Annotated in this window: 61 protein-coding genes and 1 riboswitch (2 of these 62 running past the window's edge); of the genes, 25 read left to right on the top strand and 36 right to left on the bottom strand. The window is 64.5% G+C overall.

Translation table 11 applies throughout. From position 1 onward, the window contains the following. Positions 1-1,295, bottom strand: partial view of a DNA polymerase III subunit alpha gene (locus tag ACFVYC_RS03845; protein ID WP_387546747.1) — the 5' end (the start) only. The gene continues 2,194 nt to the left of window position 1, outside the view; the window shows 1,295 of its 3,489 coding nt (coding positions 1-1,295); it begins with the start codon at positions 1,293-1,295; its stop codon lies off the left edge, out of view. Further along, complete coding sequence (locus ACFVYC_RS03840) at positions 1,292-1,630, bottom strand: DUF6504 family protein (RefSeq protein WP_387546745.1); 339 nt, start codon at positions 1,628-1,630, stop codon at positions 1,292-1,294. Before ACFVYC_RS03840 ends, ACFVYC_RS03845 begins: the two co-directional genes overlap by 4 nt. 133 nt (positions 1,631-1,763) lie before the next feature. Between ACFVYC_RS03840 and ACFVYC_RS03835 the strand changes: the two genes are divergently transcribed. Continuing rightward, positions 1,764-2,153 (top strand): hypothetical protein, encoded by a 390-nt coding sequence (locus ACFVYC_RS03835; protein ID WP_387546744.1) that lies wholly within the window; start codon positions 1,764-1,766, stop codon positions 2,151-2,153. A 16-nt stretch (positions 2,154-2,169) separates the two neighbouring features. Here ACFVYC_RS03835 and ACFVYC_RS03830 read toward each other — a convergent pair whose 3' ends face one another. Further along, the gene (locus tag ACFVYC_RS03830) at positions 2,170-2,490 is read right to left on the bottom strand and encodes a chorismate mutase (protein ID WP_307094919.1); all 321 of its coding nucleotides are present in this window, start codon (positions 2,488-2,490) and stop codon (positions 2,170-2,172) included. A 19-nt stretch (positions 2,491-2,509) separates the two neighbouring features. Here ACFVYC_RS03830 and ACFVYC_RS03825 point away from each other — a divergent pair, with 19 nt between their 5' ends. After that, positions 2,510-2,932 carry a VOC family protein gene (locus tag ACFVYC_RS03825; protein ID WP_387546742.1) on the top strand — a complete coding sequence of 141 codons (423 nt, stop codon included), beginning with the start codon at positions 2,510-2,512 and terminating at the stop codon, positions 2,930-2,932. Between the two features lie 39 nt (positions 2,933-2,971). Here ACFVYC_RS03825 and ACFVYC_RS03820 read toward each other — a convergent pair whose 3' ends face one another. Beyond that, the gene (locus ACFVYC_RS03820) at positions 2,972-3,733 is read right to left on the bottom strand and encodes an SOS response-associated peptidase (protein WP_387546739.1); all 762 of its coding nucleotides are present in this window, start codon (positions 3,731-3,733) and stop codon (positions 2,972-2,974) included. A 130-nt stretch (positions 3,734-3,863) separates the two neighbouring features. Here ACFVYC_RS03820 and ACFVYC_RS03815 point away from each other — a divergent pair, with 130 nt between their 5' ends. Then, a complete protein-coding gene (locus tag ACFVYC_RS03815; protein WP_387546736.1) occupies positions 3,864-4,121 on the top strand; it encodes a mycoredoxin in 258 nt (85 codons plus the stop codon). 107 nt (positions 4,122-4,228) lie between these two features. Here the strand turns inward: ACFVYC_RS03815 and ACFVYC_RS03810 are convergent, their stop codons facing one another. Continuing rightward, complete coding sequence (locus ACFVYC_RS03810) at positions 4,229-4,999, bottom strand: biotin/lipoate A/B protein ligase family protein (RefSeq protein ID WP_387546734.1); 771 nt, start codon at positions 4,997-4,999, stop codon at positions 4,229-4,231. Here ACFVYC_RS03810 and ACFVYC_RS03805 point away from each other — a divergent pair. Next, positions 4,992-5,384, top strand: coding sequence for a DUF2177 family protein (locus ACFVYC_RS03805; protein WP_387546731.1), 393 nt, complete (start codon positions 4,992-4,994; stop codon positions 5,382-5,384). The genes ACFVYC_RS03810 and ACFVYC_RS03805 overlap by 8 nt on opposite strands. A gap of 29 nt (positions 5,385-5,413) precedes the next feature. Here the strand turns inward: ACFVYC_RS03805 and ACFVYC_RS03800 are convergent, their stop codons facing one another. Further along, positions 5,414-6,217, bottom strand: coding sequence for a thioesterase family protein (locus ACFVYC_RS03800; protein WP_387546728.1), 804 nt, complete (start codon positions 6,215-6,217; stop codon positions 5,414-5,416). A gap of 169 nt (positions 6,218-6,386) precedes the next feature. Here ACFVYC_RS03800 and ACFVYC_RS03795 point away from each other — a divergent pair, with 169 nt between their 5' ends. Beyond that, a complete protein-coding gene (locus ACFVYC_RS03795; RefSeq protein ID WP_387546726.1) occupies positions 6,387-7,064 on the top strand; it encodes an endonuclease/exonuclease/phosphatase family protein in 678 nt (225 codons plus the stop codon). A gap of 12 nt (positions 7,065-7,076) precedes the next feature. Here the strand turns inward: ACFVYC_RS03795 and ACFVYC_RS03790 are convergent, their stop codons facing one another. Both ACFVYC_RS03790 and ACFVYC_RS03785 read right to left on the bottom strand, forming a co-directional pair. Beyond that, positions 7,077-7,586, bottom strand: a complete 510-nt coding sequence (locus ACFVYC_RS03790; RefSeq protein ID WP_387546723.1) for an NUDIX domain-containing protein — start codon at positions 7,584-7,586, stop codon at positions 7,077-7,079. Between the two features lie 42 nt (positions 7,587-7,628). After that, complete coding sequence (locus ACFVYC_RS03785; RefSeq protein ID WP_050054882.1) at positions 7,629-7,820, bottom strand: DUF1918 domain-containing protein; 192 nt, start codon at positions 7,818-7,820, stop codon at positions 7,629-7,631. 102 nt (positions 7,821-7,922) lie between these two features. Between ACFVYC_RS03785 and ACFVYC_RS03780 the strand changes: the two genes are divergently transcribed. Further along, positions 7,923-8,450 carry a metallophosphoesterase family protein gene (locus ACFVYC_RS03780; RefSeq protein WP_387546721.1) on the top strand — a complete coding sequence of 176 codons (528 nt, stop codon included), beginning with the start codon at positions 7,923-7,925 and terminating at the stop codon, positions 8,448-8,450. 95 nt (positions 8,451-8,545) lie between these two features. Beyond that, complete coding sequence (locus ACFVYC_RS03775) at positions 8,546-9,439, top strand: glucose 1-dehydrogenase (protein WP_387546719.1); 894 nt, start codon at positions 8,546-8,548, stop codon at positions 9,437-9,439. A gap of 85 nt (positions 9,440-9,524) precedes the next feature. Here the strand turns inward: ACFVYC_RS03775 and ACFVYC_RS03770 are convergent, their stop codons facing one another. From ACFVYC_RS03770 to ACFVYC_RS03755, 4 genes are all read right to left on the bottom strand, one after another. Then, complete coding sequence (locus tag ACFVYC_RS03770; RefSeq protein ID WP_387546717.1) at positions 9,525-9,968, bottom strand: DUF1810 domain-containing protein; 444 nt, start codon at positions 9,966-9,968, stop codon at positions 9,525-9,527. Continuing rightward, positions 9,952-10,521, bottom strand: a complete 570-nt coding sequence (locus ACFVYC_RS03765) for a DNA alkylation repair protein (RefSeq protein WP_387547138.1) — start codon at positions 10,519-10,521, stop codon at positions 9,952-9,954. Before ACFVYC_RS03765 ends, ACFVYC_RS03770 begins: the two co-directional genes overlap by 17 nt. Next, positions 10,518-10,874, bottom strand: coding sequence for a TraR/DksA family transcriptional regulator (locus ACFVYC_RS03760; RefSeq protein ID WP_387546714.1), 357 nt, complete (start codon positions 10,872-10,874; stop codon positions 10,518-10,520). Before ACFVYC_RS03760 ends, ACFVYC_RS03765 begins: the two co-directional genes overlap by 4 nt. 66 nt (positions 10,875-10,940) lie before the next feature. Next, positions 10,941-11,915 carry a dienelactone hydrolase family protein gene (locus ACFVYC_RS03755; protein WP_387546712.1) on the bottom strand — a complete coding sequence of 325 codons (975 nt, stop codon included), beginning with the start codon at positions 11,913-11,915 and terminating at the stop codon, positions 10,941-10,943. A gap of 266 nt (positions 11,916-12,181) precedes the next feature. Then, a riboswitch (cyclic di-AMP (ydaO/yuaA leader) is annotated at positions 12,182-12,384 on the top strand. A gap of 3 nt (positions 12,385-12,387) precedes the next feature. Here ACFVYC_RS03755 and ACFVYC_RS03750 point away from each other — a divergent pair. Next, on the top strand, positions 12,388-13,236 hold the full coding sequence (locus ACFVYC_RS03750; RefSeq protein WP_387546710.1) for a LysM peptidoglycan-binding domain-containing protein: 849 nt from the start codon (positions 12,388-12,390) through the stop codon (positions 13,234-13,236). Positions 13,237-13,317: 81 nt separating this feature from the next. Here ACFVYC_RS03750 and ACFVYC_RS03745 read toward each other — a convergent pair whose 3' ends face one another. The 6 genes from ACFVYC_RS03745 to ACFVYC_RS03720 all read right to left on the bottom strand — a co-directional run bounded on the left by ACFVYC_RS03745 (position 13,318) and on the right by ACFVYC_RS03720 (position 18,403). Beyond that, the gene (locus ACFVYC_RS03745; protein ID WP_387546707.1) at positions 13,318-14,793 is read right to left on the bottom strand and encodes a YdiU family protein; all 1,476 of its coding nucleotides are present in this window, start codon (positions 14,791-14,793) and stop codon (positions 13,318-13,320) included. Then, entirely contained in the window at positions 14,790-16,232 is a 1,443-nt protein-coding gene (locus ACFVYC_RS03740) for an APC family permease (RefSeq protein WP_387546705.1), read from the bottom strand. The genes ACFVYC_RS03745 and ACFVYC_RS03740 overlap by 4 nt, the downstream gene beginning before the upstream one ends. A gap of 88 nt (positions 16,233-16,320) precedes the next feature. Next, positions 16,321-17,250: a ribonuclease Z gene (locus ACFVYC_RS03735; protein ID WP_387546702.1), complete on the bottom strand. Its 930-nt coding sequence runs from the start codon at positions 17,248-17,250 to the stop codon at positions 16,321-16,323. Between the two features lie 68 nt (positions 17,251-17,318). After that, a complete protein-coding gene (locus ACFVYC_RS03730) occupies positions 17,319-17,501 on the bottom strand; it encodes a hypothetical protein (protein ID WP_387546700.1) in 183 nt (60 codons plus the stop codon). Positions 17,502-17,616: 115 nt separating this feature from the next. After that, on the bottom strand, positions 17,617-18,045 hold the full coding sequence (locus tag ACFVYC_RS03725) for a hypothetical protein (protein WP_387546697.1): 429 nt from the start codon (positions 18,043-18,045) through the stop codon (positions 17,617-17,619). 145 nt (positions 18,046-18,190) lie between these two features. Beyond that, a complete protein-coding gene (locus ACFVYC_RS03720) occupies positions 18,191-18,403 on the bottom strand; it encodes a hypothetical protein (protein ID WP_387546694.1) in 213 nt (70 codons plus the stop codon). A gap of 355 nt (positions 18,404-18,758) precedes the next feature. Between ACFVYC_RS03720 and ACFVYC_RS03715 the strand changes: the two genes are divergently transcribed. The 3 genes from ACFVYC_RS03715 to ACFVYC_RS03705 all read left to right on the top strand — a co-directional run bounded on the left by ACFVYC_RS03715 (position 18,759) and on the right by ACFVYC_RS03705 (position 22,143). Then, positions 18,759-19,631 carry a universal stress protein gene (locus ACFVYC_RS03715; RefSeq protein ID WP_387546693.1) on the top strand — a complete coding sequence of 291 codons (873 nt, stop codon included), beginning with the start codon at positions 18,759-18,761 and terminating at the stop codon, positions 19,629-19,631. A 58-nt stretch (positions 19,632-19,689) separates the two neighbouring features. Next, positions 19,690-21,249, top strand: a complete 1,560-nt coding sequence (locus ACFVYC_RS03710) for a DUF4389 domain-containing protein (protein WP_387546690.1) — start codon at positions 19,690-19,692, stop codon at positions 21,247-21,249. A gap of 246 nt (positions 21,250-21,495) precedes the next feature. Beyond that, positions 21,496-22,143, top strand: a complete 648-nt coding sequence (locus ACFVYC_RS03705; RefSeq protein WP_387546687.1) for a response regulator — start codon at positions 21,496-21,498, stop codon at positions 22,141-22,143. A gap of 21 nt (positions 22,144-22,164) precedes the next feature. Here the strand turns inward: ACFVYC_RS03705 and ACFVYC_RS03700 are convergent, their stop codons facing one another. Then, positions 22,165-23,844 (bottom strand): GAF domain-containing protein, encoded by a 1,680-nt coding sequence (locus ACFVYC_RS03700; protein WP_387546684.1) that lies wholly within the window; start codon positions 23,842-23,844, stop codon positions 22,165-22,167. Between the two features lie 524 nt (positions 23,845-24,368). Here ACFVYC_RS03700 and ACFVYC_RS03695 point away from each other — a divergent pair. The 7 genes from ACFVYC_RS03695 (at position 24,369) to ACFVYC_RS03665 (ending at position 29,050) form a co-directional block, all read left to right on the top strand. Further along, positions 24,369-25,028: a DUF4386 family protein gene (locus tag ACFVYC_RS03695; protein WP_387546682.1), complete on the top strand. Its 660-nt coding sequence runs from the start codon at positions 24,369-24,371 to the stop codon at positions 25,026-25,028. A 51-nt stretch (positions 25,029-25,079) separates the two neighbouring features. After that, positions 25,080-25,940, top strand: a complete 861-nt coding sequence (locus tag ACFVYC_RS03690) for a universal stress protein (RefSeq protein WP_387546680.1) — start codon at positions 25,080-25,082, stop codon at positions 25,938-25,940. A 90-nt stretch (positions 25,941-26,030) separates the two neighbouring features. After that, complete coding sequence (locus ACFVYC_RS03685) at positions 26,031-26,561, top strand: hypothetical protein (RefSeq protein WP_387546677.1); 531 nt, start codon at positions 26,031-26,033, stop codon at positions 26,559-26,561. Beyond that, positions 26,558-26,755 (top strand): hypothetical protein, encoded by a 198-nt coding sequence (locus ACFVYC_RS03680; RefSeq protein WP_387546673.1) that lies wholly within the window; start codon positions 26,558-26,560, stop codon positions 26,753-26,755. Before ACFVYC_RS03685 ends, ACFVYC_RS03680 begins: the two co-directional genes overlap by 4 nt. 53 nt (positions 26,756-26,808) lie before the next feature. Further along, positions 26,809-27,702: an HNH endonuclease gene (locus ACFVYC_RS03675; RefSeq protein WP_387546670.1), complete on the top strand. Its 894-nt coding sequence runs from the start codon at positions 26,809-26,811 to the stop codon at positions 27,700-27,702. 10 nt (positions 27,703-27,712) lie between these two features. Further along, the gene (locus ACFVYC_RS03670) at positions 27,713-28,225 is read left to right on the top strand and encodes a DUF2087 domain-containing protein (RefSeq protein WP_387546667.1); all 513 of its coding nucleotides are present in this window, start codon (positions 27,713-27,715) and stop codon (positions 28,223-28,225) included. Positions 28,226-28,291: 66 nt separating this feature from the next. Further along, positions 28,292-29,050, top strand: a complete 759-nt coding sequence (locus ACFVYC_RS03665; RefSeq protein WP_387546664.1) for an SDR family NAD(P)-dependent oxidoreductase — start codon at positions 28,292-28,294, stop codon at positions 29,048-29,050. 221 nt (positions 29,051-29,271) lie between these two features. Here the strand turns inward: ACFVYC_RS03665 and ACFVYC_RS03660 are convergent, their stop codons facing one another. From ACFVYC_RS03660 to ACFVYC_RS03620, 9 genes are read right to left on the bottom strand one after another with little or no spacing between them, the layout of a single operon-like run. Next, positions 29,272-29,583 carry a hypothetical protein gene (locus ACFVYC_RS03660; protein ID WP_387546661.1) on the bottom strand — a complete coding sequence of 104 codons (312 nt, stop codon included), beginning with the start codon at positions 29,581-29,583 and terminating at the stop codon, positions 29,272-29,274. Positions 29,584-29,604: 21 nt separating this feature from the next. Further along, positions 29,605-30,219 carry a transglycosylase domain-containing protein gene (locus ACFVYC_RS03655; RefSeq protein ID WP_387546658.1) on the bottom strand — a complete coding sequence of 205 codons (615 nt, stop codon included), beginning with the start codon at positions 30,217-30,219 and terminating at the stop codon, positions 29,605-29,607. Positions 30,220-30,231: 12 nt separating this feature from the next. Further along, positions 30,232-31,080 (bottom strand): sugar phosphate isomerase/epimerase family protein, encoded by an 849-nt coding sequence (locus tag ACFVYC_RS03650; protein ID WP_387546655.1) that lies wholly within the window; start codon positions 31,078-31,080, stop codon positions 30,232-30,234. 48 nt (positions 31,081-31,128) lie between these two features. Beyond that, a complete protein-coding gene (locus ACFVYC_RS03645; protein WP_387546652.1) occupies positions 31,129-32,355 on the bottom strand; it encodes a substrate-binding domain-containing protein in 1,227 nt (408 codons plus the stop codon). Continuing rightward, complete coding sequence (locus ACFVYC_RS03640; protein ID WP_387546650.1) at positions 32,355-33,467, bottom strand: ABC transporter permease; 1,113 nt, start codon at positions 33,465-33,467, stop codon at positions 32,355-32,357. The genes ACFVYC_RS03645 and ACFVYC_RS03640 overlap by 1 nt, the downstream gene beginning before the upstream one ends. Then, positions 33,464-34,501 carry an ABC transporter permease gene (locus tag ACFVYC_RS03635; RefSeq protein ID WP_387546647.1) on the bottom strand — a complete coding sequence of 346 codons (1,038 nt, stop codon included), beginning with the start codon at positions 34,499-34,501 and terminating at the stop codon, positions 33,464-33,466. The genes ACFVYC_RS03640 and ACFVYC_RS03635 overlap by 4 nt, the downstream gene beginning before the upstream one ends. Further along, complete coding sequence (locus ACFVYC_RS03630; protein WP_387546644.1) at positions 34,498-36,114, bottom strand: sugar ABC transporter ATP-binding protein; 1,617 nt, start codon at positions 36,112-36,114, stop codon at positions 34,498-34,500. The genes ACFVYC_RS03635 and ACFVYC_RS03630 overlap by 4 nt, the downstream gene beginning before the upstream one ends. A 43-nt stretch (positions 36,115-36,157) precedes the next feature. Then, positions 36,158-37,015: a hypothetical protein gene (locus ACFVYC_RS03625; RefSeq protein ID WP_387546642.1), complete on the bottom strand. Its 858-nt coding sequence runs from the start codon at positions 37,013-37,015 to the stop codon at positions 36,158-36,160. Then, on the bottom strand, positions 36,999-38,765 hold the full coding sequence (locus tag ACFVYC_RS03620; protein ID WP_387546639.1) for an FAD-dependent oxidoreductase: 1,767 nt from the start codon (positions 38,763-38,765) through the stop codon (positions 36,999-37,001). The genes ACFVYC_RS03625 and ACFVYC_RS03620 overlap by 17 nt, the downstream gene beginning before the upstream one ends. A 155-nt stretch (positions 38,766-38,920) precedes the next feature. Between ACFVYC_RS03620 and ACFVYC_RS03615 the strand changes: the two genes are divergently transcribed. From ACFVYC_RS03615 to ACFVYC_RS03595, 5 genes are all read left to right on the top strand, one after another. Continuing rightward, entirely contained in the window at positions 38,921-39,283 is a 363-nt protein-coding gene (locus ACFVYC_RS03615; RefSeq protein WP_387546636.1) for a UBP-type zinc finger domain-containing protein, read from the top strand. Positions 39,284-39,425: 142 nt separating this feature from the next. Continuing rightward, positions 39,426-40,592 (top strand): cytochrome P450, encoded by a 1,167-nt coding sequence (locus ACFVYC_RS03610; protein ID WP_387546633.1) that lies wholly within the window; start codon positions 39,426-39,428, stop codon positions 40,590-40,592. A 116-nt stretch (positions 40,593-40,708) separates the two neighbouring features. Next, positions 40,709-41,401 carry an MSMEG_4193 family putative phosphomutase gene (locus ACFVYC_RS03605; RefSeq protein WP_387546631.1) on the top strand — a complete coding sequence of 231 codons (693 nt, stop codon included), beginning with the start codon at positions 40,709-40,711 and terminating at the stop codon, positions 41,399-41,401. 24 nt (positions 41,402-41,425) lie between these two features. Next, complete coding sequence (locus ACFVYC_RS03600) at positions 41,426-41,977, top strand: DUF3090 domain-containing protein (RefSeq protein WP_387546629.1); 552 nt, start codon at positions 41,426-41,428, stop codon at positions 41,975-41,977. Beyond that, positions 41,977-42,744 (top strand): SCO1664 family protein, encoded by a 768-nt coding sequence (locus ACFVYC_RS03595; RefSeq protein ID WP_387546626.1) that lies wholly within the window; start codon positions 41,977-41,979, stop codon positions 42,742-42,744. Before ACFVYC_RS03600 ends, ACFVYC_RS03595 begins: the two co-directional genes overlap by 1 nt. Before the next feature lie 111 nt (positions 42,745-42,855). Here ACFVYC_RS03595 and nrdF read toward each other — a convergent pair whose 3' ends face one another. The 7 genes from nrdF to ACFVYC_RS03560 form a co-directional block, all read right to left on the bottom strand. Continuing rightward, positions 42,856-43,830 carry a class 1b ribonucleoside-diphosphate reductase subunit beta gene (gene nrdF / locus ACFVYC_RS03590; RefSeq protein WP_387546623.1) on the bottom strand — a complete coding sequence of 325 codons (975 nt, stop codon included), beginning with the start codon at positions 43,828-43,830 and terminating at the stop codon, positions 42,856-42,858. Between the two features lie 97 nt (positions 43,831-43,927). Next, positions 43,928-46,048, bottom strand: a complete 2,121-nt coding sequence (nrdE, locus tag ACFVYC_RS03585; RefSeq protein ID WP_387546621.1) for a class 1b ribonucleoside-diphosphate reductase subunit alpha — start codon at positions 46,046-46,048, stop codon at positions 43,928-43,930. Between the two features lie 20 nt (positions 46,049-46,068). Then, complete coding sequence (gene nrdI / locus ACFVYC_RS03580) at positions 46,069-46,521, bottom strand: class Ib ribonucleoside-diphosphate reductase assembly flavoprotein NrdI (RefSeq protein WP_387547135.1); 453 nt, start codon at positions 46,519-46,521, stop codon at positions 46,069-46,071. A gap of 119 nt (positions 46,522-46,640) precedes the next feature. Beyond that, complete coding sequence (nrdH, locus tag ACFVYC_RS03575) at positions 46,641-46,886, bottom strand: glutaredoxin-like protein NrdH (RefSeq protein ID WP_013601222.1); 246 nt, start codon at positions 46,884-46,886, stop codon at positions 46,641-46,643. Between the two features lie 345 nt (positions 46,887-47,231). Beyond that, positions 47,232-48,632, bottom strand: coding sequence for a class I SAM-dependent methyltransferase (locus ACFVYC_RS03570; protein WP_387546618.1), 1,401 nt, complete (start codon positions 48,630-48,632; stop codon positions 47,232-47,234). Next, positions 48,629-49,354, bottom strand: coding sequence for a DUF1365 domain-containing protein (locus tag ACFVYC_RS03565; protein ID WP_387546615.1), 726 nt, complete (start codon positions 49,352-49,354; stop codon positions 48,629-48,631). Before ACFVYC_RS03565 ends, ACFVYC_RS03570 begins: the two co-directional genes overlap by 4 nt. Next, complete coding sequence (locus tag ACFVYC_RS03560) at positions 49,351-50,748, bottom strand: NAD(P)/FAD-dependent oxidoreductase (RefSeq protein WP_387546613.1); 1,398 nt, start codon at positions 50,746-50,748, stop codon at positions 49,351-49,353. Before ACFVYC_RS03560 ends, ACFVYC_RS03565 begins: the two co-directional genes overlap by 4 nt. A gap of 145 nt (positions 50,749-50,893) precedes the next feature. Between ACFVYC_RS03560 and ACFVYC_RS03555 the strand changes: the two genes are divergently transcribed. After that, on the top strand, positions 50,894-51,817 hold the full coding sequence (locus tag ACFVYC_RS03555) for a LysR family transcriptional regulator (RefSeq protein WP_387546611.1): 924 nt from the start codon (positions 50,894-50,896) through the stop codon (positions 51,815-51,817). 39 nt (positions 51,818-51,856) lie between these two features. Continuing rightward, the gene (locus tag ACFVYC_RS03550) at positions 51,857-52,360 is read left to right on the top strand and encodes a DUF2004 domain-containing protein (RefSeq protein WP_387546609.1); all 504 of its coding nucleotides are present in this window, start codon (positions 51,857-51,859) and stop codon (positions 52,358-52,360) included. 55 nt (positions 52,361-52,415) lie between these two features. Here the strand turns inward: ACFVYC_RS03550 and metE are convergent, their stop codons facing one another. Next, positions 52,416-53,765 carry the 3' portion of a 5-methyltetrahydropteroyltriglutamate--homocysteine S-methyltransferase gene (gene metE / locus ACFVYC_RS03545; protein ID WP_387546607.1) on the bottom strand. Its footprint extends 981 nt past the window's final position, so the window shows 1,350 of its 2,331 coding nt (coding positions 982-2,331); its start codon lies beyond the right edge, outside the window; it ends in the stop codon at positions 52,416-52,418.

Genomic DNA, 53,765 nt, shown 5'->3' with positions numbered 1-53,765 from the left:
ATATCCGGCAGGGTGGCGCGGTCCCGGGAAAGGAAGCGCTCGAAGATCAGGTCGTGCTGCAGCGGATTAACCTGGCTGACGTCGATCAGGTAATTGACCAGGCTTGAGGCTCCCGATCCGCGGGCCGCTGCCCTGACTCCCATGTCCTGGATCATGCGTGAGACTTCGGCGACGGTGAGGAAGTAGGAAGAGAAACCCAGGTTCTGGATGATTCCCAGTTCGTGCTCGAGCCGGAGCCGCATTCCTTCTTCCCGGGTACCCGAAATCCCCGGGAACCGCCTTCCGATACCCGCCTGGCAACGTTGCACCAGTTCACTATGGGGATCCTGGCTGATCCCGATGACGGAAGCCTCCGGCACCACGGGCTGCTTCCAGCCCATATCGGTTTCGGGGTCGATCCTGCAGAGATCGGCGAGCGCCTCGGTTTGTGCCATGAGCTGTTTGAGGTCTGCTGTGCCATATCCGGCGGCGGAGATGATTTCCTTGCCCAGTTGCAGCATCTGGGCACCGGATTTCAGCCAGCCCTGGCCGTTGGGTTGCAGCATTGGTTCCTGGGCAAGCTCCGGCAGCGACTTCAGGGTCCGGGCTGAGTCCAGGACGTCCGCGGTGGCTGCCCCGTCCTCAGCGCAGTACCTCACCGCGTTGCTGAGGATTGCCGGTACATGGTGCTCTTCCGCGAGTTTGAGCATACGGACGGCGTGCGAGGTGCTCAACGGCGCTCCCGGGGCACTGAGCTGCGAAACGATCTCGGTGACCACTGTTCCGGCAGGCATGGCGTCGAGCCATTGCTTGAACAGTGTCCGCGGGCGCAGGTACCGGCGGCCGCCCATGGCACGGCCGACGTCAGAATCCGGCCCGATCAGGACCATAAGAACGGGTTTGAGGGTATGCGGGTCCAGGGTGCGGGAGGCAAGCTCCGCCCGGGTCACGGCCACCGGCACGGTCCCTCCGGACTTGCCCGAGGTGCGGGCATGGGCGTCTGACACCAGCCGGCACAGAGCACGGTACCCGGAGCCGCCGTTGTTGCCGCGGGCGAGCACCACCACGCGGCCCGCCAGTTGGGTGCGGTGATCGCCGTCGTCGTCATAGACCGCCAGGTCCACGCCAACCAGGGGATCAATGCCGGCGTCCATGCACGCCTTCAGGTGCTTGATGGTTCCGTACAGGCCGTCCCGGTCGGTGCAGGCGAGCGCTGTTGCGCCGTCGGCAGCAGCAGACTGCGCCAGTTCCTCAGGCCAGGACACACCATAGTGGGCGCTGAAGGCGGTGGAGACGTGGAGGTGCGTGAAGCTCATGCTGTTCGGGGGCGCAGGGCATCGTGGATCCGCAGGAGCCTCCAGCGCCCGCTGCGGATGTGGCGGGTCAGGTCAAAGGTGAGTGGTTCCGGCTGGTCCTTGAACGTGCCGGAGCCGGGAACGGAGGGAAGCACCTGAACCCGCCAGATCTCGTGGTCCACCAGTCCTGGACCGGTCCCCAGTGGTGCCCGGCTTTCTTCCGCCCACCACTGCCGGCGCTCGTACCACCGGACCGGCTCGGCGCACACTGAGTAGGACCGCCCCGCCCATTGAAGGCTTACCGGCCGGCCCTCCGGGTTGCAGGCAACGTCCACGGATTCGCTGAACATCCCCATGGGCACCTCCCGGACTGAACTCGAAAACCGAACATATTCGAATATGTGTTCGAATACTTCAAGTCTAAGCCAGGGTGGGCACAATTCCTAGGCGGGGGTGGACGGACCGATCGGCAGGGAGCAGGATTGTGCCATGAGCACCCATGACGCACTCCTCAAACAGGTCAGCATCAAAGCCCAGAACTCCACGCTCGTGGCCACCTTCGACATAGACGGCAACATCCCCGGTTCCGGCGCCTATGTGGTGGGGCTTGTGGCTGCCAGCCCGGACTATTCATCCCAGCGGAGGCTGGGCATTGAATTCATGAACGGGGAGGCGATCGCCTTCTTCTCGTTCAACCATGAACAGAGCGCCGAAGAGAACTACGATCTTTCAGGCGTCACCCACTCCGGCAATACGATCACCGGCAACTTCCCCCTCTCGGCCATTAACGGGCTCGGCAAAGGGCATGTGATGACCGGCTTCAGCGAAGCGGACGGCCGGGACTTCCAGTCCGGTGTTCCGGTGGAGGAAAACCTGTAAACAGCTGAGCTGAAGCTCAGCTGTTTTCTTTGTGGACCCGAAGTTCGAGTTCGATGAAGCCTGAGATCATGGCCCGGTAGGTGGACTCAACGATGTCCGGGTCAATGTCCTTCTTCACGGCCGCGGAGCGGACGTGCTCGATGATCCGCTCCACGCGGCCGGGGGCACGGACCTCGGCGTCGTCACCCTTGAGGGTTCCGGCGATCCGGATCAGCCGCTCACGGCGGGCGATGAGGGTGACAATTTGGTCATCCACCTCATCAACGGCAACCCGGACGGCAGCGAGCTGTTCCTTGTCGGCCAGGGCGTCCCGATCGTTTCCTTGAATTGTTGCCATCCTCTGACAGTATCGAACCATGCAGCCAAGAGTCGACTTCATTTCCCTGGGCGTCCGCAGCGTTCCGGCGTCCCGCTCCTTCTATGTTGACGGCCTCGGTTGGCCCGTCCACCGCGAATTTCCCGGAGACGTGGTGTTCATCCAGGTGAACCACGGCCTGGTGCTGTCCCTGTGGGACGTCCGCCAGATGCAGGCGGATGCCGGCGTCAGCGAGCCAGGCCCCGTCCCCTGCATCACCCTTAGCCACAACCTCCCCGGCACCGAGGACGTTGACCGGGTCATGGCCGAGGCTGCCGCAGCGGGAGCAACCATCATCGCCGAGCCCATCACACAGCCCTGGGGCGGCTACAGCGGCTACTTCGCAGACCCGGACGGTTTCCGCTGGGAGGTGGCGTACAACCCCACCTGGACAGTGGACGACGCCGGCTCTGTCACCGTTTAGCCTTCGGCGCGGCTGTGCACGGCTGCTGTTGATTGCGGCTTAGAAGAGGGCTTCCACCGGGCGGATCAGGTCCGGGCCGTTGTTGCGGACGTTGCCCACCTCTTTGCCCACCGAATCAACATGCCAGTCCGATGCCACGTCCTTGACTCCGGCCCGCACCAGGTCAACCAGCGCCGCGGCGTCATCGGCCTGTGGGTCGAGCCAGGCCTGCATGGTGGCCTTGTCCATCGGCAGCGGAACCCGGTCGTGCAGTGCGGTCAGCTTGCCGAAAACGGTCGATTCACTGCCGGGCGGCGGAGTGTCCGCTGTGAGGATGGACGTGGAAAGCATCCACCCGCCGGGCTCCCCCGCCGGCCAGGCCGGATCTTTCCACCACTCATAAAGCCCGGCGAAAACCAGGCCTCTGCCCTCTCCCGGATGCACGTAGTAGGGTTGCTTCGTTTTGCCGGAGCCCTGCTTCCACTCGTAGTATCCGTCCGCCGGGACGGCGCAGCGGCGTGACTGGACAGCCTTCCGGAAGGCCGGCTTCTCCAGAACCGACTCGCTCCGGGCGTTGATCATCCGCGGGCCGATGCCCGGGTCCTTGGCCCAGGACGGAACCAGGCCCCACCGCGCCGCGTGAAGCTGGCGCACCTGCCGGGGCTCCGGACCCTCATCGATCAGCCGCTCCAGGACGATGGGCACCTCGTCAGTCGGCGCAACATTCCACGACGGCGGGATGCTTACCTCATCCTCGAGCTCGGCGTCGAACTCTGCCAGGAGGTCCCCCACAGCACGTGCCATTACATAGCGTCCACACATGGCTCCAGCATGCCACCGGCGGCAGGAGCTGTCATCCAAGGACGCCAGTGGCGCCCCTGTAGCTGGGAATACGCGGCTGCACGCTACCGTTGACGGTAAGGAACCCCTGAACGATACATAGGAGAAACTTATGGACTTCACTCCCGAATCCGGCACGATCACCATGTTTTCCACCACCTGGTGCGGCTACTGCAACCGGCTGAAGAAGCAGCTGGACTCGCAGGGCATCGGCTACACCGAAATCAACATTGAGGAAGTGGAAGGAACCGCCGAACTCGTGGAGCAGCTGAACGGCGGCAACCGCACAGTGCCCACCGTCCTGTTCCCGGACGGCACCGCAGCCACCAACCCTTCCGCCGCCGAGGTCAAGACCCGCCTCGCAGCTTAGCGGGCAGGCCGGGCATCAAACCCGTCAGCCCAAGCCAGCCGTCAGTGGTCTATGACAGACAGAACGGGACCAGCACCGAAGTGCTGGTCCCGTTCTCGCGTTTTTGATCAGGCTCCGAGGGTGCTGAAGGCAGCGGTCTCCAGGCTGGCATGGGCGGCATAGGTGGCCAGCAGCGCGTCCTCCACCGCCGCCACGTCCGCGCCCGGCACCAGATCGTTAACGGCTCCCGCGGTGGCCGGATCCCACTCCAGTCCAAGGGCCGCGTAGCTGTCCGTGAGGACCCTGCGGATGGAGACGGAGTCCTCCACTACAATGACGGAGCTGAACAGCCAGCCGCCGGACACCACCCGCTGGGCCGTACCCACCAGCTTCACCCGCGGGCCGCCGGCCGGCACCGAACCGTGCACTGAGTATTCCCCGGGGCAGTACTCACCGGGGATCTCCCCCACGGCCGCCTGCACCCCCACGCTGCGAAGCGTGTCGGCGAACAACTCCCCGAAGTATCCAAACCTGCTTTTGGATCCTGCGATGGCGTCAGCGTCCGGTTCGATGTGGTCCACCACGAGGGTTCCCTGGTGGTAGGCAGCTGCCCGCCCTCCTGCCCGGCGGACCAGCGGCTCAAAGCCGTTCTCGCGGCAGGCCTGTGCGGCCGCTTCGAAACCCGGCAGCCGTGTGTCCCGCTGGCCGAACGCGACGGTGGGTGCGGGACGGTACAGCCGCAGGGTCGGGCCGATATCGCCTGCCCTTGCCCTGGCGAGCAGCTCCAGGCCAAACTCCAGGTCACGGGCCGCGCCGAGCGACACCTCCTGCCGCACCACTGTCAGCGTGCGGGGTTCGGGTCCGGCGTGCTTCATGTTGCTAAGCTCCCCTATGGTCATTTTGCAATTCCTCGTTGTCGCCGCCGCGTTCGCGGTGATTGACGCCATCTGGCTCAAGCTGATGAACCCGTTCTACCGGAGCCACATCGGCGACCTGCTGGCGGACAAGCCAAACCTAGGGTACGCCGTCGCCTTCTACCTCATTTACATCGCCGGGATTGTGTTCTTTGCGCTCCGTCCCGCGCTCGACGGCGGCAGCTGGCTCACAGCACTCGGCTACGGTGCGGCGCTGGGCGCCTTTGCGTATGCCACCTATGACCTCACCAACGCCGCCACCCTCAAGGTGTGGCCTTTGCAGCTGATCGTGGTGGACATGCTGTGGGGCGCCGCCCTGACAGGGCTGTCCACCCTCGCGGGCTGGCTCGTTTTCCAAAGCCGGGCTTAATCCGGCCAGGCCAGCCAACGGGCGCCGGATCAGGTCCTGCGTACGGTCAGGATCTGCTCTGCCCTCCCGAAGGGACCTTGGAGGTCATGCAGCACCGTTGACGTGAGACCGATGCCGTCCCGGCCGAAGGAGACCGCGTTGTCCAGCCCCAACCACTCCCCTTCCGGGCGGCGGTACATGTGGATCTGCAGGTCCAGGTTGGGAAACGCGTAGCTGTCCTTGCCCGGAGGCACCCTTGCTGCGATGCCGTTGGCCGTGTCCACCAGCCCCATCAGCCGGGCGGGGTCACCGCTGTCACCGGCGTCGGTCAGGGGGTGGTCGGTGCGCAGCCACACCTTGCCGGCCCCCGGCCGGTGTCCTTCCGCCACCCGCATCTCCAGGGAGCGGATATAGCCGCCCGGCCACACTGATGCGCCGTCATAGGGCTTGCATTCGTCAGGGCCGGGGATGGGAAGGTCTTCCACCGCGGCAACGTCAGCGGTGTCGCTGGTGATCATCCGCCAGGCGGTGGCACGGATGGCCGTCCGGCCGGCCGCCACCAGCTCGGCCTGCAGCAGTTCGATGGTCCGTCCCGGCCGCAGCGTGGTGGTCTTAATGTGGAATTCGCCGCCGGGGATCAGGCCCAGGATCTCGTAGCTGAGCCTCGCCATCCGCATGTCCGTCCGCGGCTGGTGCCGTTCGAGGCTGTCGGCCATCAACCCGGACGCCGGTGCCATGTGCTGCTCGTGGACGTTCCAGGCGCCCTGGGCATGGATGGTGGAACGGAAACGGCCCTCACCCAGGGACTGGTAATAGAAGTTTCCTTCGGCCAGTTCAGGCAGATCAGCGGACAACGGCGGCCCTTCCAGGAGATTTCAGTGAATTGGCAATAACTCTATCGTTTTGCCCCGGGGCCGCCGGCAGGGGCTGCCATTCGACGCGGCGAAATGTTGGGCCCCGGCGGCTATCCTCTGGGTAGACTCAGGAACTGGTCCTGTCAGCAACCCTCGGAAGAGGTGTTCCATGCGCGTCATCAGTTACAACCTCCGCGAGCATAAGGCGAGCGGTGAGCTCCTTGCCCTGGCACGGAATCACAACATTGATGCGCTCTGCCTCCAGGAGGTGGATGCCAGCGATCTCCCGGAGACCCTGGGCCCGCTTCACCTCGCGGACGCCACCAAGGCGAACCGGCTCGGGCTGGCCATCTATTACCGCACCAGCCGGTTCACGGCCCTGGACACGCAGTCCTTCGCGCTGAAGAAGTCGATGCATGACCGGGTGCTGGCGCCCGCGCACGAGCGGCTGATCGGGACCCGGGTGATGGACAACGAGACGCAGCACGAACTGGTGATCGGCTCCTTCCATGCCGCACCCCTGACGGCGTCCAACTCGCTGCGGCGGAAGCAGATCCATGCGGCCCACGCTGAACTCCTGAGCATGGGTAAGGGATTGATGACGCTGATGGTGGGCGATTTCAACTACCCGTTCTTCACCAAGAACCTGCACGTCCACATGAAGAATTCCGGTTACGCACTGTCGTTGAGCAACCGGCGCACGTACACCCGCTACAAGGTCTTTAAAGGCCACTTCGACTTCGCCACATCGCTGGGGCTGGACATCACCAGCGTGGAGACCCTTCCGCGCGGCAATTCGGACCACCTGCCCATCATGGTCACTGCCGAATACGGTCCGGACTACTGACCAGCGTCCGGGCTACGCGCCGGCGGCAAGCCGCTCCCGCAGGGCTGGCCAGGCGGCGGCAAAACCGGGATGCAGCTCCTGGCGGTCCACGTCAGCCAGCGGAATCCACAGCAGTTCGATGCTCTCGGGATCGCTGATCACGGGATCAAACGGCTCCGTTACCAGCACCACCACCGTGGTGTAGGACCAGTAGCCCAGGTCCAGCACCGAGGTGAAGAGCACGTCCACACTCTCCGGCGGCACGGCAGCCTCCTCAAAGGCCTCGCGCAACGCGCCCACCACAGCGTCCTCGCCCTCGTGGAGTGCCCCGCCGGGCAGTCCCCAAGTTCCGCCGTTGTGGCTCCAGACGGCCCGGTGCTGCAGGAGCACGCCCTTGGCGGGGTCGTAGGCAAGCACCCCGGCCGCGCCGAACCTGCCCCAGTACCGGCCGCGTTCCCCTTCCACCCAGGCATCACCGGGATCCCGGGGTCCGGTGCGGACAGGCGGCGTGGAGGACTGTGGTGAAGCCAGAGAGTGATCCATCGCTCCAGTCTGACAGGTGGAGCGGCGCATCACACCGCGGCGCTAATGCCCGTTGCCGCGTTCGACGGCGAAATCACCGCCGGGATACATGATGGTTTCGTGGCCGTCGTCAAAGCGGACCAGGTAGGGCGGCGTTCCGCCCTGGCCGCGGACTTCGAGAATCACGCCGTGCCGGTCCGTAGAACCAACGGTCCTTCCGTGAACGATGATCCTGTCGCCCTGTGCTGCCTCCATGGCTATCACCTCCAGCCCCCAGATTACGACTGTCAGCCATGCGGGAACAGGGCCAGCGGAAAGGGGCAACCGGAACGAAGGCGGCCATGGCAGGATTTCCCCATGCCGCTGAATCTTCTCCTGCTCGCCGATACCCATGTGCCCAAGCGTGCCAAGGCGCTTCCCGCGCAGGTGTGGACCGCCGTCGAAACGGCCGATGTGGTGTTCCATGCCGGCGACTGGGTGACAGTGGACCTGCTGGACCAGCTTGAGCGCCGGAGCCGCCGCCTGATAGGGGTTTACGGCAACAATGACGGCCCCGACCTGCGCGCCCGGCTGCCCGAAACGGCAACCGTGACGCTTGAGGGTGTCCGGTTCGCCATGGTGCACGAAACCGGACAGGCGAAAGGCCGGGAGGCGCGGTGCGGGATGCTTTATCCGGACGCGGACGTGCTGGTCTTCGGACACAGCCACATCCCGTGGGACACCTCCGCTCCGGGAGGGCTGAGGCTGCTGAATCCCGGCTCGCCCACGGACCGGCGCCGCCAGCCGGTGTGCACCTACATGACGGCGATGGTGGACTCCGGCGCCATCACCGAGGTCAGGCTCGTGGAGCTCCGGCGGGATGAAGCCCGGCTGAACCGGCAGTGAAACCGGGTTGGCAGGAGCAGCCCTGATTGCCTAGGCTGGAACGGTAAGCATGCTTAGCTTTTTGTGTTCCACCCCGATGCAACAGGAGGACCACCATGACAGACCAGTACACCTTCCGCAATCCGGTCACCGCCTACGAGAAGATTTCACCGCCGAAGCAGGACCAGCCCGAGCCCGGCCTGGACGCACAGCTGGAACCCAAGGCCGACCTCGGCGAGGACACCTACCGCGGGACCGGCCGGCTGGAGGGCCGGAAGGCCATCGTGACGGGCGCGGACTCCGGGATTGGTGCGGCTACCGCCATCGCCTTCGCCCGCGAGGGGGCCGACGTCGTCCTGTCCTACCTGCCGGAGGAGGAAGAGGATGCGGCGCGCATCGCCGGACTCATCGAGGCCGCCGGCCGGAAGGCCGTCAAGGTACCTGGGGACCTGAAGGACCCTGTTGCCTGCCGCGAGGTTGTCGACACCGCCGTTGCCGTGCTCGGTGGGGTGGACATCCTGGTCAACAATGCCGGCAAGCAGGTTGCCCAGGAGGCGCTGGCCGACATCACCGATGAGCAGTTCGACCACACCCTGAAGACAAATGTGTACGCGATGTTCTGGCTGACGAAAGCTGCCCTCCCGCACCTGCCCGCCGGGTCCACCATCATCAACACCACCTCCATCCAGGCCTACAACCCGTCCCCCACGCTGGTGGACTATGCCACCACGAAGGCCAGCATCAATAACTTCACCAAGGGTCTGGCCCAGCAGCTGGCGCCGAAGGGCATCCGCGTCAACGCCGTGGCACCAGGGCCCATCTGGACGCCGCTGCAGGTCAGCAGTGGCCAGCCCAAGGAGGAACTGCCGGAGTTCGGCCAGTCCACTCCCCTGGGCCGCGCAGGGCAGCCGGCCGAGCTCGCCCCGGCGTACGTCTTCCTGGCATCGCCGGAGTCAAGCTATGTGGTGGGGGAAACGCTGAACGTTAACGGCGGCAACCCCACGCCGTAGCGCCAGGCTTCTCTCAAGTAGTCCGACGGCGGTTCCTGGCGCAGGGTGCGCGAGGAACCGCCGTCGGCCGTTTATCCTGAGCCCTTTATTTGCCGTCCTGGTCGGCCAGAAGGTCGTCGGTGGCGGCGTCAGGCTGTCCGTCGAAAAACCGGGCCAGGACGGTCTTGAAGACGGTTTCGCCGGGAGCTGCGCGCAGGAACAGTGTCATGGATGACTGCAGCTTGCGGGCATCGATGCTGCCCAGGATGTCCTCCGCGGCACCACCGGCGTGGTTGGTGACGGCCAGGGCGCATTCGAGCAGCCGCGGGCCCAGCACCGCATGGTCCAGGTAATCCCGGGCTTCAGCGAGGGAGCTGATGGCGTAGCGGCGTGACATGTCACTGTGGCCCAGGCCGGCGATCTGGGGAAAGATGAACCACATCCAGTGGCCGGACTTGCTGCCCATCTGCAGTTCTGCGAGCGCCTGGTCATACGTTCCGCCGCTGTCCTGCGCGGCGACGAATCGTTCCAGGTCATAGGGTTCGGTCATGGGTGTCTCCTTGTGGTGGGGCTGCGGGTCTGGACTGTTGCTCAAGGTAGCAGGCGGCGGCGCGCAACTGGCCATCCGGGTCGGTCCGCCAGCGCGCCAGGACAACATGTGCGCGCTGCCGGTCGCGCCCGCGGAGCCGGTCCAGGAACGGCGCAACGACGTCGGCCAGCAGGGGCCCGGTCAGCTCCGGCGTCCCGGCAGACCGCAGGAAACCCTCGATCCGCGTCAGGTCCGAGTGGCGCAGGAGTGCCTCTTTGGACTGCAGCAGGACCACGGCGGCGAGCCGACGTTCATACACTGCCCTGGAACCGGGCCGGGGCATGCCCCACAGGGAGGACGCCAGCTGCACCACGCCGTCGTGGTCCAGGTCCTTGTACTTCCGCAGGGCGTCGCGGATGGTTCCCCGGACAGCCCCGACCGAGGAACCGTAGGAGGCGAGCTGTCCTCCCAGCCTGCCTTCGACGTCGTCCGCCCGGTACCAGGCGCCTTCGTTCCGGAGCGTCCGGTCAACAAATTCCGCGGCAGCCGCCACCTTCTCCCTGCCGCTGCTCATCGACGGCCTGCCGAGGCGTGCCGGATGCAGAACGGCGTCCACGGGCGTGCCTCCAGCCGGCCTTCGGCGATGGCTTCCCCGCAGACGGCGCAAATCCCGTAGGTTCCGTCCGCGATTTTAGCCAGGGCCGCGTCCACCTGGTCAAGCCCGGCACTGCTCTGCTTCAGCAGGGCCGACGCCTGGGACAGTTCGAAGGCGATGGTGGCGCCCTCGGGGTCATGTTCGTCATCCACGTTCGAGTCCTGGCGCGCCGAGTTTGCGGAGGCTATATCCGCGCGGAGGGCCGGAAGGAGGGCCAGCTTCCGCTCCCGCTCCTCCTCCAGGAGGAGCCGGAACCGTTCGTAGTCAGGCATGGCAAAAGCCTAGCGCGGGGTCAGTACCAGCCCTGCCTGTCGTGGGGGCGAGTCAGATCCCGGGCCCTAAACGTGCTGGCCGAACCACGCGAGCGTGTCGTTCCACGCGGCCGTGGCCTGGGCTTCGTTGTAGCGGTCGCCGGTGTCGTTGTGGAAGGCGTGGTCCACGCCGGGGTAGACAGTGAGCTGGTGGACAACCTCAGTGGCTGCGAGCGCGTCCTTGAGTGCGGGCATGGCACCGGTGATGCGTTGATCGAGTTCCGCGTAGACACCGAAGACTGCGGCCTTGATGCCGGGCACCTTGCCCAGGTCAGGGGCGGGACCATAGAAGGCCGCCGTGGCCTTCAACCCCTCAAGCTCGGTTGCCGCCTGCCAGGTGATGCCGCCGCCGAAGCAGTAGCCGGTCATGGCAATCCGTTCGCCGTCCACAAAGTCCTGGACGCGGAGATACTCCAGCGCCGCCGTGAAGTCGGCAACGTGGCGCTGGGCTCCGGCCTGGGTGAGGGCGCCGGGAACAGCGTCGCGGTCCATGCCCGCCGTCCCGCCTTCCCTGCTCAGCAGGTCAAGCGCAAGGGCAACGTAGCCCGCCTTCGCAAAGCGCCTCGCTACATCTTCGATATGTGGGGTCAATCCGCGGTTCTCATGGCAGATCAACACGGCAGGGCTGCGCCCCTCCCGCTCCGGCCTGGCCTGGTAGGCACTGACGGAGGTTCCTCCGGACATGAACTGTACGGTCGCCGTCGTCATTCCTGCCGCCCCCTCCGGAACGGAGAGCGGGCTCTTCGCCCCGGGGACGGAACCTGCCCCGGCCGTGCTGGAGGCGGACGGTGTCGAAGGTACCGGTGTAGGCATGGGGTCGGTGCTCCGGGGCACCTCGCTGGGAGTGCAGCCCACCAGCAGCATCGCCCCCGCGGCTGCCGCCATGCTGCCAGTGATAAACGCCACTCGCCGGGTGAAGGTGCGCTGGCTTAGAGCCCCGGCACGGTAGTCGTCAAAGAACTCTTCGATCAGGTACTTCTCGTACTTGCCAAGCTGGGTCACGTGGCCTCCTTCAGGTCCGGATATCCTCCTACCCGTCGAGTCCCCAAGCAAGGTAAAGGCGACACTTTCGGCCGAGCTTTATTACTTTGTGATAAAAAACACGGCACGCATCCGCGGCGCGCCTATCTCGCGAGGTCAAGTCTTCATGGCATGGGGAATCCACTCGATTGATAAATCCGAGAGAAGCAACTCGTATGTTATCCAAATGTGACAATCCGGTGAAGATCAGGATATGGTCTTCAGGTGTCCCTCCCAGACGGGACATTCCCCTCAGTATGCCGAGCCCTGCCACTGACCCGGGAACCAACGCTTTCCAGCTGGCAGGGACGGGGGAACCAAGTTTCCGCGGCCTCACATGAGGCCTTGGGGTTAAGTCGTTAGCGCCGCCGAACATTTCGGACTCGCTCCCGGCCGGGTATCTCCAACCCGAACCCGACAGCTCACCCCGCAGGCATGGGAGAGGCGATCAACCGTGTCAAAAAATTCCATTACCGCCCGTCACCGCGCGACTCCGGCCCGCTCAATCGCGCTCCAGGGCTTGGCTGTATCAGCCAAGTCGCTTGGCCGCCCGGCGCTCGCCGTTGCAGCAGCATCAGGCATTGCCTTCGGTGTCGGCGCCCCGGCCCACGCAGGCGTAACCGGCCCGGACACCACCGAGACCACTAACACCCAGGCATATGCGGCACCGGCTGCTGCTGTGGCTGCCCCCGCAGCGGCTGCGGGCCACGTGCACACCGTTGTTTCCGGCGACACTTTGGGAGCCATCGCGGCGGCCAACGGAGTAGCCCTGAACGATGTCCTGTCCGCCAATGGGCTGTCGATCGACACGATCATCTTCCCCGGCGACCAGATCCAGATCGCCGGCGCCGGCGCTGTTGCAGCCGCTCCTGCCGCTGCTGCGGCTCCCGTCAAGGCTGCTGCCCCGGCCAACACCGGAATGAACCTGTCCTACGCCTCCACGTCGCCGGCACCTGCTCCGGCTCCCGCCCCGGCAGCTCCCGCAGCCGCCGGCACCGGCACCGGTGCAGCCATCCTGGCGAACGCTTACGGCCAGGTGGGCGTCCAGCAGGACTGCACCGCCATGGTGGAGAAGGCTCTCCGCTCCGTTGGCAAGACCGTCGGTGACCTTGCCCCGGGACAGTTCTACCAGTACGGCACCACTGTGGGCACCCCGGCTCCCGGTGACCTGGTGATCACCGCCGGTCACGTCGGCGTCTTCGCCGGCAACGGCCAGGTTGTCAGCGGTGGCGTGGACGGCTTCAAGACCGAAGTCCACTCCATCTCCTGGCTCAGCGGCGCTTCCTTCGTCCGCGTAGCGTAGCTCCACCACGCCCAACAGGGGCGGCAGACGGGATCTTTCCCGGCTGCCGCCCCTGTTTTGCGTGCTCAGGAGCTGACCTGCTTAGGTGCCGCAGAAGGTCTGGTAGCTGCCAAAGTCCTCCGACGCCCCTTCGGTGTAGCGTTCCAGTCCCGGCCGCTCATCAAACGGGGCACGGACCACTTCGAGGAGCCGGGTGAACGGATCAAGGTCTCCCTCCGTTGCTGCGGCGAGTGCTTCCTCCACCAGGTGGTTGCGCGGAATGTATGCGGGATTGACCCTGTCCATCAGGTCGGCGTCCGGTTTCAGGTCATGCCACCGTTCAACCCACGCGTCGAAGCCGGCCAGGTCAAGGACCATCCCGCGTGCAGGACGGTTGTTCCCCCTGGCCGCGTGCGAAAGATTCCGGAAGAACAACGTGTAGTCCACTGGTCCGTCCTTCAACAGGGCCACCAGACTGTCCACCAGTTCCGAGGCCTCCTCGGCCTCGGTGGTCCCGGCAGGGGCTTCCGTCAAGCCGAGTTTGGTTTTCATCCCTGCGAACCAGGCGTCACTGTACTGGCGGCGGAACATGCCAAGTGCTTCCACGGCGGGGGCCACGGCCTGTTCCTGGTCCTCATTGAAGAGCGGCAGCATGGCCTCGGCCAAGCGGGCGAGGTTCCACTCCGCGATGACCGGCTGGTTGGCGTAGGCGTACCGGCCGCCGACGTCGATGGAGCTGAAGACTGCGGCCGGGTTAAAGGCGTCCATAAAGGCGCAGGGCCCGTAGTCGATGGTTTCTCCGGAGATGGTCATATTGTCCGTGTTCATCACGCCGTGGATGAATCCCACCAGCATCCAACGGGCCACCAGTTCTGCCTGCGTGGCCACCACCCGTCCGAAGAGCGCCAGGTAGGGGTTATCGGCCTGGGCGGCTTCGGGGTAGTGCCGGCTGATAGCGTGGTCCGCCAGGCGGCGCAGCAGGTCCATGTTTTCCGTGGCCCGAGCGTACTGGAAACTGCCCACGCGCAGGTGGCTGCTTGCCACCCTTGTCAGTACTGCTCCCGGAAGCATCGTGTCCCGGCGCACCGGGCGGCCGGTGGCCACCACCGCGAGGGATCGCGTGGAGGGGATGCCGAGTGCGTGCATCGCCTCGCTCACGAGGTACTCCCGCAGCATGGGTCCGACGACGGCGCGGCCGTCCCCGGCGCGGGCAAAGGGTGTGCGGCCCGAGCCTTTCAGGTGGATGTCCCGCAACCGGCCGTCCGTTCCCGTCACTTCGCCCAGAAGGAGCGCACGGCCGTCCCCGAGCAGGGGCGAGTAGCCGCCAAACTGGTGGCCGGCGTAGGCCTGGGCCACCGGCGTCGAGCCCTCCGGAACGTGGTTGCCCAGGAGGAGCCGGACGCCCTCCGTGGACCGAAGGTATTCCGCATCAAGCCCCAGCTCCCCGGCCAGCTCTTCGTTAAGGACCAGCAGTTTCGGCTGGGGCGCCTCCTCCGCCTGCCAGGGAACAGCCAGCTCCGACAATTCCCGGGCAAACCGCCCATCCAAGGTGACCGTTGATTCAGCAGCAGCTGTCATTTCCTGAGACTCTCCTCGTGGTTCGCTCTCCGGTTGATCACCCAGGTGACAAACCAGAGCACAACGCCGATGGCCATCAGCCCGCCGGCAATTTGGTACTGAATGACATTACGGCCTACCCACGGGCCGGCAAGGAAGGCGCACAGCAGGGCGGCCACCAGCGGCAGCTGCCCCGGCGAGGTGAAGAACACCTTGCGGTTGGAGTCCCGCTTGCGGCGCAGCACCAGGCAGGCAATATTGACCACCGTGAAGACGCACAGGAGCAGGAAGGCAGTGGTCCCGGAAAGGTTGGCCACGATGTTGCTTTCCGGGTCGCTGGTCACGTACAGGATGAGTCCCAGTGCCAGGACGGTGGAGAAAACGATGCCGGCCCACGGCGTGCGGCGGACAGGCAGGACTTTCCCGAGGGCGCGCGGGAGAACGTGCTGGCGCGCCATCCCGTAAATGAGGCGGCTCGCCATCAGCATGTTGATCAGTGCTGTGTTGGCTACGGCGAAGACGGCAAGGAACGGAAAGATCCTGTCGATCGGGAAGTCGGGTGAGCCTTTGTGCACCACTTCGAGAAGGGCAGCGCCTTCGGCTTCCCGAATGCTTTCCAGCTCTGTCGGTGACAGCACGCTGACCACCGAGATTGCGACCAGCATGTACAGGAGAACGGCTATGCCCAGGCCGGTCAGCATGGTGCGGGGGAAGATCTTTTCGGGATTCCTGGTTTCCTCCACCATGTTCACGGAGTCTTCGAAGCCCACCATGGCGAAGAACGCGATGGACGTCGCTGCCGTGACCGCAAGGAACATGCCCTTGTCCTGGTAGTCGTTGAAGACAAAGATTTCACCGGGGTTCCCCGTGCCCTGTGACATTACAAAGAAGCCGACGCCGATCACGATGCACAGCGCAATCATCTCCACCAGGGTAAGGACAACGTTGAACTTGACGCTCTCCCCCACGCCGCGGAGGTTGATGATGGCCAGGAGCAGCATAAATGCCAGGGCGACCGCCGTGATGACGCCTTGTTCCGGCATCCCTATCCAGCCGTTGATCTCGATACCGCCGAACAGGTTCTGGGCCAGGACGTTGGCGGAGGTGGAAGCGCTGGTGATGCCTGAGCAGACAACGGCGAAGGCAACCAGGAACGTGACGAAGTGGATCCCGAAGGCCTTGTGCGTATAGAGGGCGGCTCCGGCAGCCTGGGGATACTGTGTGACCAGTTCCAGGTAGGAGAAGGCGGTCAGCGTGGCCACCACAAAGGCCAGCAGGAACGGGAGCCATACGATGCCGCCGACTGTTCCGGCCATGGTCCCCGTGACCGCATAGACGCCGGCGCCGAGGATATCGCCCACGATGAAGAGCAGGAGGAGCTTGGGGCCAAGGACCCGCTTGAGTTCGGGTTCCGTTCCTTCAGGAGTTGCGTCGAAGACTTCTTCGGAAGTTTTGCTCATTGTCGACCTTCACAACACGTTGGGCGGGTGGGCCCGGGCTGCCTACCGGATAATTCACTCTCTACCTCATGGTTGGGTTTGGCAATAATCAGTCCCGCAGCCCCGCCCCGCCGGCCGGCACGGTGTTGGGGTGCCACGGCCGTCGTTTCGGAACGGCAACCCGTTCCAGGTCCTGCGCCGCTACCACCGTTGCCCCCGCGGCGCGGGCTCCGGCCTGCGCAGCCAACCCGCTGACGTCGTCGTACCTGGCCGAAAAGTGGGTCAGCACCAGCGTGTTCACCCCACCATTGGCTGCCAGCTCCCCGGCCTGCCCGGCTGTGAGGTGCCGGTACTGGCGGGCGAGCCCGGCGTCGTCGTCCCTGAAGGTGGACTCGGCGACCAGGAGGTCGGCGCCGTCCGCGAGGTCATCTGCCCCTGGACAGGGTGCCGTGTCCATAACGAACGCGAAGCGCTGGCCGGGCCGGGGAACGCTGACGTCCTGAAGGTGGACTCCGGCCAGGCTGCCCTCGCGCTGCAGGCGTCCGACGTCGGCACCCTTGATTCCCGCCGCCGCGAGGCGGTCCGGGAGCAGCCTGCGGCCGTCGGGTTCAACGAGCCTGTAGCCGTAGGTCTCGATGCGGTGCCTCAGTGGCCGGACTTCCAGACCTTCTGCCACGGCTCCGCCGCCGCCGTGCGGATGAAGCCTCAGGTCCACCCCGGGCGAGCTGATGGACACCAGGGCCCGAACTACGTCCTCGCCGGCTGCCGGGTAGTGCAGATGCACGGTGTGGGCCACACCGTCCAGAGCCATGCGCGACAGCACACCGGGCAGGCCGAAGCAGTGGTCGCCGTGTACGTGGGTGAGGCAAATGCTCGTGATTTGTGTTGCGGACACGCCTGCGTGGATCATCTGGCGCTGGGTTCCCTCGCCGGGGTCAAAGAGCAGCCCCTGGCCGTCCCAGCGAAGCAGGTAGCCGTTGTGGTTGCGGGTCCGGGTGGGGACCTGGGAGGCGGTGCCGAGAATGATGAGTTCACGCATGTTCTTGGAGGGACCAAAAAGCAGGTTCCGGAATGATCCGGGACCTGCTTGGTGGTTTGTCTTTGAGCTTAGCGCCGCTTCAGCATGCCCATGATTCTGTTGGCCATGCCGCCGGCCCTTCCGCCCGGAGCACCCGTTGTGTGGGGCGTCCGGCCTGTGGCATTCAGTCCGGAGCCGCGTACAGTTCCGCTGGTGCCGGACCTGCCTGCGAATCGTGAAGCGGCATTCCTGATCATGCTTCCCAAGTTCATGTGAAACTCCTTCAGTCTTGATCCTGCCAACCGATGTTCATCAGCCTGCTTATTACTCTAGCCCTGTTTCCAGGTGGGGCCAGGGCGAGGCCCCCTTCACCGCCAGGTCCGGGGCCTAGCGCTCCAGGTCGTTGGGGTCGAACTCGCTGAGCGGGGAGCCGCCGAAGTTTTCCTGGTCGTCGCTGGCGTCAGCTTCCATGCCGGTGGGGTCTTCGCCGAAATCGACGTCAGCCACCGCCTCGCCCAGGGTCGGCGTACTCGCCGGCGGTTCCTCACCCGAGCCGTCGCGGGTCGCTTTCAGGTCATCGCGCAGGGTCTGGTCACTGAGGAAGTCCTCCTCCTCGCCCGAAACCTCGCCTTGCAGGAGCGGATCCTCCTGCCAGCGGTCCGGGTTGTTCTCCGCGGCTCCGGGGTAGTTGTCCGGTTCGCCGGCCGTCACGGGATCCAGTTCAAGGGATGACGCCGCGCCGGGGGTCTCGTCCAGGAGCACGTCATTTTCTTCAACAATCTCAAGCCCGTCGTCCGGCAAGTTCTGTTCCGTCATGATGATGCCTTTCTCGTCAGCCGCCCTGCAGATATTAGTAAGCATACTGACGAATGGTGCGCGGTGTGAACCTCGGGCTTCACGGGCGTTGGAGGCGGGCATGTGTTAGCGCTCCCCCGCAACCGGAACGGCCGGCCGGACGGCATCAGTGCAGCAGCCACGATCCGTCCTGCGGCGGTTCGGGCTTCCGGCGCAGTTTCCGGACCATCACAATGAAGGGCCAGGCCAGTAACTGCAGCAGCCCTGCGGCCAACAGCAGCCACACCACAAGAATCAGGACCGGCGAGTATAAAAGGAACACACCAAATGCGGCTGCTACGTATCCCGCGATCAGCGCCATTGCTGTTCCAGGATCCACTGAAACTCCTTTCAATTGTCAAGAGGGATATGCCGGCAGGGTTTGCCGGCAGGAAGATGATCGTGGCGGGTTTCGGCAGAGCATGTCTGCAGGAAGAAGCGCCTTCGACGGCGGCTGGAGAGCCAGGAGGAGTCCGGGCGGCCATAGGTTTTCTCCGGAATGCCGGGGAGTCAACACCCAGCTTGCGATGGTGGCCGCATACTTCTAAACGGTGGTTTAAGCGTACTCTCCTGACCGCATGCGAAGAAGAAGCAGCGGCACGCCGGCCATGGCCGTGACCTTTGGCCCTACAACAACCGCCGGCTCAGCGTCAGTCTTGAAGTGACCCTGCCGCACGAAACCAGGAAGTCCGGCCATGACAACGCGCAAACCTATTGCTGTTGGCACCGATGACTCGGCCCGGAGCCAGGCAGCGGTGCTTTGGGCGGCGGGCCGTGCCGAACGGGCAGGACTGCCGCTGGTGATCGTCCACGTGGTGGATGACCGCTGGGTGGCTGAGCCTTATCCCTTCATTGGTGTGCTGGAGGAGGCAGGCGGGAAGCTCCTGGACTCTGCGGCCCTCCGTGTTCAGGATGCCTTCTCCATACCTGTTTCCACCCAGCTGCTGACGGGAAGCGTTGGAGGTCAACTGGCGGAGTTCTCGGGCAAGGCATCGATGGTGGTGGTCGGGTCGGGCGGTTTCCATCTCGGCGGCACGCTTGCCGACCGGGCGCTTCAGGTGGCTGCCTCCTCCGAGGTGCCTGTTGCCGTAGTAGGTACCCAGAATCTTGAGGGTCGGTCCGGAGTGGTGGTCGGCGTCGACGGCTCCAGGGAATCAACGCAGGCGGTCGCCTTCGCGGCTGCGGAAGCCGACCGGGAAGGTGAGCAACTTACGGTGCTTTATGCCGTCAGGGCCCCGGACCCTGTTGTGGATGCCGGCCTCACTCCCGGCAGCCTGGCCGGGCACGTTGTGGAAGAGGAACGCCTGGTTCTCTCTGAAGTGGTGGCCGGCCTCAGGGAGGACTACCCCGATCTTCGGGTTGACCAGGTGCTGGACACCGGCAAGGGCCCGGTGGAATCGCTGGTGGATGCCGCGGCCCAGGCGCGGATGCTCGTGGTTGGAAGCCGGGGCAGGGGCGGCATCAAACGCCTGCTGCTCGGGTCCACCGCACACGGAGTCCTTAAGCATCTGCCCTGCCCCACCGTCATCACCCGCATCCAGCAGAGCAAGCTCAGAATCCAAGGTTGACCGCCACCTGTCACAGGTCCTGCACCTATCCCCATTCCTTCGTTCCAGGTTGGACATCATGAAAAAGACCGCTTCAGTAATAATGCTCATCCTTGGGATCCTCATCTCGCTCCTCGGTTTGGCGATCGTCGCGGGAGGCGCCGTGGCCGCAGCTGTGGGGACAGCCCAGGGCGACGGCTACCTGAACTCGGGCACGGCCCGCTTTTCGGTAGGTTCACATGCCCTGACCACGCCCCGCCTTGATGCGGTCGGCGAGGGCGTTCCGCCCCGTCTCCCCTTCGACGTCGGTACGCTCAGGCTGCGTGCCGCGTCGGCGGAGGCAGGCAAGGACATCTTCATCGGCATCGCCAACCAGGCCGACGTCGAACGGTACCTCTCAGGCGTGCATCACTCGGAACTGCTCGAGGTGGAGAGCCGGCCATTCCGGGCAGAATACCGGGACGTTCCCGGCACCACAGCCCCGGCACCACCGGCGGAGCAGCCCTTCTGGAGGGTGGCGGCAACTGGTCCCGGCGAGCAGGAAATTACCTGGGACCTGGCGGCCGGCAGTTGGGCGATCGTCGTGATGAACGCCGACGCCAGTCCTGGGGTCGACGCCCAGGTGCAGGCAGGGTTCCGGTCGGACCTGATTCGGCCCGCGGCCACAGGCCTGCTGGTGGGAGGGATCGCTGCGCTCGTGGTTGGAATTCCTTTGCTGATCCTGGGAGCCATAGGACTCGGACGCCACGCCGGGCCACCCTCCGGCGGACCCGCAACGCCACTGCCCAGGTACGCACCGGGACCCACTGCCCCGTCACCACCCGGGTACGCAGGAGTCCCCGGGGCGCCGGGAGTTACACCGCCGGCCCAGAACCTGCAGTCAGAACCGGCGGACCGGGCACCGTACCCGGCCCGCCTTTCCGGCGAGCTTGACCCGGGCCTGTCCAGGGCCATGTGGCTGGTGAAGTGGTTCCTGGCCATACCGCACTTCATCGTGTTGGTCTTCCTGTGGTTTGCGTTCCTTGCAACCACGATCGTTGCCTGGTTTGCCATCCTGTTTACTGCCCGTTATCCGCGGGCGCTGTTCGATTTTAACGTTGGCGTTTTGAGGTGGAGCTGGCGGGTGGCCTTCTACGCCTACGCCGCCGGCGGAACGGACCTTTATCCGCCCTTCACGCTGCGGCGCACCAACTATCCGGCCGATTTCGAGGTTGACTACCCGCAGCGGCTGTCCCGGGGACTGGTCCTCATCAAGGGATGGCTCCTGGCCATCCCGCACCTGCTCATCGTCGCGGTGCTGGCGGGAAGCACCTGGACGTCGCTGGAAGATGATGGTGACCTGGGGACCACCTACCAGCGCGGAACCGGAGTATCACTGCTCGGCCTGCTGGTCCTGATTGCACTGGTGGCCCTGCTCTTCACCGGCCGGTATTTGCGTCCGCTGTTCGATCTGATCCTCGGGGTGAACCGCTGGATATACCGGGTCATCGTGTACACGGCGCTGATGCGGGATGAATACCCGCCGTTCCGGCTGGATCAGGGAGGCAGCGAGATGGCCCGGCCGGAGGATGGCAACCCGGACGGGGGCGTACCGCTGTCCGGCGCGGCCATGGCGCCGAAATCAACTCCTGGGCCATGAGCCGGCTCGGCGTCGGTGGCGATCAATAGCCGGTTAACGTGCTGGTTTTCCCGCAGTGACTGGATCCGGTGACCACGAATTTTCCCCCTACCGGCTCCCCCGCCCGGAGGGAACAATGGAACCAGGCCTTCCCGGGGCTGCATCGCACGCGGCGGCGGGGTTGGTCCTGAAGAGGTTGGGAGCATCAGGGTGCAAAGGGACGAACCAGGATCGGACGGAGCTTCCGGGCCCCGGGAACCGCTCCGGGTGTATATCCTCGATGATCACGAACTTGTCCGGCAGGGACTGAGGGACCTGCTCGAGGGTGAGGGCTTCGTGGTGATCGGTGAAAGCGGGTCGGCTGCGGAAGCTACCCGGCGCATCCCCGCCCTGAAACCGGACATCGCCATTTTGGATGGCCGGCTCCCCGACGGCACGGGCATTGAAGTATGCCGGGATGTTCGATCGCTCGATCCACGCCTGCACTGCGTAATCCTGACGAGCTATGACGACGAGCAGGCCATCCGCGGCGCAGTCCTGGCCGGCGCATCCGGGTATGTCCTGAAACAGATCAGGAGCAACGACCTCCTTGCCGGCATCCGCAGGGCTGCCGCGGGTGAGTCGCTTTTTGAGCCGGGCGTTGAGCAGCGGATTGTTGCGGGCCTGTCCAAAACACCTAGCGACCCGCGGATGGAGGCGCTCAGCGCCCAGGAGAAGAAGGTCCTTGCGCTCATCGGACGAGGCCTGACTAACCGCCAGGTTGGTGAGGAACTGTTCCTCGCGGAAAAAACTGTCAAGAACTACGTCTCGTCGATCCTGGCGAAGTTGGGATTTGAGAGGCGCACGCAGGCCGCAGTGTTTGTGACCCGCAATGGCCAGGGTGCCACAACTGAGTCAGGGCGTGACCCCACATAGATTTGCCTGCTTTCAGTTCCGTTATTGGTAAGAAGCGGACCATTCCACGCGCGTGCCCTTCCCCGGCGCGCTCTGAATGCTGCAGGTGCCGCCAAGTACTTTTGCCCGGTGCCGCATGTTGGCAAGCCCGCTGACCAGGGGCGGCTCATCGAAACCCTGGCCGTTGTCGGTGATCAGGAGCTCAACCTGTTCCGCGCCGGCTGTTACCGTGACCCGAACGTCGTCGGCCTTTGAATGCCGCATCGCATTACTCAGTCCTTCCGAGAGGGCGGAGAGCAGATGGCCGGCAACATTTTCCGGGACCGCACCGTCCATTTGCCCGGCTATGTTTACTTTTGGCGCCACCGCGTAGCTTCGTGAAGTTTCCTGGACTACCCTCAGAAGGCGGCTTGTGAGCGGTTCCTGCTCATCCTCACCTGTCCTGAGGGAGTAGATCGTGTCCCGCAGCTTCCGGATGGTGTCGTCGAGTTCGGACGTCACGGCGGCGATGCGTTCGTGGGCCACCGGGTCCAGGGTAAACCGACGCAGGCTCTGGACGCCCAAGCCGGCTGCGAACAACCGCTGAATGACCAGATCGTGCAGATCACGTGCAATCCGCTCCCGGTCCGTGAACAGCAGATTCTGTTCATGCAGTTCGTGGACACGCGCAAGGTCAAGGGCCAATCCGATCCTGCTTCCAAAGAGCGAACTGGATTCCACCTCGGACTGACTGTAAACAGGCGATCCCTGCGGACGGGCGAGAAGCAGCACGCCGTTGTTGCTTCCGTGCCCCATAGCGCAGACGAGCACGGAACCCAGCTTTTCCGCCACCTCGTCGTCGAACACTTGCCTGGGGTCTTTGGCAACAAACGACTTCCCCGTTTCGAGGCCCGCGGAGACCGCTGCCGAAACCATGAGTTCCTGCCCGGACTGCAGGCCTTGTACCCCTAGGGAAGCCCGGCATCGAAGGAGACCGTTGCCGTTGGGGACGGCAACCACAGCCATCACTGAATCCGAAAGCTCCAACGCAGTTCCCGCAACAAGCCCAAGGTTGTCCAGGTCTCCCGGCTGGGGTGCGATGATCAGCCGGCTGCTGAGTTCCATGCCGGCCTCCAGCCATTTTTGGCGGCGCTTGCTGTCTTCAAAAAGGCGTGCGTTTTGGATCGCCACCCCCGCAGCGGCAGCAAGGGCTACTGCAAGGTCCTCATCCTCGGCAGTGAAATCGTGCCCGCCGTCCTTCTCCGTCAGATAGAGGTTCCCGAACACAACGTCCCGAACCCGGACGGGAACCCCGAGAAATGACTTCATCGGCGGATGATTCCGCGGAAAACCGGAGGCGATCGGATGCTGACCAAGGTCATGCAGCCGCAAGGGTTTCGGCTCACGGATGAGCAGGCCCAACACGCCATGCCCGGTGGGCAGGTCCCCAATGGACCTGGTGCCATCCTCGTCGATACCCACAGTGATGAAGTGGCTGAGGCTCCTGTCCTCACCGATGACTCCAAGCGCGCCGTACTTCGCACGCACAAGAGAACACGCTGACCGCACAAGACGATCGAGGACTGCCTCCAGGCTCAAATCCTCGGCCAGGGCAACCACAGCGCCCAGTAATCCATTGATCTGTTCCTGGGTATGCAGCAGTTCGTCGGCGCGGACAACGAAATCGCGCAGGAGGTCTTCGACTCTTTCATTCATGGGAGAGCGCCACGGCTCAGTGCTCATCGCCGACCTCCTGCGATAGCTGCCCGCCCCGTTGCGGGTCCCTGGCGCGCTTCATGCGTCCGGAGTGCTGGTCTCCACTGCCAACGTCACCTCCGCCGGTGGCACGGAGGGACGTCTTGGGACAAGTCTAAAGACCACGTCAAGGCAGTACTTGGCCGTTCGGCAGCCAGCGACTGCCGGCCTGCGGAAAGGATTCTGCCACACGGGACACGGGCCGTTTCGACGTCGGCAAGATTCAATTTGGAGACCTGCTTGTGGTGGGCAGCCCCATTAACGGATGGCGCCCTTCACCCAAAATCCTGGCGACCCTTGCCGAGCTGGCAGCCGGGGACTGACGGGGGTGAGGGCCGCAGCCTTCGCACGACGGGACCCGGGATTTGGCTGAAAGGGGTCTTAGGGCACTACTTTTCCGACCATGCCGGTAGGAAAGTTCAATCATGCCTACCTTTCGCTCCGCGACTCCTCTGCAGTCGCCCTACCTGCGTGGTCCTGGTTAATGGAAATCGCTCTTCCGGTGGGCAGGGGTGGCATCGGTCCTCTTCGTACTCCTGCTGATAGCGGCGTTGGTGCTCGATTTCCTGGCGCCGCCACCGGTGCACGGAGGCGCGGAAACCCTTGAATTCATTGCCTCCAACAAGGTGAACTATGTTGCAGAGCAGATTCTGTGGATCCTGCCCAACATCCTTCCAGTGCTTGTTTTCACCGCGCTTTTTGTGGCACTGGCGCCAACACACAGAAGCATTTCGCTGATTGCCCTCGTCTTTGGCGCCCTGCCGTGGGCCCTCTTCCTGGCCGTTCCGGTCAGCAGCCGCGGGTCGCTGAACCTTGTCTACCTCAGTGACCGCTACATGGCGGCAGCCACAGACGAGGGACGCCGGGTTTTTGCCACAGCAGCAGAGGCAATCATTGCCGAAAACAACACTCCGGCAAGAGTGGGAACACTTTCTGCCTTGGGAATTCTCCTGATGGGCATTGCAATGAGCCAAGGACCCACAGCGCTCTTTCCGCGTTTCCTGGCATGGCTGGGTGTTGTCACAGGCGCTGTGGGGGTAGTCAGTGAGGTACTCCACCATGCACTGCCCGAGTTTTACTGGGGTTACGGCATTCTGCTGTGGGTGTGGTTCATTGCCACCGGAGTTGCGCTGATCCGGCTGTCGTCGGAACGGGCACAGGGTAGGACCTGACGGCGAGCGCCGCCTTCCGAAAGCCGCGATATCCAGGAGTGCGAACGAGCCATGCAGGAGCCACAGGCCATAGTCGCCGGCTATGACGGTTCAACTGAGGCTGCAGAAGCTGTCAGCTGGGCTGCACGGCAGGCGCTCCTTCGCGGCCTGGTGCTGCATGTGGTGCACAGTTCCATGTGGCCGCTGCTGACCCGGCACCTTGGTCCCGTTCCCGGCGTCTCGGACAGCGGGCTGGAGCGGTCTGCCGAGTCCATCCTCGAGGAGGGGTTCAACCAGGCGAAGGCTGCCGTGCCCGGGCTGACAGTTGAGTGCACCTTGCTCCACGGCCTCCCGGCCCAGCAACTGGCCGGGATATCTGCCCGCCAGGAAATGGTAGTTGTGGGAAGCCGTGGCCTTGGCGGATTCCTGGGCCTGCTCGTGGGATCCGTCAGCCTGGAACTCGCGGCCACAGCGTCCTGCCCGGTTGCAGTCATCCGCTCTGATCTTTACCCGGGCGGGCCAGTGGTAGTGGCTGTCGACGAAGCAGGTTCATCTGCCGCCCTGAAGGATGCATGCTCACTGGCGTCGGCAACCGGGGCGGGCCTCGTCGTCGTCCATGTACGGCACGTTCCCGCCGGGTACCGGCGCTTCAGCGCCGATTCGGACGCGGAAGCCGCGGCCGAAGAAGTCCTGCGGACCGCCGTCCGGGCCGCACGCGCCCTTGCCCCCGCCGTCAACGTCGAGGAAGTGCTTGCCACGGACGCATCAGTCCCGCATGCCCTCCTCGAGGCCTCCCAGGGTGCCGCGATGCTGGTTGTTGGCACCCAGGGCCACGGACTCGTCAGGGAGACGATCGGTTCCATCGCCCACGCGGTTCTTCACCACTCCCATGGTCCGGTGCTTGTCTCCCGGCACACGCACACTGAACTCTAAGCTGAGTGCCGCGATCAGTTGAGCGTCGACCGCCCGCGTCGCAATCCGGGCGGTACGGGCAGGAGTCCCGCCCCAGCATATGCTGGCCGGGTGACTCCTCCCCCGTCCCCCACCCCGCTTGACGTCGTCGTCCACTCGGGGCCTGCCGACTGGTGGGTCATCCTCGCGGGCCTGGGCCCGTTGGCCGTTCTCGTCGCGGCCGTGCTGGCCTTCTACATCAACTGGCGCACGCTGAAACAGCGCACCGCGGCTGACAAGACGTCGCTGGACCAGAAGCGGGAAGCGGACGCCCAGGCGCTGCAGCAGAAGACTGACGCGGACAGCCGCGCGGAATGGTGGCGCCGGACCCAGTGGGCGCTGGACCGGGCCTTGGACGACGATGAAGGCACCAGGGCGTTGGGGCTGGCTACGTTGGAGGTCCTTGCACGCAGCGACCTGGCACGCACCGAGGAACTTGAACTGTTCGACATTGCCTGGAAAAACGTCTCAGGTGATGACAGCGGGGATGAAAACGGGCAGGAAGACCGCCTGGACCAGGAGTTTATGTTCGTGGACTCAGGTGGCAACATAGGCGAGAATGGAACGACTGATGAGGACAAGATCAAGGAGGTTGGACGATGAGCGCAGCGTCATCTGAACACCGCTTCGTCCATACTCCGCGGAGCGGCACGCCCTCCGCCCCTGCCCAACGCAAGACCACCGCGGCCGAGCACCGTGTCCAGGTGGCGGCCGCCAGGCTGCGCGTCACACTCGATGAGCGCCTCGGACGGGAAACGCCGGCCAAGACCAAGGCGCTCGCCAAGGAACCCATCTAGGTCCCGCTGGCAACCCTATCGGGCCGCGGGCCAGTGTGTGCTGGAGCAGGTGAGTGGTGGCGGCTGTAATCCTGGTGGGGAATCCAGACCGGTGGAACGGCTGGGACTACCGTGCCGCCGTCGAGCAGGTGGCCGATTCCGGCAGGTTCCTGGGCCGCTGGAACGTTGGCCACAACCGGAGCATCGGGACGGGAACTGAAGCCTGGCTCCTGCTGCAGGGCAGCAGCGACGCCGGCACCGGCCTGACTGGCCACGGGATAGTGATGTCCGAAGCCTTTGAGGCCGCGCACCCCGAAGACCCCGGCGCCACCAGCTGGTACATCAGCGTTGCTTTCGATGCACTCCTCCCCCTTGGTGAGCAGATACGTCCCGGCCTGCTCCGCGCCGCCGTCCCCGAAGTTATGTGGCGCGACGCCGTTACGCGCTCAACTTTGGCCGTTCCGCCGGCAGCGGACCCCGGCCTTCGCCAGGTGTGGCGGGAACACCGGCCGACGGCGGAGCCCTTTCGACTGGTGCCGGGCACCTGCCCGCCGGACGCCGTGCACACCATGGACGTGAACCGCTACGAGCACAACCCTGACGCCCGCCGGGTGTGCCTGGCGTTCCATGGCACTGCCTGCGCTGCCTGCGGTTTCTCCTTCGAAGCCTCGTATGGCGAGACCGGGATGGGTTTCATTGACGTGCACCACGTTGTGCCGCCGGCCATGCTTGGGGCCGGGTACCAACTGGACCCTGTTGCTGACCTCATACCGCTGTGTCCCAACTGCCATGCAATGGTCCATCGCGGCGTCGGCTCTGGCCCGCCGCGCACAGTCTCAGAACTTCGAAGCATTTTGTCCGCCGCCGGCCATCTGCGGGGCGAGGTGGTCAGCGAAATGACGCTCGAAGCCCAGGATAATGCGCGGCGGATCCTTGAAGAACACGCAGGCCTGAAGGACCTCAGCTAAGGAAAATGCGGTGACCGGAGGGACGAGGTACAGCGGACCGCACTGGCGGCGCGTGGTGGCTACCCTGGCCAACAGCGATGCCCGAAGCGCCTATGCACACATCGTGCTCGGCATAGAGCTTGCCGGCATGCAGAATCAGCATCGAAGCAGGGCGCTCGCAGCCCTCCTGGAGTCCGGGCTCGTCGAGCGGAATGCCGACGGCGGACTGGTTGCGCCTGAGTCGATCTTCCGGGATCTCCTGGCCCAGCAGCCCCGGCGGCAGGCGCAAACCGGGGTGGCCCGCTTCATGCGGCTGGGCAGGATCGAGAGGTATCCAGCCAACATGGCCGAGCGCCGGGAGCTCCTGGCCTGGATCATCAGCGAAGCCATCCGTCCCGGCGAGGTCCTGACGGAAAAGCAAGTGAATGAACGGCTCCTCAGCTACACGGACGACGTCGTGCTGCTGCGCCGCTACCTGGTGGATTTCGGCTTGCTGGAACGGACCGCTTCGGGGTCCTCCTACAGCCGGCGGCAGAAGCTGTAGCGTGGGGCACACCACCAACAGGAAATGCCGCCGGATAACTGCGGCGCCGTCTGAGAGGAAGTCGACATGGCACAGTTCACCGGCAAAGTTGCACTGATCACCGGAGGCGGCTCCGGCATCGGCGAAGCAATCAGCAAGGAGTTGGCTGCCAAAGGCGCAAACGTCGTCGTGAGTGACATCAACCTTGACGCGGCGCAGCGCGTCGTGCGGGAAATTACCGACGACGGCGGGACCGCCTCTGCGGTACGGCAGGACACCGCCAGGAAAGAGGACGCCGAGGCAGTTGTCCGCCACGCCGTCGACACTTATGGGGCGCTGCATCTGGCGGTGAACAATGCGGGCATCGGCGGCAAGCAGGCGCCAGCCGGGGAAACGGACCTCGACGAGTGGGACAAGGTCATCGGCATCAACCTCAACGGCGTGCTTTACGGCATGCGCTACCAGATCCCGCAGATGCTTGAAGCCGGCGCAGCGAAGTGTGCGATTGTGAACATGGCCTCCATCCACGGCACGGTCGCCGCCCTGGGCAACGGCGCCTACACGGCCGCCAAGCACGGCGTCGTGGGGATCACCAAGAACGCCGCGGCCGAATACGGGCCGCAGGGGCTGCGCATCAACTCCGTTGGCCCCGGGTACATCCGGACGCCGCTCGTCGAGAGCAGCCTCAGCCCGGAGGTGCTTCAGCTTTTGGAGGGCAAGCACGCTCTCAACCGCCTGGGTACTTCCGAGGAGGTTTCCCACCTCGTCTGCTTCCTTCTGTCGGAGGAAGCGTCCTTCATGACTGGGGGCTACTACCTGGTGGACGGCGGGTACACCGCTGTCTGACCTCAAGTGCGGACTCCCGCTGCCGGGCCGGGCGGTACCCGTCCTGTGCAGTGGGACGGCAGGCATGCGGCGCATTCACCGCTTCTTCCTTTTGGGCCTACGGTTGGGCGCCCGGCGGATGTTTCGGCGGCAGTACTCGACACTCTTCCCCGGGCGTCCGATTCCGGTAACGCTTTAGCCGGCGCGGCTGCTGGTGGGGAGCAGGTGGGGAGCAGGTGGGGTTACTTGCGATAACCCTCAGCTGCCTGGCGCGCGCGTACGGAATCCGGCATCGTGGAACATGCATCTTTGCTGTCACGTTCTGCCTCATGGTCTGCCGCCGTGTCGGTGATGCCAATAGTTTCCACCGCGGCCTTCCATCCCCCCATGCCATCCAACTGACGGGGCACCCACACGTTCGCCGCCCCGTTCAGGTTGTCCCAGGTCTTTGGGTTCTTTTCCTTGTCCACAAAGGCGCCGCCTTCCGGCGCACGCTGAATGAGATCCGGGAACGGCACCACGCCCATGAGCCGGGCTGCGTGTTCCGGCGTCATAGACCAGGGCGGCGTATTGAATTAGTACCAGGTGGCGGCACATATGCCGAACAGTTTCGGTCCGAACTGTGCATAGTTCAGATACAGCTCAAGCACCCGCTGATCTGAAAGCGTGTAGGCAAACTGCATGGCGAGGCCAGCTTCAATGCCTTTTCGCACAATGTTTTCGTCAGGGGTGAGGTAGATGTTCTTCACAAGCTGCTGCGGGATGGTCGAACCGCTCGGATCCTCCTCGTTGGCCAGGTACGCCTCGGCTCTTGCCTTGAAATCCTCTATGTCGAATCCGCCGGCGCGGCTGCCCAGTTGCTGGTCTTCATGCGCAATAGTGGCAGCCACCATGTAGCGGCTGATGTGGTCCAGCGAGACGAACTGGTAGACCACGGGTTCGCCTTCCTGGAGCATATAGCTCGTCCTGGACGGAGTGATCCAGATGAAGGCAACGGCGACAAGCTGCAAGAGGCCAAGGAACAGCGCCCCGGTGACCGCGAACCATTTGAGAATACGGCGGACGCGACGCTTGCGCCGCCTGGGTGATGGTGGAGTTTCGCCCGGGGGTGCCTCGACCGGTCTGATCGCGGCCGGCTCAGGCTCGGCGATGGGCTGGGTTTCGGCAATGGTTGCAGTTGAGTTCTCCATGATGGTTCCCGGTTATACGCCGCGCAGGAAGGCAAGGCCCCTGGCGGCCAACTCGTCCTGGTTCGGGGCCAGCGGCCGCCAGATGGAGGCCGCAACGGCTATCGCGGCGTTTTCCGCCGTGAAACTCTCAATGTTCAAGGGTCCGCTGTAGCCCACCTCATCGAGGGCCGCCAGGAAGCCTGCCCAGTCGGTCTGGTCCCCGCCCGGGGCGCCGCGGTCGTTCCCGGAAACCTGCACATGGACCAGGTGTCTTCCGGCCGCCCGGACCGCAGCGGCCAGCGAACGCTCCTCGATGTGCAGGTGGTAGGTGTCCAGGACAAGCCCGACGCCGTTGCCCAACAACGGCTCCAGCGCCTCGAGCGCCTGGTCCACCGTGTTGATCAGGGACGTCTCATACCGGTTCAGTGGTTCGATGCCCAGGACTACGCCCGCTTCCTGTGCACGTACCGCCACCGGCTGCAGATTTTGGCGGAGCTCGGCGTAGGCCTCCCGCCGCTGCCCGGGCGACATCCGCCAGACCCGGCCGGTCTGTGCGTAAAAAGGACCACAAACAGTGGGCGAACCGATACTGCCGGCCATGCTGATGCAGGCGGTGAGGTAGGCCTGGGTCCTTTCCACAGAGGCGGGGGCCGCGGCCACGAGGTCCCGGCCCGGCGCCATGGCACCGACAAGAAACGGTGTGAGTCCAGTGGACTCGAGGGACCCGCGCACCGCTGCGGGTGTGAAGTCGCCGTCGTTTTCCAGCGGCAGTTCGACGGCGTCAAACCCCAGTGCGGCGATCCTCGCCAGATGACCGCCCAGGTTGGTGTCGGTCAACGGAGACTCCCAGACCCACGTGCTGATCCCAATGGGACGCTTCACGCTGCTTCCTCCCAGGTAGATTCCTTCCACGCTGCGCGAGGAGCAGTGTCAGGGCATTTGCCGCTGCTGCCAGACTTCCGGGTAGCCGGGGAGGTCTTCTCCGCCGAACTTGGCGTAGTGCCCGCCGGGCATCCCCTGGTTGCGCTGCAGCCAGTCATCCAGTTCGTCTGCGAGGATGGGCTTTTGCGGGAGAACCCATTCGGCCGGGATCTGCTCACCCTTGAAGATTTTTTCCAGGGCCAGCAGCGGGGTCCGCCACTGGAAGTTGGAGTAGACGGGGGCCATGGCGTCGATGCCGGTTTCCTTCCACTTGGTCAGGAAGCTCATCTCATCCTCACCGGTCATCACCGGGAGATCCTTGCCGGCGTCCTCGAAAGCTTCGAGGGCCGCCACCGCACCGTCTCCGGCGTCCATCCACACACCCTTCACGTCGCCGGTGGCCAGTTCGTCGGAGATGATCTTCTTGATCTCGGTGGGGTCCGCGCCGGTGAAGTAGTCCTTGGCCTGGATTCCCTTCTCCTCAAAGATCTTCTTGGCCGCCGCCCAGCGGTGTTCCAGCACGTCCACGCCGGGAAGGATGCGGAGGGCCACCACCTTGTCACCGGACTGCAGCCTGTCCGTCAGGAACGTGGCGGTGTCGATGCCCCAGGCAAACCCGCCGATCGGGTGGATGAACGTGGTGGCGCAGTCCGTTTCCACCCCGCGGTCAAACACCACCACAGGCTTGCCGGTCTGGCAGGCGCGTTCCACGGCCTGGGTCAGGGCCGCTGTGGAGTTCGGCGATATGACGAACGCATCGCAGTTTCCCTCGTCAATGAAGTAGTCAATGTCTGCGATCTGCGTATTGTCGTTGTCCTTGGCATCGCGGGTTTCCATCTCGGATATGACTCCCGAGCCCTGCAGGACCTTCAGTTGCTGGTTCATGGTGATCCAGCCCGTTTGGCGCCAGGGGTTCGAGATTGAGGCATTGGCGAAGCAGACCTTGTGCGCCCCGGATGAGGCGAACTTGGCGGTGTCCGTCATGGTTCCGGCAATGTACTGCAGATAGGGCTGCTCCGCGTTCCCCTCAAAGGCCGCCGAGCGTTGCTGAAACTGCCCGTCATATAGCGTCTGGTCAAACCATTCCTGGCTCGCCGGACTGGTTTGTGCCGGTGAGCCAGTCCCCGGTGCCGCCGTCGTTTCGGTAACCGACGGGTCCGTGGTGGTACAGGCGGTCAGCACCACCAGCGGCAGTGCGGCCCCAAGTGCGATCGCGCGGATAGAGTGTTTGCGCATCAGGCTGGATCTCCTCCTTGTTTGGTGCCCTCGTGGGGCATGGGTGCTGCGCTTAGCCGGTGCCGTTCGTCATGGGCAGCGGAAGTGGCTCCCTTGCGCTTGCGCTGCCATGACTTGGACGCTGCTGCCACAGCGATGATGATGATTGCCCCCTGGACCGTGTCCCGCCAGGTGGCCTGGACGCCCATAAAGTTAAGGAGGGTGAACAGCGCCTCGAGGGCGAACGCGCCGGCCGCCGCGGACAGCACCCAGCCGCGACCGCCTCCCAGCACCACACCCCCGAGCACGACGGCGGTGATCGCCGTGAACTCGTAACCGCGCCCCACCGATGGGTGTACTCCCGCGTAGCCCACCAGCAGGATGCCGGCCACGGTGGCCGACAGCGACGAGATGATGAACGCCCGCGTCCGCACCCACCACACACGGGAGCCGGCCAGCTCAGCCGCCAGTGGATTGTCACCGACGGCGATGAGCATGCGGCCGAAGGGGCGGCGCATCAGGACGAACGCCAGGATGGCCACCGCCGTCAGGATGATGACGGGGTAGGGAATGATGTCCAGGACCGGGACATCCTGGATCCCGCCGCGGCCTATCTGGCGGAAACTGTCCGCCGGGTTCCCTTGGGCCGCGCCGCCGGTCCAGTAGAGGACCAGTCCGAGCAGGGCCAGCATCATGCCCAGCGTGACAATGAAACTGGGCACCTTCAGCAGCGTGGTGATCAGTCCGTTCACGAGCCCGATGAAGGCACCCAGCACAAACATCAAAATCAGAACGGGAATCACCCTGGAATCGTCCTGCCGGATGAGGTTGCCGGCCACGATGACCTGCATGGTCACCACCGACCCCATGGACAAGTCGAATTCGCCGCTGACAATAACGAAGTACTGGCCCACGGCGGCGATGGCGATCGGGGCCGTCCTGCCGATGAACCGGATGAAGGAGCCCGGCTCCCCGAAGGAGGGGTTCAGCACGATGATGGCTGCCAGGAGGCTGATCAACAGGATAAAGACGGCGCCGCCGGGGGTGCGCACAGCCCGGAGGAGCCGCTGGGAACGGCTGGCGCGGTTTTGCCGGAGGACTTCGCTGCGCCCGGAGGGCAGAGCCGTGCTCATGGCAACTCCGCGGGTGCAGCCTGTGAGGCAGGCGCTTCCGCGGACCCTTTCGAGCTGAACCGCTCCGGTCTGCTGACGATCCTGCGGCGGGCATACACGGCAACGGCGACAACAATCACCACACCCCTGACCACGTCCTTCAGGAATGGGTTGATCTGCATAACGGACATGATGTTGTCCAGCATGGCGAAGATGAGGACGCCGCCGAGGGTGCCGGTGATGGTCCCTTTGCCGCCGGCCAGCAGAGTCCCGCCGAGGACCACTGCGGCGATGGAGAGCAGATCGTAGCCGCCCTGCGAACCCACGGTTGGGCTGCCCACACCGAGCCGGCTGGCGAGGAGCAGCCCTGCCATTCCTGCCAGCAGCGAACAGATCACATGAGCGGTGATGACCGGCAGATCGATGCGGATTCCAGAGGTCCGGGCTACGGAAATGTCACCGCCGACGGCGTAGAGGTGGTGGCCCATTCGGGTGCGGTGGAGCAGCAGCATGGCCAGGCCCGCGCAGGCCAGCATGATGATGGTCGAGATGGGGACGGGTCCCAGGCCGGTCGCCCCGATCATCCGGAACGAGAGCGGGGTCTGGCCGAAGCTGCCCTTGAAGTTGGTGGCGAGGTAGCCGCTGATGATCAAGCCCATGCCCAGCGTGGCGATGAACCCGTGCACATTGAGGCGGGCAACGATCAGGCCGTTCGCCAGGCCGATGACTGCCGCGGCACCCAGCGTGAGCAGGACGCCGGGCAGGACGTTGCCCGGGTTGTTGGCCATCACACCGGCGGCAATAAGGCTGGCCAGGCTGGCGACGTAGGGAACCGAGAGATCCAGGCTGCCGGCCAAAATGACCAGCGTCTGTCCGATTGCGATGAACCCCAGGACGCTGGTCCCGGTCAGGATGCTGGAGATGTTGCCCTGGCTGAAGAAGTTCCGCCCGATGGTGCTGACAAGCACGGCGCCAACGATCAGCGTCAGCAGCGCCACCAGAAAGACGATCTGTGTGGAGGAAAGACGATCGATAAAGCTGCCGCGCTGTTTCATGTCCCTCCTCCAGGAGCGGTCCTGGCTCCCGTTCCCAGCTGCAGGACGGCTTCCTCGGACGTTCCGGCCGGAAGCTCGCCGGCGAGGCGCCCGTCCCGCATAACCAGGATCCGGTCGGACATGCCGATGACCTCGGGCAATTCGCTGGAGACCATCAGGATGGCTTTGCCTTCGGCTGCGAGCTTGCGCATCAACCGGTACACCGCCACTTTGGCTCCCACATCGATGCCGCGGGTGGGTTCATCCAGCAGGACCAGGCGGGGGCGGATGGCCAGCCACTTGGCAAGGACCACTTTCTGCTGGTTCCCGCCGGAGAGGTACTGCACCTCCTGGTCCAGGTCCCGGGCCACGACCTCCAGAGACGAGAACACTCCGGGGACCTCGGCCGTGACTTCTCTGGTGCGGCGCGGAAAAACCGATCTGATGACGGTCAGGGCGTTATCGAAGATGGACTGGTTCAAACTCAGGCCCTCAGCCTTGCGGTCTTCGGTAATGAGCGCCATGTGCGCCACGACCCCCTCCCGCGGCGACTTGGGCATAAGCGTCCGGCCCTCCACTGACATGGTGCCGCGATTAAAGGGGACGGCTCCGAAGATGGCGTGAAGCAGTTCCGTCCGGCCCGAGCCCTGGAGGCCAGAAAGTCCGACAATCTCACCGGGCCGAACGCTGAAACTGATCCCGTCCAACTGCCCGTTTCCGGCATCCTGCAGTTCGAGGATCGGCTGTGCGGCAGTGCCGGTACCTTCACCGCGATCGGCTTCAGCGCTGCTGCCTCCGGCGCCGCTGTCAGTCCGGGGCAGTTTGTCCGGGAAGAAAGCTGAAATAGGCCGGCCCACCATCAGCCGGACCAGCCGTTCATCGTCGAGTTCTGAGGCGGGCCCGGTGCTGACCACCCGGCCGTCCTTCAGGACTGTGATGACATCGCACAGATCGAAGAGCTCCCGAAGCCGGTGGGAGACATAGAGGATGGCCGTGCCGCGTTCCCGGAGCCGGGACACGATCTGGTAGAGGAGATTAACCTCGGCGCCGGCCAGCGCGGCGGTGGGCTCGTCCATGGAGACGATCCGGGCGTCATAGCTGACCGCCTTCGCAATCTCCACCACCTGCTGCTCAGCTACGGTCAGGCTCCGCACCTGCGCGGTGGGCCGGATGGCGGTGATCCCGAGCGATTCCAGCAACTCCGCCGTCTTCACGTTCATCAGCGCCTTGTTCACCAGGACTCCGCGGCGGGGCTCCCGGCCCAGGTAGATGTTTTCGGCCACCGTCCGGTCCGGAAGGAGATTGAACTCCTGGAATACCGACGACAGTCCCGCCTCGTGGGCCTTCGTAGGGTGGCTGAATCTGACCTCCTGACCGTCCAGGAGCACCGTTCCAGCGTCCGGCTGGTAGACCCCTGCAAGCACCTTCATCAGGGTGGATTTCCCGGCGCCGTTTTCGCCCACAAGCCCGTGAACCTGGCTCCGGTGAAGGGTAAGGTGGGCGTCTTCCAGGACGGGGATGCCAAAGAAACTTTTGGTCAGTCCACGGACTTCCAAAAGCGGCGGCTGGGATGCGGATGCATGAGGGAGCCCGCCGGGGATTGACGCTGCGCCAGTCCGTTCGTGGTTCTCCATCGATCCGCCCACGCCTAACTGTTACAGCGGGGGTTCCGTTCCGTCAAGGGAGGGCTGCCGGCGCACGGGATAGTGCGAGCGCCCATCCGCCGGCCACCCCAATGGCAAGCAGCACGGTCACGAAGCCGATTGCCGGTGCGCTCGGCCATGTCAGGGCGTCGCCATACCGCAGCAGGGCAAGCGCCTGCAGAATCACGAAGGCAACGGAGGTCAGGGCCACGGGGCGGACAGTGCGGAGGTTGCCGCTCAACTGACCCTGCGCGGCGGCCCACCCGAGACCGACCAGCCACGCTCCGATTGCCCTCGCCGTGAGGTCGGAGAGTGGCCACGGCCACCACGTCGCGGCCTGAACGGGTACAGCCAGGAGCGCTACGCCGTACAACAGCAGTACCCCGGCGATTGCCCCCAGGAGCAGCCGGAGCGCAAGGGGCAGCACTGGCCGTCCCTCCCTTATGGGCTTTGGGGCAGGGGGCCGGGACCGGACCTGGATCCAGCTGATGACGACCATCGCCACAGGCACCATGGCATAGATTGCCAGCCACGCCCACGTGGCTATCTGGGCAAGGAGGCCATTGTCTGGCGACAGGTGGAAACGGTCGAGATGAAGCAGGGTGACTCCGAGGGTCAGGGTCGTGAAGACGAAAACGGGCCACACCGCCAACCTCGCCGAACCCCAGGTGACTGAGCGGGCGCCTGTCACTTCCAGCCCGGCGGCAGACCAGTAGGCCGCCCCGAGGAAGACGGCGGTCATGGGCGGATTGACCGTCCAGGCGAACCATTCCTCAGTCCGGAGCGGAAACACGAACAGCACAAGCCCGGCCAGAAACACGAGGATTGCAGCGATATAGAGCAGCCACCGCATCGGCGGAATTAGGGGCGTGACCTCAGGTGAAGTGGACATCACCGGGCAGCTCCTCGGGCGGGGCTGCCTCACCAGGGGCAGGGTGCGGGGCAGGCAGGGGGTTCTCGGCCAGGCAGGCGTGAAGCATCGAGACCACGGTGGCGCCGTCCCCGACCGCGGTAGCCACTCTTTTGATCGAACCTGCCCGCACGTCGCCGATCGCGAAAATGCCGGGCATGCTGGTTTCCAGTGCCAACGGCGGCCGGTCCGGCCTAAAGGGCGCAGCGCCGCCGGCATCGCTGCCGGCGCCCGTACGCAGGAAACCGGCTGGGTCACGCTCTACGGTGTCCGGCAGCCAGGAGGTCCGCGGCACCGAACCGATCAGCACGAACAAGCCGCCCGCTTCGATCTCCTCGCTCTGGGCCGCGTCGGCGCCTCCGGATGCGGCGACCTTGACGGCCGTAAGGAATCCGTCCTGATCACGGGCCCCCACGATCGCGGTGCTGTAGCGGATTGTCACGTTCCGGGTGGCCTCCAGTTGGGAGATGAGGTACTCGGACATACTGACCGACAGAGTGGGTCCGCGCACCAGCAGCGTCACCTTCTTCGCGTACTTCGCGAGGTGCAGAACCGCCTGCCCGGCCGAGTTGCCGCCGCCCACGACACATACGTTCTTACCGGCCATCGATGGCGCCTCGGAAACTGTGGCCCCGTAGAAGACGCCCCTGCCGACCAGATCTTCCAGCTGGGGTATGCCGAGGCGCCGGTAGTCCACGCCGGTGGCCACCACCACTGTGCGGCACCGCACCACACTGCCATCGGAAATCGATACCGCGTATAAGGCTCCCTCCACCCTGAGGCCCTCCGCCTTCCGCAGGAACAGGAAGTCCGTGCCCAAGGTCCAGGCCTGGTGAAATGAGCGGTAGGCCAGGTGTGCGCCGCTCACTCCGCGGGAGAAGCCGGGATAGTTGCGGATCAACGAGCTGGTGCCGGCCTGGCCGCCCACGGCTTCTCCCTCCACCACCATCGTGGAGAGGCCTTCGGAGGAGGCATACACGGCGGTCGCGAGGCCGGAGGGACCGGCTCCTACGACCACCAGATCGAAGATCTTGTCCGCCGGTGGCGGCCGCGTCACCCCCATCGCTTCGGCGATCTCGAGGTCACTGGGGTTCTCGAGGACAATGGGTGGCGCGGTGAACTCCAGCACCATGACCGGCAGCACGGGGTCCCGCAGGTTCACGCTCTCCAGCGTCCGTTCGGCCGTCTCAGACCCGGCAGGGTGGAAGCCCACCGGGATATGGTTTCGGCTCAAGGAGTCGCGCAACGTGTGAGTCCGTTCGTCGCCTACTTCCCCGATCAGCCGGACCGCCTCGAACCCGACGCCCTGAGCCAGGTGCCAGTCGTCGAGGGCATCGGTAATCGCGCCATGAAATTCTTCGTCGCGCGGACGTTCGGGGCGGATGATCACCAATTCGGCGTAACCCTGCGCGATCGCCCGGAATACAGTGGGGGCGCTGGCGAAGTCGCCCCATGTCACCACCACGCCGCGCTTTGCGGCCGGGTGAAAGCCATAGGCACGCCGCAGGAAATCAAGTCCGCCGCGGTCATCCGGTCCGTAGCACGCGAGTATGAGGGCGACCTGGCGATTCCAACGCCGGAGCCCCTCCAGGACCGCCCGCCCGTGGGCGTGGTCGGCGCAGACCACCACCTCGTAGTCGGCACCGTAGCGTCGACGTAGCTCGTCTTCGAGAGTGCGCCGAGAGGTTGAGTCTCTGGTAGCAATCAGCATGATCGGCACCGAGTGATCCATGGCCGCCGTCTTTCCGGTTCACTGATTCGGTGGCGCTCACGATACTCGGGGCAGGACATTGGGGACAAGGGCGCGGAGGTTCTGCCACAATAGCTGCCTACCGCGGGCAAGCGGGATGGCCAAAGCAGAACCGCAGCGGTGGAAATGGAGGACCCATGGAGGATCACCCGATTCCGGGAATCAGTCTCGCCGCCACACCCAGTGGAACAGGGTGCCTGGAGTGCCTCAGCGGTGACGGCCCGGGCTGGTGGCTGCATCTTCGCCGTTGCGCCCAATGCGGCCACATCGGATGCTGCGATTCGTCACCCTCACAGCATGCCAGTGCCCACGCTCGCACCCTCGGCCACCCCGTCATCCGGTCCTTCGAACCCGGGGAGAACTGGTTTTACCACCACACCACAAAGAAGTTCTTCCGCGGCCCGCGGCTTCCGGATCCGCAATCCAGGCCACCGGAGCAGCCTGCACCTGCACCGGCAGACAAAGTACCGGCAGACTGGCGGGAGCGCTTACACCGGTAAACGGTGGATCCAGTACAAACCGCTTTACTGACTGCTAATGACCCAGGAACGGGCACTGGCTAAAATCAAGGCTCAACGCCCAATCGTCCCGGCCCGGCGTAGGTCTGGGGGATCGGGCCTCAGGCGAGCAGAGAGGCCAGCCGTGGACTTCATCCAGTCCGCTGAACATCAGCTCAACCCCTTTCCTCACTACGAACGAATGCGGGAAACTGCGCCCGTCCACTACGACGAAGAGTCGGGAAGTTGGCACCTCTTCCGATACGACGACGTTCAGCGGGCACTGTCCGAGCATGCAACATTCTCCTCGCACATGGGTGGTGACGATGCGTCGGGGACCGGACAGCTTTTCGCCTCGAGCCTGATCGCCACCGATCCCCCAAGGCACCGACAGCTGCGCTCCCTGGTCACCCAGGCGTTCACGCCCAAGGCCGTAGATGCACTGGCTCCCCGCATCGCCGGGCTCACCGACGAGCTTTTGGAGGGGATCGCGCCCCGCGGCAGCGCAGACCTGATCAAGGAATTGGCGTACCCGCTGCCGGTCATAGTGATTGCCGAACTCATGGGCATCCCCGCCCAGGACCGTGATCGGTTCAAACAGTGGTCCGATGCGATTGTCAGCCAAACGCGGACCGGTTCGGCCAGTGAGGACCACTACGCCGCCAACGTGGAGATGACGGAGTACTTCCTGGCCCTCATTGACCATCGCAGGAGCCGCCCAGGCCAGGACCTCATCAGTACCCTGCTGGCAGCGGAAATTGACGGTCAAAAACTGACGGTGCCCGAACTGCTCGGCTTTTGCGCCCTGCTGCTCGTCGCAGGCAATGAGACCACCACCAATCTGATTGGCAACGCCGTTTTGTGTCTGGCGGAGTACCCCGGAACCATGGACCGCCTGCTAAGGGAACCCGCTCTGCTCCCCCAGGCCATCGAAGAAGTGTTGCGCTTTCGATCGCCGGTCCAGTCCATGTACCGGGTGACGGTCGCGGACACTGCCGTGGGAGGCCAACTGATTCCCGCCGGCGCGCCAATCGTGGCGTGGATAGGTTCCGCCAACCGCGACGAGCGGCAGTTCCAGCGGCCTGCCGAGTTTGACGTGGACCGCAGCCAGAACCGACATCTGGCGTTTGGCCACGGCGTTCACTTTTGCCTCGGCGCCCCGCTGGCCCGGCTCGAAGCCAGGATTGCGCTGGGTGCCCTGCTGTCCCGTTTGCCGGGGCTTTCCATGGATCAGGGAGCACAGCTGGAACGGATGGAAAGCACCATCATTTATGGGCTGAAGGCAATCCCGGTAAGTTGGCAGCCTGCCTGACGGCGTCTACCTTCCTGGCCACCCGATGCCCTTTGATACGCCGGCAGTGGCAAGGTGCCCGGCAAATCTTGGGTCCAGGCGGATAGTGCCGCCGAGCGGGTGGCTAGGCTGGGTTGATGGCGACAGTTATTCTCGTGCGGCACGGCCGCACCACAGCCAATGCCACTGGACTGCTGGCCGGCCGGGCCGCCGGTGTCAACCTGGACCAGATCGGGCGCGAGCAAGCGGCCTTGACCGGAGAGAGGCTCGCGGCAGTCCGGTTAGTTGGGGTGGTATCAAGCCCCCTCGAGCGCTGTCAGCAGACCGCCCGGCTCATCCTCGATCGCCAGGCAGGCACTCCGTGCGCGCCGTTGGAACCCGATCTTACCGAGTGCGATTACGGTCAATGGCAGGGGCGCATGCTCAGTGATCTGGCCACCGAAGATCTGTGGACGGCTGTGCAGTCGCAGCCGTCCGCCGTCGTTTTTCCCGGCGGTGAATCCATGGCTGCTATGCAGGCCCGGGCGGTGGCAGCCATTCGACGCCACGATGCAGCCTTCGAAGCCGAGTACGGGCCAGGAGCCGTTTGGGTCGCGGTGAGTCACGGGGACGTCATCAAATCAATCCTCGCCGACTCGCTCGGCATGCACCTCGACCTGTTCCAGCGCATAAATGTGGGCCCTGCCTCCGTATCGATAGTGCACTACAGCGCCAGTCGGCCCAGTGTCTACGCGACCAACACCGACGCCGGGGACCTGTCCTGGCTGTCCAACGGCATCCACTCGGGAGATGCGCCGGTGGGTGGCGGCGCAGGGCAACAGGCACCATGAAGCGCCTGTGCCTAAAATGCTCTTATGCCTACACGTGTTCACGAGTTTGCCTGGCCTGATCGGGTCGTCGTTGGAACCATCGGCGTTCCGGGGGCGCGTACGTTCTACTTGCAGGTTCGTACAGGGAAGCACATTGTGAGCATCGCCCTGGAGAAGCAGCAGTCAGCCCAGCTCGCCGAGAAGATCGACGAAATTCTCGACCAGCTTCTCAACATCGAGGGCAACCCTCACAGCGTTCCCACCAGTACCCCCACTGAATTGGTTGACAACGACCAGCTCGAGGCCGTTGAGGAGCAGTTTCGGACCGGCGCCATGAGTTTAGGTTGGGACCCAACGACGGCGCAGGTGGTCATCGAGGCCTACCCGCTCGCCGATGTTGATGCTGAAGACGACGGGTCTCTTGAGGAGGACGGCGCTGAAGCGCCCGAAATGCTGCTGGTGCGGATGCCGGTTGGTACCGCCCGCGCATTCGCCAAGCGCACCCGTGAGGTTGTAGGCGCCGGTCGTCCCGTCTGCCCGCTCTGCGGCTATCCCGTAGACGCCGACGGGCACGTCTGCACTCATCCCGAGGTCTGATGCAGGCGCCCGACCTTCTGACGGCGGAGCTGACGCTCACCGGGCGCATTATGACGGCGTCGAACGCCACCTTCCTGGGCAGCATCGGCGACACGACGGTGGTCTATAAGCCGATGGCCGGGGAGAAACCGCTGTGGGATTTTCCCGACGGCTTCCTTGCCCACCGGGAGGTCGCCGCCTACCTGGTCTCTGAGGTCCTCGGCTGGAACGTCGTGCCACGCACCTGGCTCCGCGATGGTCCGTTAGGCGAAGGAATGGTGCAGCTCTGGCAGGAGGCAGACCCTGACCAGAACGCGGTGGACCTCGTCCCCACGGACGACGTCCCGGAAAGCGGCTGGAAACACGTCCTCGAAGGTCAGGATGAGGAGGGGCGGATGGTCGCCCTCGTCCACGAGGATACGCCGGCTCTGAGACGCATGGCGGTGTTCGACGTCGTTGTGAACAACGCCGACCGCAAAGGCGCCCACATCCTTGCCATGCCAGATGGACACCGGCACGGCGTGGACCATGGACTTACGTTTCACCAGGACCACAAGCTGCGCACGGTGCTGTGGGGGTGGCTGGGAGACACTCTTACCGCCGAGGAAACCGACGGCATCGATCGTGTCAGCGAAGAACTGCGCGGTGAGCTGGGCCGAAACCTGACGGAATTGCTCACCGCCGAAGAAGTCGCCTCGCTCGCCGCCCGCTGCGCACGGTTGCGTTTGGCAGGGCGGTTTCCGGCTCCGAGAGGTGAGATGTCGGCGGTGCCCTGGCCGCTGTTCTGAGGGAGTTACGGCTACGGGCTTGGCCGCAAGTGACACCCGCTGCAAAAAGCAGCCCCGAATGCAACGGAGTGCATTCGGGGCTGTCAGCGCATGCGCGGCTGGGAGGCAGTCCTAGAAGTCCCAGTCCTCATCCTCGGTATTTACGGCCTTGCCGATCACATACGACGAGCCGGACCCGGAGAAGAAGTCGTGGTTCTCGTCAGCGTTCGGGGACAGCGCCGAGAGGATAGCGGGGTTCACGTCGGTGACCGAAGCCGGGAACATGGCCTCGTAGCCCAAGTTCATCAGCGCCTTGTTGGCGTTGTAGTGCAGGAACTTCTTGACGTCCTCGGCCAGGCCCACGCCGTCGTAAAGGTCGTGCGTGTACTGGACTTCGTTTTCGTACAGCTCAAAGAGCAGCTCGAAGGTGTAGTCCTTGATCTCCTGCCGGCGCTCTGCAGAAACCGTTTCGAGGGCCCGCTGGAACTTGTAGCCGATGTAGTAGCCGTGTACGGCTTCGTCGCGGATGATCAGGCGGATCAGGTCAGCCGTGTTCGTCAGCTTGGCCCTTGAAGACCAGTACATGGGCAGGTAGAAGCCCGAGTAGAACAGGAAGCTCTCCAGCAGCGTCGAGGCCACCTTCCGCTTCAGGGGGTCATCGCCCTGGTAGTAGTCCATGACAATCTGAGCCTTCTTCTGAAGGTTCTCGTTCTCCGTGGACCAGCGGAACGCTTCGTCGATCTCCTTGGTGGAGGCCAGCGTGGAGAAGATCGAGGAGTAGCTCTTGGCGTGCACCGACTCCATGAACGCGATGTTCGTGTAGACGGCTTCCTCGTGCGGGGTGAGCGCATCCGGAATCAGCGAGACTGCGCCGACAGTGCCCTGGATGGTATCCAGCAGGGTTAGGCCGGTGAAAACGCGCATGGTGAGCTGCTGCTCAGCCGGCGTCAGCGTGTTCCAGGACTGGACGTCATTGGACAGCGGCACCTTCTCCGGCAGCCAGAAGTTGTTGACCAGGCGGTTCCAGACGTCGACATCCTTGTCGTCCTGGATGCGGTTCCAGTTGATGGCCTCGACGTGGCTAAGCAGCTTGACCTTCTCGGTCATGTCATCCCCTATGCGTTGGGTGGTTTCTCTAAGTTAAAGCGTACGACGGCGGGCGGGCACCCGCCGTCGTACATCTACAGTTGAGTTGAAGCTTCAATCACAGCATGCAGCTGACGCAGCCGTCCACCTCAGTCCCTTCCAGCGCGAGCTGGCGGAGGCGGATGTAGTAGATGGTCTTGATACCCTTTTTCCAGGCGTAGATCTGGGCCTTGTTGATGTCGCGGGTGGTGGCGGTGTCCTTGAAGAACAGCGTCAGGGACAGGCCCTGGTCCACGTGCTGGGTTGCAGCGGCGTAGGTGTCGATGACCTTCTCGTAGCCGATCTCGTACGCGTCCTGGTAGTACTCCAGGTTGTCGTTCGTCAGGTACGGCGCCGGGTAGTACACGCGGCCCAGCTTGCCTTCCTTGCGGATCTCGATCTTGGACGCCACCGGGTGGATCGAGGAGGTGGAGTTGTTGATGTAGGAGATCGAGCCCGTAGGCGGCACGGCCTGCAGGTTCTGGTTGTAGATGCCGTGCTCCATAACCGACGCCTTCAGCGCCAGCCAGTCAGCCTGCGTGGGGATGTGCACCTTCTTGAAGAGGTCGGCAACCTTCTCGGTCTGCGGCACCCACTCCTGCTCCGTGTACTTGTCGAAGAACTCGCCCGAGGCGTACTTGGACTTCTCAAAGCCGCCGAACGTCTGGCCGGTCTCGATGGCCAGCAGGTTGGAGGCTCGGACCGCGTGGAACACCACCGAGTAGAAGTAGATGTTGGTGAAGTCCAGGCCCTCTTCGGAACCGTAGTGGACCCGCTCGCGGGCCAGGTACCCGTGCAGGTTCATCTGGCCCAGGCCGATGGCGTGGCTCTGGTCGTTGCCCTTGGCAATGGACGGCACCGAGGTGATGTTGGACATGTCGGACACGGCCGAGAGCGAGCGGATGGCCGTCTCGATGGTGAGGCCGAAGTCCGGCGAGTCCATGGCCTTGGCGATGTTCAGTGAGCCCAGGTTGCAGGAGATGTCCTTGCCGGTGTCGGCGTAGGACAGGTCATCGTTGTACGTGGTGGGCTGCGAAACCTGGAGGATCTCCGAGCACAGGTTGGACATGATGATCTTGCCGTCGATCGGGTTTTCCCGGTTAACGGTGTCCTCGAACATGATGTACGGGTAGCCGGATTCGAACTGGATCTCGGCGAGGGTCTGGAAGAACTCGCGCGCCTTGATCTTGGTCTTCTTGATCCGGGAGTCGTCCACCATCTCGTAGTACTTCTCGGTGACCGAGACGTCAGAGAACGGCATGCCGTAAACGCGCTCGACGTCGTACGGGGAGAACAGGTACATGTCCTCGTCGCGCTTGGCCAGCTCGAACGTGATGTCCGGGATAACAACGCCGAGCGAGAGGGTCTTGATGCGGATTTTCTCGTCCGCGTTCTCCCGCTTGGTGTCCAGGAACCGGTAGATGTCCGGGTGGTGCGCATGCAGGTACACCGCTCCGGCACCCTGGCGGGCACCGAGCTGGTTGGCGTAGGAGAAGCTGTCCTCGAGGAGCTTCATCACGGGGATAACGCCGGAGGACTGGTTCTCGATCTGCTTGATGGGCGCGCCCACTTCGCGGATGTTGGTCAGCGCGAACGCCACACCGCCGCCGCGCTTGGACAGCTGCAGGGCGGAGTTGATGGAGCGGCCGATCGACTCCATGTTGTCCTCGATGCGCAGCAGGAAGCAGGAGACCAGCTCGCCGCGCTGCTTCTTGCCGGCGTTCAGGAACGTGGGCGTGGCCGGCTGGAAGCGGCCCTCGATGATCTCATCAACCATCTGCAGGGCAAGCTGCTCGTTGCCACGGGCCAGGTGCAGGGCAACCATGCACACACGGTCCTCGTAGCGCTCCAGGAAGCGCTTGCCGTCGAACGTCTTCAGCGTGTAGGACGTGTAGAACTTGAACGCGCCCAGGAAGGTCTCGAAGCGGAACTTCTTTTTGTAGGCGCGGTTGAACAGGTCACGGATGAAGTTCATCGTGTACTGGTCCAGCGTCTCGCGCTCGTAGTAGTCGTTCTTGACCAGGTATTCGAGCTTCTCTTCCAGGTCGTGGAAGAACACAGTGTTGTTGTTCACGTGCTGCAGGAAGTACTGGTGTGCGGCCTCGCGGTCCGCCTCAAACTGGATCTCGCCGCTGGGTCCGTACAGGTTCAGCATGGCGTTCAGCTCGTGATAACCCAGGCCCTTGTAGGCAGCAGGCATCTCAGGCTTCTGGGCCCTGGTTACTTCTGTGTCTGCGACAGTCGTGTCCAAAACGTGTCCAATCCATTGTTTACGCGGGCAACGTCTTCTGGCGTGCCCATTAATTCGAAGCGGTAGAGGTGCGGTACGCCGCACTTGGCGGCGATGATGTCCCCCGCCATGCAGTAGTTGTCCCCGAAGTTTGTGTTGCCGGCACCAATCACTCCGCGGATCAGCTGCCTGTTCTGCGGAATGTTGAGGAACCGGATGACCTGCTTGGGAACAGATCCCTCTCCCCCGGTGCCGCCATATGTGGGCACCACCAGCACGAACGGCCGGGTGGCGAGGAGGGGTGCGTCCTTGGCGAGCAGCGGAATCCGGGCCACCTCACGGCCAAGCTTCGAGACAAAGCGGCTGGTGTTCTCGGATGCCGAGGAAAAGTAGATGAGCCGGCTGCTGGTGACAACGGCCGGAGCCGGCCCGGAAGATTCCACGCGCTGAGCCGCGTGAAGTTCCCGGGGTTCCTGTGCTGTACGGAATTCCTGGGCTGCTGGTGCTGCCGTGGGAGTCACCTCAGCTGGTTGTTTGTTGCCGGCAGGAAAAGGAGTGGCCCCTAGGCCACGGAGGAAACAGCGGAGAGCGCCAGTTCCTCGATCTTGTCCGGGCGGAAGCCTGACCAGTGGTCCTGGTCGGTGACCACAACGGGTGCCTGCATGTAGCCCAGTGCCTTCAGGCGCTCGAGTGCCTCGGCGTCCTGGGAGATGTCAACGCTCTGGTAGGTGATGCCCTTTTTGTCGAGCGCCCGGTAGGTAGCGTTGCACTGAACACAAGCAGGCTTTGTGTAAACCGTTACGGTCATGGTTCCTGTCCCCTTTACTGAAAACTTACTCGTCCGGTGTTCCCGCCCAAGCTGTATGTAGATACTACATCTAGTGCAGACGCCTCTTTTGAACCCCAAGATGATGTATTACAAGTATGTCATTTAATGCACCTTTAATCCACAGGGAGGGGCCTTCAAAATGTCCGGAATCCCGCCGTTTTTGCGGACGGAATCCACACCCTGTGGAGTACTTAGCCACATTTAAGGCCCAGCGTGTCGTGGAAAAGACGGCGTGTCGGACCCCTCCGGACCCGCCCGCCGGACACCAAAAAGGGGCCCGGAAGTGACCTTCGGAACCCCTTATGGTGACCAACCGCACTGCAGCTAGAGCTGGACCTCCCGGCGGTCCAGCACAATCTGCTGTACGTCCAGGTAGCCGGACTGGAATCCGGCCCGCGAATAGCAGAGGTAGAACAGCCACATCCGCTGGAACACCGCGTCGAAGCCCAGCTCCCCCACTTCGGGCGACCGTTCCAGGAACCGTTCCTCCCACAGCCGCAGGGTGGCCGCGTAGTGGTCCCCCAGGCCCATCCGTTCGCGCACGCGCAAGGTGGTGTGCTGCTGCGCCACGCCCTCGATGGCGCGCACGGACGGCAGGAAGCCGCCGGGGAAGATGTATTTGTGGACCCAGGTGTAGGCGTTCCGGGTGGCGAGCATACGCCCGTGCGGCATGGTGATCGCCTGGATGGCCACCTTGCCGCCCGGGGCCAGCACGCGGTCGATGGTCTGGAAGTAGATGGGCCAGTACTCATAGCCCACCGCCTCGATCATCTCCACCGACACAACGGCGTCGTACTCACCTTCCACCGCCCGGTAGTCCTGCAGCGCCACGGTCACCTGGTCCGCATAACCGGCAACCGCAATGCGCTCCTGCGCGAGCTCCTGCTGTTCACTGGACAGGGTGACGCTGTAGACAGTGGCGCCGCGGGCGGCAGCCCGAAGTGCCAGCTCGCCCCACCCGGTGCCGATTTCCAGGACCCTGGTGCCGGCGCCGACGCCGGCTTTGTCCAGCAGCCTGTCAATTTTGGCTTGCTGCGCCGCCTCCAAAGCCTGCCAGCCCACAGACTCCAGCGGCCCGCCGTCGAGCGGAAACAGCGCCGACGAATAGCTCATGGTGGAGTCAAGGAACGTGGAGAACAAATCGTTGGACAGGTCGTAGTGCCGCGAGATGTTGCTGCGGGTGTTGTTCTCGGCGTTCCGTTCCTGCCGGGGCGTGCGCGGCAGGTACAGCGGGCGCAAAGCCTGCAGCGGCGCGGGAATCAACGTGTCCACTGAGGCGGCAAACACCTCAAGGACGCCGGCGAGGTCGGCGGCCTCCCAATCGCCGGCCATAAATGACTCGCCCAGCCCGATCAGTCCGTTGTCACCGATCCGGGCTTCGAACGACGCCGGCCGGAGCATCACCATCACCGGGGCGCCGGGGCCGCCTGTGCCCAGGATTGAACCGTCCGGGTACTCAACCCGCAGGGGCAGCCGCTTCACGGCCCCCTTGAACAGAAGCCCTGCCACTTTGCCTGCCAGGGCCGCTTTGGCGCCCGACGGCGGCCGGGCAACTTCCGGCCATACCTCGGGATCGATTGTGGCGGGCGACGCCGGCACTCCCGTCGCGGTCCAGGCTGCGGCATAGTGCGCGGCGGCTTTGTCCAGAACCTCGCCTGCAGCTATGTCCCCGGTTTTGCCCCTGACAGGGACTGCAGTTGCTTCGTTGTGGTCGATCAGTGTCATTGAACTGCCTCCTGTGAGGGGTGGTGCGGCCGGGCGACGACGGGCAGGCGCCTGGCCCAAAGTTTGATGCCCTGTATCCGGATGAGAGCGGAAACCAGCAACGGCGCGGCAGGTACCGCCAGTGCCGCCGCCAGGATGTTCGGAAGCGTGGCCGGGCGGCGCGTGCCGTCCACGCTGGCCACGAACGGCCGGTGGCCTTCGCGGTCCAGCACGATGGAAACCCCGAGCCGCTCCCCCGGCGCGGGCAGCTTCATGCGGTACTGTCCGTCCACGTCATTGAACGGTGAAACATAGAACGCCTTGGGGACCGAGGCGCGTCCGGCAGGATCCGTCCGGAGCAGGTAGCAGTGGCGCTCCCCGTAGGTGTTGTGGACTTCGGCCACCACACACTTCAGCTCACCGGTGGACCTGTAGCACCAGAACAGCGTCAGCGGATTAAAGACGTAGCCGAAAACCCTGGCGCTGGTCAGCATGTGGATGAGGCCGCCGTCGGGCTCTTCCCCCTGCGTGCGCAGGTATTTTTCGACGTTGCTGCGGATGGTGGCATCCGGATCACCCAGGTGGTCACCTGCGCGGAACGCGGCCAGCGGCCGCAGCAGGAGGGGAAGCCGCGGAAGCTGGTCGACGTCCACGAACCAGCTGTAGCTGCGGTACTTAAACGCGTTCTTCAGGGGAGTTCGCCGTACGTGGGATATGGACGTGCGGTAGATCGCCGCGCTCATAAAGGGTCCGTTGCGGAGAGAAGCTCCCGCTCCCCGCCGTTCGGGGACTCCAGCGGATCGGCCAGGGCCACGGCCCAGGAGCGGCCCAGGGATTCCGCGGCGCGGACGCCGGACAGTGCCCCGTCCTCATGGAAACCCCAGCCCAGGTAGGCACCGGCATAGGCGATCCGGCTGTCGCTGAGCCCGGCGATGGCCTGCTGCGCCTGCAGCGATTCGGGGGTGTACTGCGGGTGCTCGTACACCATCCGCTCCAGCACCGCGTCATCGGCAATTAGCTCCGACTCCCCCAGGCTCACCAGGTATGGCCTGCCTGGAACCGGGTCAAGCCGCTGCAGCCGGCTGAGGTCGTAACTGACCAGGACCTTGTCCGGGCGGGCGTCGCACGACGGCAGGCGGTAGTTCCATGACGCTTTCGCGTTGCTGGCGGCGGGGAGGACTGCGGGGTCCCGGTGGAACACGGTGTGGTTCACCGAGTAGGGCATCCCGCCCAGTGCTGCCTTCTCCTCCGGTGTGGCATCGGCCAGGAACCTGAGTGCCTGGGCCGGGTGGGTGGCAATCACGACGGCGTCGAAGTGTTCCAGCCCGTGCTGCGTTGCGAGCTCCACGCCATGCGGCAGGCGCCGGATGGCGGTGACGGGGGTGTTGAGCCGGACATCCGGCAGGGTGGCGGCGAGCTTCTCCACGTACCGGGCGGAACCGCCGGTGACGGTCCGCCACTGCGGGGAACCCTTCACGCCCAGCATGCCGTGGTGGTCCAGGAAGGTGAAGAGGTAGCGGGCCGGGTAGGCCAACGCAGTGGTGGGATCGCAGGACCAGACCGCGCTGACCACCGGGGTCATAAAATGCGAAATGAAGTACGGGCTGAAGTTGTTCCGTTCCAGGAACCCGCCCAGGGTCAGCTCCGGCCGGGCGGTATCCGGACTGACAGCTGAAATCGGCGCTGTCTTCAGGAGTGCCCGGGCCTTGCGGTAGAAGCGGGTGACCTCAAGCAGCATCAGCAGGTAGCGGCCCCGCAGCAGACTGGACGGCCGGGCAATGATTCCGCGGCCGCCGTCGCGCGCTCCCGCGTACTCCAGCCCGCAGCCGTCGCACCGGACGGACATGCTCATTTCGGAGTCCTGCGTTTCCACCCCCAGCTCAGCGAACAGCCGCAGCAGGGTGGGATAGGTCCGCTCGTTGTGGACGATGAAGCCGGTATCGACGCCGATGACGGACCCGTCCGGTTGCGGGATGTCGTGCGTGTGGGCGTGCCCGCCGAGGCGGGAGTCCGCCTCAAAAAGGGTGACACTGTCCTGCCGGTTGAGGACGTAGGCGGCAGTCAAACCGGCCACTCCGCTGCCGACGACCGCCACGCGCCGTCTGTCGCCTCTGTTCACTGCCGGGTTCTGTGACAAGTTATGCTCCTCTGCTGAACATTTGCCAGTGGTGGTTATACAGAGGGCAATTCGGCACCGTTGCCGCAGCGGATGGGTGGCGGTCCGGCAGATTCTTCAGCGCCCGGCAGCTCGTCAGTACCGGGCAGCGGAGTACTGTGGGCAGGTGGTAAATCCGGTACACCTGAAGACCCTCCTGGAGGTCACGCGGCTGGGCTCGTTTGCGGCCGCCGCGTCCACACTGGGCTACACCGCCTCGGCAGTTTCCCAACAGATGTCTGCGCTGGAACGCGACACTGGAGTGGTCCTCTTCCAGCGCTCCGCGCGTAGCGTGGTGCCCACGGAAGCCGCCGTCGTGATGACCCGGCACGCAGCCAAGGTGCTCACGGACATGGAGGCACTGATGGCCGCCGCATCCAAAACCCAGGACGCCGCCAACCAGGAACTGAGGCTGGGCATCTTTCCCAGCCTGGCGACCTACGTCCTGCCCCGGATCCTGAAGAACCCGGCATGGAAGAACCTGGGCATCGACCTGAAAGTATCCGTGGCGGAACCGGGCCAGACCATCCAGGGGCTGCGGACCGGCGGAGACCTGGACCTGGCCGTGGTCTTCCAGGTGGGACAGACCGGGTTCGCGTGGCCGAACACCATCAACCGGCAGTGGATCGGCGATGACAACTTCCGGGTGGTCCTGCCCGCAGGGTGGGGTTTCCGGTCTGACGCGAAGGTGGCAGCGGACCACCTGTCCGAAATGCCGTGGATCATGCACCACCCCGGCACCAGCGATGCCATGGTGATCGAACGACTCTTCGCCGGCTGCAACCTGCATCCCCGCGTGGTGGCGCACAGTGACGATTTCCACGCAAGCCTCGAAATGGCTGCGGCGGGGCTCGGGGCGGCGCTGGTTCCCGAGCTGGCCCTGCGCCACCGGCCCGACGGCGTGGTGGTGCTTGACGTTCCCGAGATCCGGCTTGCCCGCAACGTTTTCGCGCTGCTGATCAATGACCGGAAGACCGCCAGGGTACAGCTGTTCGTTGACCTGTTGGCTGAGACGCTGGCCGGGATGCGCACCGCGGTGAATTCGCCCTGAACAGTGGCAAGCACCGCAGTTCGGGTCTATGTTGAAAGTATGAACAGGGTAGCGAGCCAGCACTTTGGAGAGATCGAGCTCAACCACGGCAAGGATCACTTCATCGCCGCCAAGCATGAACTGCGCGGCCATCCGCTGGAAATCGACCTGAACGTCACCTCCCATGACCACTTCGACGAAGCCGCACTGCGGAAGGTCGACTACCGTCTGCGCTTCCTGCCGGAGCTTGTTGACGAGGTGCGGGACATGATCGCCGAGGAGCTGGAGCAGGAAGGTACCAGCCCCCAGGAGTACCTCCACTTCCACTGCAACGCGCTCAAGGATGAGCACCTGCAAAAGGTCTTCGGTGTAACGGACCGCAGCCAGCTCACCAATGCAGTGTTCCTGAAGGCACTGAAGCTGGGCCACGTTGGGATCTACCCCGGCCAGCCTGAACGCTACTTCGTGATGGACTTCACCCTGGGCGAACACTTCACCGACGAAGTCCTGGTGGCCTCAGCCGACGAGGACGGCGTGGTGGACGACGAGATCGTCTGGGCCTGACAACGCAAAAACGGTGGTTGGGCTCCAGGCCCAACCACCGTTTTACTTTGTTGTCCTACTTCGCGGTTTCCAGCAGGCTGGCGCGGACCGCCTTGGTGGCCTCCACCAGGTTCCGCAAGGATTCCTCGGTCTCCGTGTAGCCGCGGGTCTTCAGCCCGCAGTCCGGGTTGACCCAGAGCTGGCGTGACGGCACGTGCTTGACGGCGGTGCTGAGCAGTTCGGTGACTTCCCCGGTGCCGGGGACGCGCGGCGAGTGGATGTCGTACACGCCCGGGCCAACGCCGCGGCCGAAGCTGTGGGACTCCAGGTCGTGCACAACCTCCATGCGGGACCGTGCGGCCTCGATGGAGGTTACGTCCGCGTCCAGCCCGTCGATCGCGTCGATGATCACGCCGAACTCCGAGTAGCAGAGGTGGGTGTGGATCTGGGTTGCGTCCGCAGCGCCGGCGGTGGACAGGCGGAAGGAGTCGACGGACCACTTCAGGTAGTCGGCGTGGTGGGCCTTCCGCAGCGGTAGCAGTTCGCGCAGGGCGGGCTCGTCCACCTGGATGACCTTGATGCCGGCGGCCTCGAGATCGGCGATCTCGTCGCGCAGGGCCAGGCCCACCTGGTTGGCGGTTTCGCCCAGCGGCTGGTCGTCGCGGACGAAGGACCAGGCCAGGATGGTGACCGGACCGGTGAGCATGCCCTTCATCGGCTTGCTGGTAAGGGACTGGGCGTACTCAGCCCACTCAACAGTGATGGGCGCGCTGCGGGTGACATCGCCCCACAGGATGGACGGGCGGGTGCAGCGTGAGCCGTAGGACTGGACCCAGCCGTGCACGGTGACGTCGAAGCCTTCGAGGTTCTCGGCGAAGTACTGCACCATGTCGTTGCGCTCGGGTTCGCCGTGCACCAGGACGTCGTAGCCGAGCTCTTCCTGCAGCTCCACAACGCGCTTGATCTCGTCCTTCATGAGCTTTTCGTACTGCTCGTTGGTGAGATCACCCTTGTTGTTGCGGGCGCGGGCCGAACGGATCTCCGAGGTCTGCGGGAAGGAACCGATGGTGGTGGTGGGCAGCGGCGGGAGGTGCAGCGCCTCTTCCTGGGCGGCCTCGCGGACTGAGTATTCGGAGCGGCTGAAGTCGGCTGCGGTGAGTGCCTCGGTACGGGCCCGGACGTCAGCACGGCGGACGCCTTCGGCGGTGGCGCGGGAAGCGATCACCGCGGTTGCTTCGTCGATGGCTGCCTTGGCGGAGCCCGGATCGGCCAGGAAAGACGCGAGGGTCTTGACTTCTCCGGCTTTCTGGTCGGAGAACGCCAGCCAGCTGCGCAGCTGCCCGGAGAGCTGCGTTTCCTCGGCGACGTCGTGCGGGACGTGCTGGGTGGACGTGGAGGTGGAGACGGCAAGCTTGCCGGCCGCGGC

This window comes from Pseudarthrobacter sp. NPDC058329, from assembly GCF_042879835.1.
Lineage (GTDB): Bacteria > Actinomycetota > Actinomycetes > Actinomycetales > Micrococcaceae > Arthrobacter.
The sequence above is the reverse complement of the archived record's forward strand: the minus strand, read 5'-3'. Positions and strand labels throughout refer to the sequence as shown.

Excerpts from the sequence above, each read along its gene's own strand:
- ACFVYC_RS03700 (WP_387546684.1), bottom strand. The coding sequence starts at position 23,844 with ATGAGCACTGAGCCGTGGCGCTCTCCCATGAATGAAAGAGTCGAAGAC.
- ACFVYC_RS03620 (WP_387546639.1), bottom strand. The coding sequence starts at position 38,765 with ATGGATCACTCGGTGCCGATCATGCTGATTGCTACCAGAGACTCAACC.
- ACFVYC_RS03605 (WP_387546631.1), top strand. The coding sequence starts at position 40,709 with ATGGCGACAGTTATTCTCGTGCGGCACGGCCGCACCACAGCCAATGCC.
- ACFVYC_RS03550 (WP_387546609.1), top strand. The coding sequence starts at position 51,857 with ATGAACAGGGTAGCGAGCCAGCACTTTGGAGAGATCGAGCTCAACCAC.
- ACFVYC_RS03835 (WP_387546744.1), top strand. The coding sequence starts at position 1,764 with ATGAGCACCCATGACGCACTCCTCAAACAGGTCAGCATCAAAGCCCAG.
- ACFVYC_RS03805 (WP_387546731.1), top strand. The coding sequence starts at position 4,992 with ATGGTCATTTTGCAATTCCTCGTTGTCGCCGCCGCGTTCGCGGTGATT.
- nrdE (WP_387546621.1), bottom strand. The coding sequence starts at position 46,048 with ATGCCTGCTGCCTACAAGGGCCTGGGTTATCACGAGCTGAACGCCATG.
- ACFVYC_RS03790 (WP_387546723.1), bottom strand. The coding sequence starts at position 7,586 with ATGGATCACTCTCTGGCTTCACCACAGTCCTCCACGCCGCCTGTCCGC.
- ACFVYC_RS03625 (WP_387546642.1), bottom strand. The coding sequence starts at position 37,015 with ATGTCCACTTCACCTGAGGTCACGCCCCTAATTCCGCCGATGCGGTGG.
- ACFVYC_RS03595 (WP_387546626.1), top strand. The coding sequence starts at position 41,977 with ATGCAGGCGCCCGACCTTCTGACGGCGGAGCTGACGCTCACCGGGCGC.
- nrdH (WP_013601222.1), bottom strand. The coding sequence starts at position 46,886 with ATGACCGTAACGGTTTACACAAAGCCTGCTTGTGTTCAGTGCAACGCT.
- ACFVYC_RS03775 (WP_387546719.1), top strand. The coding sequence starts at position 8,546 with ATGACAGACCAGTACACCTTCCGCAATCCGGTCACCGCCTACGAGAAG.
- ACFVYC_RS03820 (WP_387546739.1), bottom strand. The coding sequence starts at position 3,733 with ATGTGTGGACGCTATGTAATGGCACGTGCTGTGGGGGACCTCCTGGCA.
- ACFVYC_RS03635 (WP_387546647.1), bottom strand. The coding sequence starts at position 34,501 with ATGAAACAGCGCGGCAGCTTTATCGATCGTCTTTCCTCCACACAGATC.
- ACFVYC_RS03690 (WP_387546680.1), top strand. The coding sequence starts at position 25,080 with ATGCAGGAGCCACAGGCCATAGTCGCCGGCTATGACGGTTCAACTGAG.
- ACFVYC_RS03725 (WP_387546697.1), bottom strand. The coding sequence starts at position 18,045 with ATGACGGAACAGAACTTGCCGGACGACGGGCTTGAGATTGTTGAAGAA.
- ACFVYC_RS03785 (WP_050054882.1), bottom strand. The coding sequence starts at position 7,820 with ATGGAGGCAGCACAGGGCGACAGGATCATCGTTCACGGAAGGACCGTT.
- ACFVYC_RS03680 (WP_387546673.1), top strand. The coding sequence starts at position 26,558 with ATGAGCGCAGCGTCATCTGAACACCGCTTCGTCCATACTCCGCGGAGC.
- ACFVYC_RS03745 (WP_387546707.1), bottom strand. The coding sequence starts at position 14,793 with ATGACAGCTGCTGCTGAATCAACGGTCACCTTGGATGGGCGGTTTGCC.
- ACFVYC_RS03665 (WP_387546664.1), top strand. The coding sequence starts at position 28,292 with ATGGCACAGTTCACCGGCAAAGTTGCACTGATCACCGGAGGCGGCTCC.
- ACFVYC_RS03840 (WP_387546745.1), bottom strand. The coding sequence starts at position 1,630 with ATGGGGATGTTCAGCGAATCCGTGGACGTTGCCTGCAACCCGGAGGGC.
- ACFVYC_RS03630 (WP_387546644.1), bottom strand. The coding sequence starts at position 36,114 with ATGGAGAACCACGAACGGACTGGCGCAGCGTCAATCCCCGGCGGGCTC.
- ACFVYC_RS03600 (WP_387546629.1), top strand. The coding sequence starts at position 41,426 with ATGCCTACACGTGTTCACGAGTTTGCCTGGCCTGATCGGGTCGTCGTT.
- ACFVYC_RS03810 (WP_387546734.1), bottom strand. The coding sequence starts at position 4,999 with ATGACCATAGGGGAGCTTAGCAACATGAAGCACGCCGGACCCGAACCC.
- ACFVYC_RS03715 (WP_387546693.1), top strand. The coding sequence starts at position 18,759 with ATGACAACGCGCAAACCTATTGCTGTTGGCACCGATGACTCGGCCCGG.
- ACFVYC_RS03570 (WP_387546618.1), bottom strand. The coding sequence starts at position 48,632 with ATGACACTGATCGACCACAACGAAGCAACTGCAGTCCCTGTCAGGGGC.
- ACFVYC_RS03640 (WP_387546650.1), bottom strand. The coding sequence starts at position 33,467 with ATGAGCACGGCTCTGCCCTCCGGGCGCAGCGAAGTCCTCCGGCAAAAC.
- ACFVYC_RS03825 (WP_387546742.1), top strand. The coding sequence starts at position 2,510 with ATGCAGCCAAGAGTCGACTTCATTTCCCTGGGCGTCCGCAGCGTTCCG.
- ACFVYC_RS03710 (WP_387546690.1), top strand. The coding sequence starts at position 19,690 with ATGAAAAAGACCGCTTCAGTAATAATGCTCATCCTTGGGATCCTCATC.
- ACFVYC_RS03815 (WP_387546736.1), top strand. The coding sequence starts at position 3,864 with ATGGACTTCACTCCCGAATCCGGCACGATCACCATGTTTTCCACCACC.
- ACFVYC_RS03565 (WP_387546615.1), bottom strand. The coding sequence starts at position 49,354 with ATGAGCGCGGCGATCTACCGCACGTCCATATCCCACGTACGGCGAACT.
- ACFVYC_RS03735 (WP_387546702.1), bottom strand. The coding sequence starts at position 17,250 with ATGCGTGAACTCATCATTCTCGGCACCGCCTCCCAGGTCCCCACCCGG.
- ACFVYC_RS03780 (WP_387546721.1), top strand. The coding sequence starts at position 7,923 with ATGCCGCTGAATCTTCTCCTGCTCGCCGATACCCATGTGCCCAAGCGT.
- ACFVYC_RS03830 (WP_307094919.1), bottom strand. The coding sequence starts at position 2,490 with ATGGCAACAATTCAAGGAAACGATCGGGACGCCCTGGCCGACAAGGAA.
- ACFVYC_RS03760 (WP_387546714.1), bottom strand. The coding sequence starts at position 10,874 with ATGCCTGACTACGAACGGTTCCGGCTCCTCCTGGAGGAGGAGCGGGAG.
- nrdF (WP_387546623.1), bottom strand. The coding sequence starts at position 43,830 with ATGACCGAGAAGGTCAAGCTGCTTAGCCACGTCGAGGCCATCAACTGG.
- ACFVYC_RS03740 (WP_387546705.1), bottom strand. The coding sequence starts at position 16,232 with ATGAGCAAAACTTCCGAAGAAGTCTTCGACGCAACTCCTGAAGGAACG.
- ACFVYC_RS03660 (WP_387546661.1), bottom strand. The coding sequence starts at position 29,583 with ATGACGCCGGAACACGCAGCCCGGCTCATGGGCGTGGTGCCGTTCCCG.
- ACFVYC_RS03645 (WP_387546652.1), bottom strand. The coding sequence starts at position 32,355 with ATGCGCAAACACTCTATCCGCGCGATCGCACTTGGGGCCGCACTGCCG.
- ACFVYC_RS03655 (WP_387546658.1), bottom strand. The coding sequence starts at position 30,219 with ATGGAGAACTCAACTGCAACCATTGCCGAAACCCAGCCCATCGCCGAG.
- ACFVYC_RS03730 (WP_387546700.1), bottom strand. The coding sequence starts at position 17,501 with ATGAACTTGGGAAGCATGATCAGGAATGCCGCTTCACGATTCGCAGGC.
- ACFVYC_RS03615 (WP_387546636.1), top strand. The coding sequence starts at position 38,921 with ATGGAGGATCACCCGATTCCGGGAATCAGTCTCGCCGCCACACCCAGT.
- ACFVYC_RS03770 (WP_387546717.1), bottom strand. The coding sequence starts at position 9,968 with ATGACCGAACCCTATGACCTGGAACGATTCGTCGCCGCGCAGGACAGC.
- ACFVYC_RS03795 (WP_387546726.1), top strand. The coding sequence starts at position 6,387 with ATGCGCGTCATCAGTTACAACCTCCGCGAGCATAAGGCGAGCGGTGAG.
- ACFVYC_RS03765 (WP_387547138.1), bottom strand. The coding sequence starts at position 10,521 with ATGAGCAGCGGCAGGGAGAAGGTGGCGGCTGCCGCGGAATTTGTTGAC.